Raw genomic sequence first — 57,671 nt, 5'->3', positions numbered from 1 at the left:
TTTCTGATGGTTCTGATGCCACAAATTGACTCACGGCGTCATTCAGTCTTTTTACGATTTTTTCAAATCGTGACATCGGTTCAGTGTTTGTAGACGAGAGCTGGCGATAAACACGTTCGGCGGCATCATTTAATGTGTCCAATAGTTGTTCATAGACATAAAGCGAAGATGCGATGTCCGCCATGAGCAACAATTGAGGACTCTTGGTGCCAAGTTTTTCATCTTGATAACGAAAAAGCCCAACAATGCGTTCTTGCTCAATATCACGGCTTACTTCGATTTCTGCCAATCTGATAGTCTGCTCCATAGAATAGATAGAGTATAGGGTGGACTGGGCAATGCGTCGAGTGAAAACAGGGATAATTGCACAAACTTGTCAAGGCGCCACAAGTAGGGCAATCTTATACTAATTGTATGCTTGAACACCTTTTTGGTTCTCGTACCCGCGTAAAGCTCCTCAGCCTCTTCTTGCGAAACCCGGACGAAGCTATTTTTGTACGTGAATTAACCCGTCGCATCAGTACTCAAATTAACGCCGTACGTCGCGAAATCAAGAATCTTGTGGATATTGGGCTTATCGAAGAGATTATTGATGAAGAAAAACCCGTAAAAGGCAAAAAAGTATCCGCAACAAAAAAGAAGTATTATCGTGTGAATCCAAATTTTACTCTTCTTGATGAGCTCACAGCATTAATCTTGCGAGCACAGGTAATGATGGGTGGTAGACTCGATAAGTCTATCCTTGAGTTAGGTGACATACGTCATCTGTCTTTGCACGGTGCCTTTTTAGGTAAGCAGGGGTCAGCTCCTGTGGATCTTTTTGTGGTAGCAGATCGTCTACCAATGACAAAGCTTAAAGCTCTTGTTGTCGATGCAGAAAAGCAGCTAGGGTTTGAGATTAACTTTACCGTGATGACGAATGAAGAATATCGCTATCGCAAAGACATGACCGATCGTTTTTATACGCGATCTTAGAGTCTCCTCAAACGGTTATTGTGAGTAAGTTGCACGAACGAACAGAAGTGTAGCTATGTCATGGCTCTATATCGATACGCATGAATCCGGTGTTATTCGTTATGCGTTGCTGAAAAAGAACGGAGAACCTCGGTTAAAAATAATTGAGGGCCGTGGTCAAAAGCTGCTTCCTGCGGTGGCAAAAAATATGGGTGATTTAGAAGGTATTTTTTGTATATCGGGTCCAGGATCTTTTTCGGCCATTCGCACGGGTGTGCTCGACGCAAATCTTATTGCTAGACTAAAGTCTATACCGTTAGTAGGATTGCATTATCTTGGTGATCAAGAAACAGTCAAAGTTGCTCAAGATCAGCTTGATACAAATTCCTATAGCGCTACAGAATATCTAGCCCCGGTTTACGACGCAGAGCCCAATATTACGCTTCCAAAAGCATGAAATTTTCTCAAAAACGTTTTTTTGAAATTTTACCCGGCGCGACAACCTGGACCGTTTTGCTTTTAGCAACGTTATTTTCCTTCATTCGTCCACTTTGGATGGTGTATTTTATCATTGTTTTTGATTTGTATTGGTTATTACGTATTACCTACTTTGCGCCGTTTCTTATTCTCTCTTGGTGGCGCTATCGCAAGGCAATCAAAAGAGATTGGGAGTCAGAAGCGCGACTATTGCCGCATTACGATAAGTTGCGGCACGTGATTTTTTTACCAACGTACAAAGAGCCTTTAGAAGTTATTCGTGAAACGTTGCACTCATTATCTAAAACAACTTATCCGTCAGAACGGATGTTTATCGTGATCGCTGGCGAGGGGAGAGATGAGGCAAATTTTCGTACAATCGTAGATACAGTCTTTCCTGAGTTTCAAGGGGTTTTTGCTGGGCTTTATTCTACGGTACACCCCGCAGGCTTACCTGATGAGATTCCTGGTAAAGGTTCAAATTTAAATTTTGCAGCAAAAGTTATAGAGCCCACATTATTGGCAGCGGGTATTGATCCTGATTGGACGGTGGTTTCTTCGTTTGATATCGATACTATTGTTCACCCTCAATACTTTTCGAGTGTTTCTTGGGAGTATTTAAACGCCCCTGTACCAACGCGTTGCTCGTATCAGCCGGTAGCGCTTTATAATAATAATCTTTGGGAGTCTCCAGCGGCTGTACGCGTAGCAATGTTTGGTACAACGTTTTGGTTAATGACGGAACTCGCTCGTCCAGAAGGAATGATGACGTTTTCATCTCACTCAATGTCTTTGCGCATGCTTATGGATGTAGGGTATTGGCAAAAAGACATTGTTTCAGAAGACTCTCGTATTTTCTTACAGGGTCTTGTTCGTTATCATGGTGATTATCACGTTATTCCCATTCATCTCCCTGTATCGATGGACACGGTAATGACAGGCAAATACTTTCAGGCCTTACCAGCTCTCTATAAACAACTGAGACGTTGGGCTTGGGGAGTAGAAAATTTTCCTTATATGATCGAGAAATTTTCTAAAGATAAAGAAATGCCTCGATGGGAAAAGACGGTATGGATTTTTAAGCAATTTGAAGGAACTTTAACCTGGGCGACGGCGCCTTTGCTTATTACGGTTTTAGGGTTCTTACCATTTTTCGTGGCGCCAGAAGCATTTCGTTCGTATGCCATCTTTCAAAATACGCCTTTTACCTTGCAATGGCTGATGCGACTTTCGTTGCTCGGTATGTTTGTTTCAGCGGGTCTTGCCTTAACATTATTACCGCCTATACCACACCGCTATCCAAGGCCATTTGCTTATCTTACGATCGTTTTACAGTGGTTATTGGCTCCAGTGACCTTGATTCTCTTTGGATCCATCCCTGCAATCGATGCACAAACACGTATGATGCTTAATAAGCCTCTAGGTTTTAATGTCACATTAAAACGAAAAGAGACAAAACAACGATCATGATATGCAGTCAGCTACACGACTAATGACCGTTGCCGTTTTGGATGGAGATGAAACGCTTTGGCAAGAAACGAGATCAACATTAGAAGGTCAAACAACAGAAGAATGGCAGTCACTTGTTGTGCAAAACACCCCAGATAGATCTGAGGCGCTCGAAGAAGATGTAAAAACTGTTGTTTTGCGACAAGCAAAAAGACAAGAGCTCTCACTTTGTTGGAAACGCGCTATTCGTTTTGCGCTCAGCCGATGGGAAGGTCAAGACTTATCAAAGCGGTATCTCGTTTTTGTTCGTCCTGGTGTCTTATTTGGGCAAGAGGCGCTCAAACGCTTTCTTGAAAAACTTGATCGCGAGCCAGAGATTGGGATGCTTGGTGCCACGGTCTGCGCTGCTTCGCAAGAGCAAGATAGTGACGAACGTCGCGTTTATACTTTTTCTCCGACGATTCTTTCAGCAGGACAAGCGCTCAATCGTTTTCGTCGTCCTATTCATTTGCTTCAGGGTCGTGATCGTAAGGAGCTTGTTTCGCCGATGGTGTGGTTTGCTCCAGCGCCTCACGCTTTTATCGTGCGTGCCGCAGAGCTCTCAACGCCAGAGATGGCAGAGTGGCTAGACGAGCGTTCGATTTTGCCATGTTCGCCCGAACATCTATTAGCTGTATTAACAGCTACCGGCACACTTTCAGAACGTTTAGACGATGCGGCTATTTGGTGGCCTGCTAGCTTATCACTTGATCGTGGCAAATCCTCTCTCGAGATGTATCGCTGTTTTCGTATTGCAGAATCCGCTATGGATAATGGTTGGTGGCGGTTAAGACATTTTCCTTGGTTGTTTATCCGTATGCTTTATGGGTGGCTGCTCTTCATTGTCAGCCCCAAGCAGTGGCCTCAAACGTTGGATTATTGGAAACAGCGTTTCGTCGCATACCGCTGGCATTACCGTTTTCGCGCACAAAGTATCGGCGCTTCAAAACGTCGATCATGGTTCACGCCCCTTGTCGGAGCGGACAAAATCTGATACATGTGCGGCATGTCGATCACTCGACCAAAGGTGAGTTTTGTCACGGTAAACTATCGTTCGGCACATCTCATTAGACATTTATTGCAAAGCGTTCAAGATGCAGCGCTTGCTTTTGATTATGAGTATATTGTCGTTGATTGTGACGGTGGCGATGGCCTTCAGGAGATGATCGAAACAAAGTACCCATGGGTGACGTATCTATCCGCTGGTGGCAATGTAGGTTTTGGTCGAGGTAATAACCTTGCATTAGAGCAAGCGACGGGTCAGTATATTGCCTTAGTAAATCCAGATGTCCTTCTTTTCTCTGGGGAGTTAGAGCGTTGGGTCCAGTGGATGGATGAATCCGAAGAAGTTGCCATCTCAGGTCCACGAACAACAAACCCAGACGGATCAGATCAGGATAACTGTTATGCATTTCCTTCTATTATGGTGCCCGTGTATCGTCGTACCATTTTAGGGGCATTACCATGGGCAAAGCGAACCCTTGATCGTTATCTTTTAAAAACGATGAATCGCGAGCAAATACAAGATGTTGATTGGATTATGGGTTCCGCCATGCTCATCCGTCGGCCGATTCTCGAGGCTCTAAAGGGTTTTGATGACAGATTCTTTATGTACTTTGAAGACACCGACTTGTGCCGCCGAGCTTGGGAGGCGGGTCACAAGGTTACCTATTACCCGCATGCAAGAATCGTTCATTATCATAAACGCGAGAGTCGTTTGCGTACGCCATTAGACATTATTACAAATCGCATTGCGCGTGAGCATATCAAAAGCGCTCTCTATTATTTTGCAAAACATCGCGGCAAACGGCATCCCCGTGTATCATAGGGGATATGTCGCATGAGTCTCCAAATCTACTACACGAAGTAACATCGCATACAGATGCTTCGTTAAATAAAAAACCGACAAAGTGGCCGTCATGGCTTAAAGGCATGGGATGGCCCGTTGCACTTTTCGTAACGCTTCTTGTTGTGGTGTTTATTTTACCTGTTCTTTATGGTTCGGCACTTGCTAGTACTGGTGCGCTTACGGCTAGGAGTGCACTAAAGCGTTTACCAGAGCGCGTCGCGAGTCTTGATTTTGCCGGTGCTGACGAAGATCTTCTTATTGCCGAAGCTGGTTTGGCGGATGTGCAAAAAGGTTTTAAGGCCTTTGGCGCTTGGCGCTATGCACCTTGGATCGGTACTCGTATTCAGTCGCTTGAGTCTGTTAGTCGTGTAGGCGGATCCGCTATCGCCGGAGCACGCGAACTTGTTCAAGTGGCTCGAGAGATAAATGAGGCATTAAACGAAGCCGCGCTCCCTGGGCAAGTGATTGGTAGTAATCGTTCGTATCAAGATCTTACAAGTGATGAGCGAAAGGCGATTATGGCAAAGCTCTACGAGTTATTGCCAAAATTACGTTTAGCGCGAGAACGTATTGCTATTGCTTCAAATACATGGTCACAAATCCCACAAGAAGAATTGTTATTACCAGTGCGAGAAGTCATCGCTCCTTATGCAAATCGGCTGGCCGAAGCTGATACAGCATTAAAAAATGCTGTTGATGTTCTTGAGTGGCTCGTACCGCTATCCGGCGTTCCAGAACAAAAAACCTATCTAGTTTTATTGCAAAATAGTGACGAGTTACGTCCAACAGGTGGCTTTATCGGAAATATTGGCGTTGTTACGGTTGATGCGGGTCATCTTGAATCTTTTGAATTCGAGGATGTGTACGCTCTCGATCAATCTGTTGATGGCAAATGGAACGAGCCACAACCAATCGGTCTAGCAGGACAATTTTTAAACAAAGTTTTCTATCTACGTGATGCAAACTGGTCCCCTGATGCGCCTTCTTCTGCGGCAACAATTATGGACTTTTATGTTCGCGAAAATGCCTTAGGTCGAAATAAAAATGTTCATGTTGACGGTGTTATTTTCTTAACACCAGAAATTTTTAAGGGCTTCTTGCGTTTAACGGGTCCTATCACCGTTGAGGGTCGTGTATTTGATGAGGCAAACTTTTTTGATAAGTTGCAATTTGATGTTGACCAAGGCTTTTTATTTGAAGGTAAGCCCGTCGCACAACGCAAAGAGATCGTAAAACAAGTAGGGGATGCGCTTATTCAGCGTCTTATGACCTTGCCGGCATCTTCTTGGCCTACACTGTTAACTGTGGTGACTCAGTCGCTTAATCAGGGAGATATGATCGTTGCTGTAAAAGATAAGTCCACACAAGAGGTGCTTGATCGACGTGGCTGGGCGGGGAGAACGCTTGCAACAGATAACGACTATCTCTGGGTTGTTGATGCAAATATTAATGCGCAAAAAACGGATGGTGTTGTTGATAAAGAAGTGCTCTATAGTATTAACGAAGATGCTAACGGTGATCTTATAGCAACAACAAAACTTCAATATCGAAATAATGCACAAACCGCGGATTGGCGTTATACAAGGTATCGTAGTTATACCAGGGTCTATGTGCCTGAGGGTTCAGAATTTATTACCGCAACCGGCTGTCGACCGGATGTGTATAAAGAATTAGGTAAGCAGGTTTTTGGCTGTCACTGGTCCGTTGATCTCGCATCTCGTAATACAATCTCATTTACCTATAAATTACCGCCACGTATCTTGTCTCAGGTACAAAAGGGTGAATATGTGCTTTTGGCCCAAAAACAACCAGGAGCTAAGCGTGAATTGACGCTAGATCTCTCATTCGGTAAGAACATTAAAGACGCGGTTCCTCCTGAAGACCGCGTGGAGTGGGGAGATCTCTACTACCGTTATACCAAGTTTTGGGATCTGACTCGTGATTTTCATATTACCTTCTAGCTATGTTCGGAAAAAAAATTGGTATCGATCTAGGCACCACGACCGTACTCGTCTACATCCCAAAAAAAGGGATCATTATTAACGAACCTTCAGTTGTTGCGATTTCGTTAGCAGATAAAAAAGTACTCGCCGTAGGCAAAGAAGCAAAAGACATGATTGGCCGTACTCCAGACACCATCGTGGCAAAACGTCCACTTAAAGACGGTGTTATCGCTGACTACCGCACCACGGAGGCGATGCTACGTTACTTTATTAATAAGGCGCTCGGAGGCGTGCGTTTGTTTCGTCCAGAGGTAATGGTTGCTGTTCCGGGTGGTATCACTTCTACCGAACGTCGTGCGGTTATCGATGCCACGATTAGTGCTGGTGCTAGAGCGGCTTACATTATCAAAGAACCTGTTGTTGCTGCTATTGGTGCTGATATTCCAATTGGCTCAGCATCTGGACACATGATTATTGATATCGGCGGCGGCACTTCTGAGATCGCTGTTATTTCTTTGGGTGGCATTGTGGCTTCTTCTTCTGTTCGTATTGGTGGCAATAAATTGGATGGTGCTATTCAAGAACATGTTCGTCGTAAATACGGTCTCGCTATTGGTGAGCGTACATCAGAAGAAATTAAAATCCGTATCGGTTCAGCACTCTATCTCGAAGAAAAACTAGAGCTCGAAGTAAAGGGTCGCGATATGATCAATGGTTTGCCGCGTGTCATCACCGTGACCTCTGATGATGTAACGGACGCGATTCAACATGAGCTCGCTGGAATCGTTGATGCCATCAAAGACGTTTTACGCAACACGCCTCCTGAGCTTTCGGCAGATGTGATGCAAAAGGGTATGGTCCTCTCTGGAGGTTCGTCACAATTACGAAATTTAGATCGTCTTTTTTCAGAAGCAACCGGCGTTCCTGCCTTTATGGCTGATAACCCACAGCAATGCGTGGCAAAAGGCACAGGCATCGCACTCGAAAATCTCGATCTCTATAAACGTAGCGTCTTCTCTTCCTAACCGAAGAGATTTTGCTATCCTACGGTTATGAAAATCGGCATCGAAGCGTCACGCGCAAATCGTGTACAAAAAACCGGCGTAGAGTGGTATGCGTTAAATGTGATCGAAGAATTAAAAAAGCTAACAGCAAGTAGTAATGATTCTTGGTCGCTGTTAACAAATGATTCATTGACGGGTGCTCTGGCCACTTTGCCAAAACATTGGAGTGAAGTGCGATTATTATGGCCACCAAAGTATCTTTGGACGCAATTACGTTTGTCTTGGGAGATGTGGCGCAATCCTACCGATGTTTTATTTGTACCAGCGCATGTATTGCCACTTATCGCGCCAAAGAAAAATGTCGTCACAATTCATGATGTTGGTTTTCGACGTCATCCAGAACTCTATCCGTTAAAACAACGTCTTTATCATGAGTGGACCACGCGTGATATTGTGCGTCGTTGTCCTCGAATTGTAACGGTGTCAGAATTTTCAAAACAAGAAATCATTAATTTTTACGGAGCGAAATCCGAACAAATAACAGTAGCGCCTCTCGCGGTTTCAGAATCCTTGCAAGAAGCAAATAGTGATCAGATAGATCTATTGCGTCAAAAGATGGGATTACCACAACGTTTTGTTCTTTTTATTGGTCGCATCGAAGAAAAGAAAAATGTTCGTGTATTGATTGAGGCTTTGTCGTTGTACTATCAACAAACACATGACCGTGATTTAAAACTTGTTCTTGCGGGTCGTGAAGGATTTGGTATTGAACGTTTGCGTGAGCGTATTCAAGAGCTCGGTCTTGTGGACGATATTCTATTTACCGGTTATCTCGCAGAGAGTGATAAAGGGGCGCTTTTATCTGCTGCAGAATATTATGCTCAGCCTTCATGGTATGAAGGATTTGGTATACCGGTGCTTGAAGCTATGAAGTGCGGTACACCAGTAATCGCTGCAAGTACAAGTTCAATGCCAGAGATTGCAGGGGAGGGCAATGCTTTGTTTTTTAATCCGGCTTTTGCACAACAACTGGCAGAACAAATGAACCAATTACGCTCTACCGAGTTACGTCAGCAATTAAGCGAGAAAGGAAAAAGGCGCGAAGAACAGTTTTCATGGAAGAAAACAGCTGAGATTATTTTGCCACTACTGACCAATTGGTAATTTATGTTTGATCATATTCGACCGCTGCTCAAAGATTGCGGCTTTACACAGCGCGAAAGTGATATTTATTTAACGTTGTTAATACTCGGTACAAGTTCCGTGCAAGAGATCGCAGAAAAAAGTCACGTAAATCGCACGGCTACCTATCCAGCCTTAGAGTCATTGATAGAAAAAGGTCTTGTCATCGAAGGCGAGCAAGCAGGGAGAGCGGTATTTACCGCACGTTCTCCAGAACGATTAAGAGAAAATCTCGCAGGAGATTTAGAGACAATGCGATATCGCATGCAACGCCTTAATGATTCGATGAAAGAATTGCTCGCTGCTTTTCAAGACGGTCAAGGTAAGCCGCATGTGCAGTATTTCGAAGGTATGAGCGAGATCTTGCGTTTACGTGATGAGATCGCCATGAGCCAAGATGCGCTTTTGGAATGGTTTGTTATTGATGAGTATTTTCATCGAATTATCGAAGCCGCGAGTGATAAACGCGATCGACAAATGCGTCTACAACATGGTCGTACGGTTCTTGTGACACCAAGAGGGAGTGCTTTACCGAGTTTTGATGCAAATAGATTCGATGTAAGAGCTTGTTATGTTGATCAGGCTCCTTTTTCTGGTGGACTCGCGATCACAGGTCAAAAATCGTATCTTTTTACCCATGGTAAAGAACCCGCTGTGCTCGTTATTTATTCGCCAGCTCTTACACAAATGATGAGAACCGTTTTTGAGTTAGTTTGGTCACAGGCAGTAATGATACCGAAAAGATAGCAGAATAGAAAAACTATTATCCCAGGATTTTTCTACATTAAATAGTAAATAGCGCTAATATTAGCCATTATTTTACAAATACGTCTTTCAAAGAGTCAGAATTATATGAATAAGGATATTTTTGTCCTATAGACGATTGACATTTATTTATAAATATGATAGTTAAGCTGAGCTTGATGTATCTCTGGGATAAGAACCCGGCTGCATTAATTGGACCCTACAATCAGTTATCTACCCCGGATGCGTGCCGGGTAATCAAATACGCAAGGAGAGAAAATGAGAAATTTCAACCTTCTCAAGGTCGCCATGATGGCAACCTTGGGGCTCGTCCTCGTTCAGGCTGGCTGTGCCAGCCCGTTCGATGCCTCGGATTCGCATGCTGCCCTCACCGGCACCTGTGATTCGACCGGCAATCAGCCGGGCGACATCAACTATTGCCCCAACACTTGCCCTCCGGGCTACAGCCCCCAGGCGACGCAGTACTGCGACCCGGCCAACAACACGTGGACCGAGTGCACCTGCGTGGCTCCCGTCCCGTCGAATCCCGATGGCGGCGTGAACTCCACCGATGGTCGCTTCTGCACGATCGGTGGCCCCGGTGGCCCCCTTGGCTGGCAGTATCAGCTGTCGCCGGGTGTCTACACGATCTGCGTGCAAACCGACATCCCCCTTGGGTGTGTCGTCTCGAACGTCGGCGTGATGGGTGAGCCCTGTACCAACGGAGTCGGTGAATGTACCCAAGCGGGCACCTTCACTTGCGACAAGCCTACGGCCACGTTGTTCTGCAACGCGACCCCGCTGGCCCCGCAAGCCGAGACCTGCAACGGTCTCGACGACGACTGCGACGGTACGCCCGACAGCACCCCAAGCGGCGCGCTCATCTGCTCTCAGCAGACGTGCTACGTCGATGCGGATGGTGACGGGTTCGGAACGGGTGACGGTGTCCTCGCCAATAACGGTGCCGCTTGCGGCGCTGGTATGGCGACGGTCCCTGGCGACTGCGATGATACGGTCTCGAGCACCTTTCCGGGTGCCCCCGAGATCTGTGACTTGCCCACGGGCATCGACAACGACTGCGACGGTCAGATCAACGAAGGTCTGAGCTGCGAGTCGATCGACTGCTACGAGGATGTCGACGACGATGGCTTCGGTTACGGCTTGCCCGTGACCCGCCTTGGTACCAGCTGTAACGCTGGTGAGTCCGCGGTCCCCAACGACTGCGCTCCCAACGATCCCGCTGTGCACCCTGGTGCCACCGAGATCTGCAACCTCATCGACGACAACTGCGACGGAATGATCGATGGTGGCAACACCTGCGAGTCTGTCCGCTGCTTCCCTGACGCCGATGGTGACGGGTTCGGTACGGGTGTGGGCGTGGTTCGTATCGGTACGACGTGTCTTGCTGGCGAGGTAAAGCTCGGCGGTGAGTGCAACGACGCGAACGACCAGATCCATCCCGGTGCCACCGAGATCTGCAACGGCTTCGACGACAACTGTGACGGTACGATCGACGACATGCTCGTTTGCATGGCGACGACCTGCTACACGGATGGTGACATGGACGGCTTCGGTAGCGGTGTCGGTATGGTCATGCCGAATACGACGCAGTGCCCCTCGGGTACTTCGGCGATCTTCGGTGACTGCAACGACGCTTCTTCTGCGGTCTTCCCCGGTGCCATAGAGATCTGCAATACGATCGACGACGACTGCACGCTCGTGGCCGACGACGGACTCACCTGCAATATGGTGTTCTGCTACGTCGACGCGGACGGTGATGGTCACGGCGCTGGTGTGGCAAACCCGATCAATGGTACGGCTGCGGCTCCCGCGGTCTGTCCCGATGGTCAGGTTGGTCTCGACGACGACTGCGACGACGGTGACGACACAATTCACCCCGGCGCAATTGAGATGTGCAATCTCATCGACGACGACTGCGATCTCACGATCGACGACGGTCTCTCGTGCGAGGTGATCACGTGCTACGCCGACACCGATGGTGATGGCTATGGCGCCGGTGCACCCAATAGCCTCGCGGCTCTGGCGTGCCCCGCAGGACAGGTGACGGTTGCAGGTGACTGCAACAACAACGTCAATACCATCCACCCCAATGCGGTCGAGGTCTGTGGCGATGCCATCGATCAGAACTGCAATACGATCGTGGATGATGGCTGCATCATCACGAGTTGCTTCGTCGACGCCGACAACGACGGCTTCGGTACCGGTACGGCCCTCCAGGTCTACGGTTCCTGCCCCGCTGGTCGCGTGACGAACAACTCGGACTGCAACGACGCCAATGCGTCACAGAACCCCCTCCAGTTGGAGGTCTGCGACATGATCGACAACGACTGCGACGGCATGGTCAACGAGAACCTGTCTTGTGTGAGTGTCACGTGCTACACGGACGCTGACGCAGATGGCTACGGTGTGGGAGCGGGCTTCGTGTACAGCGCAGCCATGTGTCCCGCGGGTACCTCGTCGGCCAATGGCGACTGCAACGATGCAGCGCCGACCACCCACCCCAACGCGGCTGAGCTCTGCGGTGATCAGGTCGACAACGACTGCGATGCCCTGGTGAACGAAGGCTGCGTGACGACCAATTGCTACGCCGACACCGACAACGATGGTTACGGTGCAGGCGCGGTCAACGTCGTCTCGGGCGCGGTTTGTCCGTCTGGTCAGGTGTCGAACAACAACGACTGCAGTCCCTCCAATGCATCGGTCAATCCCGGTGCAACTGAGGTCTGCGGTGACTTGCTCGACAACAACTGCAGCGGTGTGGTGAACGAGGGTTGTCCTTCTGGGACGACCACGGTCAGTGCAACGCTCAATACGAGCAATGCCACGCGTGTCTTTGTCCTCACGGGCAGCGACACCAACGGTGTTCCGTGTACGGCACAGCCCACGGTCGTCGATGCGACCACTCTGAGTGTGGTGCCCGGCTCTTCGTGTGCTGTGAGCGGTGGCAATACCGTGGTTTCGTGCTCTGGAGTGCCTACGGGTGTTCCTTGGACGATCCGCAGTTGCGTCAACGTCAACGGGACGGTCTACATCGTCCACATGGCGCATAACTACGGTGGTACGTGTGTCGCCTCTACCTCCGGGTATAGCGACTACGCGTCGATCACCGCTGGCAATGGTTCGCCGATCACGGGTACGACATCTTCGGGTGTCTGCCGCAACGGCGCGCTCTGATCAAGCGCGGTGTCCTTGAGCGCTTCTAGCGCAAACTGAAATGAGCCCTTCTTGAACTTCAAGAGGGGCTTTTTCGTATCTTACTTTGATTTTGTTTTGGTAACACGTTTTATAATACGAGTAGCTGTTTTTGAACTACCAATACCGCGTAATAATTTTGAGGTAATTCTATTTTTTCTTAATTGTTTTATTTTTTCAGGGTCTTTTGTTAAAAAAACGAGGGTGCGTTCACTATCAAATAGAAATAACGCATTACTCAGCTCAGCAAAATCCCCTTTGTCCCACTGGCTTCGATCAACACTAATAAGCAAGCTATTATTTTGTTGAAGGAGTTGCGTTAAGAGTTTTTTGCCTTCGCGTTTATTGACTGATTGAAGTGTCTCAAGCAAGAGAACGAGATCATAGTGCGGGAGATCCTTAGCCTCTAGAGAGCGAAAATCTATTTTTGTAAAAAGCTGATAGTCGCTTGATAATAAGGGTGACTTCGTAGCTGTTTTATCAATTCCATCTAATCGGATAGATTGGTCGATATAACGATGGATAGCAAGCCCAACAAAACCATCGCCGCAACCAATATCTAAAATACGTTTCGGTTGTAGGCAATCGATGATGTCTAATACTTTTGGTAGGAGGTGATAGGGGCTTGTTTGCATAGAAAAAGCGTATCATGAACGACTTCTCTATGGTATACTTTGCTTAATGTTCAGTCGTTCTTTGTCTACACGTATCGCCCTAGGTCTAGGGCTATTTGTAGCGCTTTTCCTTTTAGGCTTTATTATTGGAACGCCTCTTGCGCTTGCTTTTCTGGCATCTCTATTGGCTTGTACCTTGCTCGCTTGGCGTGAGCCTTACCTGGTCTTATTTGCTTGGGCTCCAATCTCACTCATGATTGGTTGGGTGGTGAGTTTAGATACGGGAGAATATCGCATTGGCGAACAAGTGTTACATGTTTACGCAGAAATAAGCGTTGGTGAGTTATTAGCGCTTTCATTGTTGGCAGCATGGGCGCTCAGACTTTTATTCTACTGGAAGGGGAGACGTGATCTCAATTGGAAGCCTTGGTTTCCGATACTCCTACCATTCTCGCTATTGTTTCTTGCTGAGCTAGTATCAATGTTTTCGCCTGCACTTCCTAGTAAAATCGAAGTTGTAAAACATGCTATACGATATATTGGTTTTATCTATCTCAGCTGTATCGTTTTGGTGGCAAATTTTGTTCGATCAAAAAAACGTCTTAAGCCAATACTGGGTTCACTTGGTATGAGTGGTGCTTTATTTGCTATCGGTGGACTTATCTCTATGGTGTATTCAAATGGCGTTCTTCAGCTTGGTCGCGCTATGCCATTACCTATACTTGGTGTAAATGCACTCGGTGGTAATCAGCATGCTTTGGCAGAGACATTAATTATTGGCATGGGCGCTTTGCTTGCTTTAGGGGCATTATCAAAATCAGAAGAACAAAAAAAATGGATAAAAGCAGGTGTTGTTTTAATGTTTATTGTTACCTTGTTTACCTTTAGTCGAACAGCGTGGATCGTGCTTGCTTTTGCCTTTGTCTGTCTTTGTGCGACCGTTTGGCGTCCTTGGTGGCAACACTATCGATCATCTATTATCGGTGCTGGTATTCTTTTGTCACCTATTGCTATAGCGATGGTTGTTTATACTCTATCAAGCGGGGCAATGAGTTCAGTAAGTTCTCGTAATATGATTGCTGCAATTGGCTTTAATGCTTTTAAGGATTCGCCTGTATTCGGTGTTGGAGCGGGAGGCTATTTGCAACTTGTCGGTAATTCACGTGCTTTTTTTGTTGAATTTGGTCCTGCCTTTGATGCGCATGGCATCATACAGAAAGTCGCAGGCGAATTAGGCGGTATTGGCTTACTGGCGCTAGGTATATTGCTGTATGCACTTGGGCATACAATGTGGAAAAATAATAAAGCGCTTTCCACGAGTAGTGATGAACGTGAGGCTTATATGTATCTTTGTATCCTTGTGGCAAGCATGTTTCTGTTTGAATGTTTTAGCACGACCTATTGGACGCCGCGTTTATGGTTGCCGGTTGGTTTGGTATTAGCTGCTTCGAGAGTTTTTGTAAGTAGCGAAAAAGCAAAAGATCCAGATTTCTTAAAAGAAACTCTATTAAAATAAGAGTATGCGTATTATCCATGTCGTTTGGTCATTAGGTAGAGGCGGTGCTGAGCGTTTTGTTTTGGATTTGGCACAAGCTCAGCAACGATCACACGATGTACGTGTAATCGCGGTATGCGGTGGAGAAATGGAGCAATTATTTTTAGATGCAGAAATAGACTTAAAAGTATTAGGTAAACAACCGCATACACTAAAAGAGCGTTTTCGTATCATCGAACAATGCAAAGAACTATATCGAGAATGTCAGCCCGATATCGTGCATACGCATTTAGGTGCAGATGTATGGGCGGGTTACTTTGCGGCAAAACCGCTTGGTATTAAGTGGGTGATGACAGCTCATAGTCATGAACCAGAACTAAGCATCATCACAAGAATATTACGCTTTTTGGCCTATCGCTCTGCTGGGCATATCGCGGCTGTCTCACGTTCTGTTAAAGATATGGTGACTTGGCGTTATGGTGTTTTAGAAAAAAAAGTAACAGTCATTCCTGTTGGATTAGATCTTCAGCGTTTTGCCTTACGCGAGAGACATCAAGCGGGTGATATTCCAAAGCTCGTTATTGTTGGTAGGCTCGCTCCAGAAAAAGGTCATCGAGTGCTTCTCGAGGCATTAGCGCTCTTACATCGTCCTTGGGCATTAACCATTGTTGGCGATGGACCATTGCGCTTAACATTACAACGTGAGAGCGAACGTCTTGGTATTGCACAACGTATTCACTGGGCAGGGTCAGTAAATGACCCTTCCTATTATCTGACAACATCTGATCTTTTTTGCATGCCTTCGTTACACGAAGGTCAGGGGATGGCGCTTCTCGAAGCGGCGGCATCACGCTTACCTGCTATCGCTACCGACTTACCTGCAATTCGCGAAGTCTTTGATCGTAGATCGATGTTGCTTATACCAGTGAGCGATGTTGATGCTTTGAGTAAAGCAATACATCAAACACTTACTCAATATACCGACGCCTTAATAAGGGCTGATTTAGCCGCAAACATTGTACGCGATCGTTTTGGTATTCAGGTGGTTGTTCGCTTGTATGATACGCTTTACGCCTCCCTATGAAGATATTGCACGTAAATAAATTTTTTGATTTCCAAGGAGGGGCTGAGGTCTATATGCATGGACTGATGCGGTATCAAGAGGCATTAGGTCATGAAGTACACGCTTTTTCTACCCACAGCATCAAAAATCTTCCATCTAAAGATGAAAGGTTCTTTGTAAAGCGTTACGATCTTAAAAAAAAGACGGATTTATATACGCAAGCAAAAATTGCGGCAAATTTTATCTGGAACGTAGAGGCAAAAAAAGCTCTAGGTAAAATGCTCGATGAAGTAAAGCCAGACATTATTCATATCCATAATATCTATCATCATCTTTCGACATCAGTATTAGCAGAGATTCGTAAACGAAAGATCCCATGCGTACAAACGCTACACGATTATAAGCTCGCTTCTCCAAATTATAGTATGTTTGCCCACGGAACGATCTGTGAACACAGTAAGGGTGGTCGATATTATGAAGTGGTAAAGTACAAGTGTTTATCGGACTCGACGATTCGTAATGTATTGGCTGCCGTAGAGATGTATATGACAAAAACGGTGCAGTCATATGAACGAACGATCGCTCTCTTTCTTTGTCCTTCGCAATTCATGAAAGAAAAAATGATTGATTGGGGTGAGCCCGCGAGTAAAATGCGCTTGGTGAGAAATCCAACGGATCGTGTCGAAGTAGCCGCAGTGCGTGGCGGAGGTTATTTGATTTATGCTGGACGTTTATCCGAAGAGAAAGGTCTCGAATCTTTTCTCGAAGCAGCCTGTCTTTTTCCAAGTCTACCTGTAAAGCTCGCTGGGAGTGGTCCAGATGAGGCAAAACTCCGTGCTATTGTCGAAAAACACGGTGCATCACATATCGAATTTTTGGGGTTTGTTGATCCAGTAACGCTTAGAGAATTACGTCATCGCGCCGAAGCACTTGTTCTACCAACGTTAAGTTATGAAAATTGCAGCGGTTCAATACTTGAGGCGATGGCTAGTGGATTACCTTGTCTTGTCACGCGTACGGGAGGTAACCCAGAACTTATCGAGGACGGTAAGCAAGGATTTCTTGTGACGCCTGGATCCGTAGAAGATTGGACACGCACTCTGCATCGTTTTTTGGCTACACCAACCGAAGTACGCGATGCAATGGGTCAGTCGGGTCGAGAAAAGGTTGCCGCACGCCATGATTGGCACGCTCACACGCTTCAGGTATTAAGTTGCTATGAAGAAGCGGGTGCAAAATAGTATCAGAACGAGCATTATTGCTTTGCTCGCTTGTCTTTGTAATTACCACAAATGGCGGTTGCTTCAACGGATGATATTGAGACACCGCCACTCATAAATTTTTTCTTAGGGTATGAACTTACGGATGAGACAGCCACCATGTTATCGCGTTGGGATATTGTCGTATTAGACATGGATCAGACGTATCAATTTCCTGAGCAGATGAAGTTGATAAAACGGTTAAATCCAGACATAAAGCTTATCGCTTATATTAGTGCTGGTGAGATTAGTGAAGCGCGTTTTCATGGCAGCTTAGGTTCGCCGGGTAGAAATCTTGCAGATCAAATTCCGGAACAATGGTTCTTGGGTCGTCCAAGCCAAAGCAGGATTAGTTGGTGGCCAGGCGCATGGCTCATGAACGCAACAAATGGTGCACCGCTGATAAATGGCGAGCGTTGGAATACGTTTTTACCGAGATATATTCATCAAGAACTCATGTCTAAGGGTATTTGGGACGGTGTCTTTTTAGATGGCGGGTATAGTGAGGTCACATCTAAGTTTGGTGCAGGATTAGATATAAATAATGATGGTATAGTTGATGACCCTAAAACCGTTGATGAGGCTTATCGTGATGGGATGAAAACGCTTTTACAAAATACCCGCAAAGCCATAGGAGATGATCGGATTATTATTGCCAATAGTTCATTAGAATTTGCGCAAGAAACGAACGGTATTTTATTTGAAAATTTTCCACGTTATGGGTTTGATTGGCCCTTTCGTTCAATGCAAGATATATCTCCGCTATTAGAGCAGCCAAACGTATTAGCGATCAATACCAATACAAATAATCTAGAGCGTCCAAATGATTATCGTTTGATGCGTTATGGATTAGCTTCAACGCTCATAGCGGGTGGCTACTATTCGTTTGATGCGGGAGATGCAAAACATCATCGCACCTGGTGGTATGACGAATACGAAGCACCGATTGGTGTACCAAATTCAGCGCCTAAAAACAGTTCGGGACTTTGGTCACGTCAATTTACAAATGGTTACGTTATTGTAAACCCAACAAAAAAAGCGATCACCATACAATTGCCAACGAGATATCAAAAACTTTTTGGACGACAAGATCCGCAAATCAATACGGGAGAAATTCTAAACGAAGTAAGCGTCCCTCCTGAGGATGGGTTGCTGCTTGTAAAGCCTAAAGGATAAGCATCGCATCACCAAAGCTATAAAAACGATACTTATTATCAATGGCGTGTTTATAGGCATTTAATACGGACTTACGTCCTGCAAAGGCAGAAACAAGTACGATGAGCGTAGATTTTGGTAAATGAAAATTCGTTAGCAATCCGTCAATTACTCGAAACGAATAGCCCGGAGTAATAAAGAGATCGGTTGAATCAGCCCAAGCTTCTCCTACGCCGCCCCACGACTCAAGAGCGCGTGTCGCCGTAGTACCAACAGCAATGACGCGATTACCGCGTTTCTTTGTTTTATAGATTTGATCAATCGTTTCTTGAGGAACATGGCCCCACTCTCTGTGCATGTCATGCGTTTCAAGTGTTTCTGTTTTGATGGGTCTAAATGTACCGAGTCCTACATGAAGAGTGACAAAGGCTTTTTGAACGCCTTTTTGTTCAAGTTTGTTAAAGAGATTTTCAGTAAAATGAAATCCTGCTGTAGGTGCTGCCACTGAACCGCGTTCTTTGGCATAGATGGTTTGGTACTCGCTCTGGTTACGTGCATTTTTTTCAACATAGGGCGGGACTGGCACCGAACCTGCTTTATCAGAAAATGCGAATACTTCATCAGTTGTTAAGCCAAAATCAACTATGGCGGTACCTTGGTTGGTTTTTTCTTGCAATACGCACTTTGTGTCAGAGGAAAAATAGATTGTTGATCCAGGAGCGAGTTTTTTACCTGGCTTGATAAGGGCTTCCCAATAGCCGTGCTCCGTCGGATGGAGGAGAAAACACTCTGCTTGCGTACCGTCGTCGAGACGTCCTTCTAGGCGCGCCTTAAAGACTTTGCTGTCATTAAAAATCAATAGATCTCCTGGTGCTAACAGATCTGGCAGATCACGAATATGACGATCTATGATGGCGCCATCTTCACGAGCTAATAGGAGTAGCTTTGCTGACTCACGGTCTGCAAGCGACTCTTGAGCAATACGGTCAACAGGAAGGTGATAATCAAAGTCAAAAAGTGGCGTAGACATAGGCGAAAGATAGCGCATTTATCGACCTGGTCAAGTTATTCATTACCCTTGACAAAACCAGTATGTTAATTCATACTTTTCGTACTAAATTATGATAAAGAAACCATCGAAGAAAGGGGATATTTGCCCCTTTAACCCGAAGGATGCGCTCGTTGGAGCAGCTGTTTTGGGAGAAAGAGGACAAATCGTTATCCCAAAAGAAATGAGAGAGAAGCTTGGCTTTAAGTCAGGTGATCGTATTGTCTTAATGCAAAACGGTGACGGACCTCTTGTGATCTTGCCTGCCTCCTCGCTCCAAGAGATGGTGGCTTCTTTTTCTGACCGTATCGCGCAAGCGCTAAAAAACGTGTAAACTAACCCTATGAATTTCTTGAAGAATCTGTTGAAAAACAAGTGGACCTATATTGTACTCGCCATCGTTTTCTTTGGCTGGCTTTTCTTTGGTCGTGGTGGGTCAAATTCAGTATTTTACGAAACGGCAAAAGCTGAAAAAGGTAACCTTGTTCGCACTGTAGAAGTGACAGGAGAAGTAAAGCCTGATTTGCGTTTAAGTTTGGGTTTTAAGAGCTCAGGCACGCTTAACCGTGTTGCGGTAAAAGTTGGTCAAAAGGTAAAGCGTGGCGATTTACTCGCTGAGCTAGAATCACGCGACCTTCGTTTTAGTGCTGAGCGTGCTCGTGCTGCATTAGCGATCGCTGAGGCAAATCTTAATGCACGTCTTGCTGGAGAAACAAAAGAGTCTATTGCTATCGCACAAGCGTCAGTAGATCAGGCAAAGGCATCCTATGATAAGTCTATTGTTGATTTAAACCTTACAAAACAAAGCGTAGAGGACGAATTTCGTTTAGCGCAAATTTCTTACGATAAAGCATCATCCGATATTACGAGCGGAGGTGCTACAGCTGACCAATCGGTTATCTCTGCAAGAGTTGCTCTTGTGAGTGCAATGAAAGCATCGCTCGGCACCATGCGCTCAGGTCTTTCTGCGGGTGACGAAATTATTGGTGTTGATAATGCAGCAGCAAATGACAATTATGAAAATGTCTTAGGTATTTCAGATTCATTATCAAAAGAAACAGCCAAGTATCAGTATGAAGCGGCAAAAATTGCTTTTAAGTCAGCAGAATCGGCAATTGCGTCCTTAAATGATACTGATGCGCCAAGCGTATTTGAAGCCACTGGTGACAAAACACAAGATGCTATCGAAAAAACACAAGAATATCTTGATTCTGTTCAGCGTGTGCTAAACGCCTCCATCACAAACGCGTATTTAACCGAGGCTTCTTTGGCGGCTAAACGTTCTAGTATTGATGGGCAGCGTACAGCAGTAAGTGCACAGCTCGGTTCAGTAGCAGGTGCTGTAGAAGGGTATCGTTCAGCGACCTATTCCATCACAACATCAAAAGCACAACTTGAAGCGGCATTTAAACAAGCAGAAGCAAATCTTTCGATTGCAGATCGTAATCGTATCAATAAGGTAAAGACTGCTGAAACAAATGTCATGATTCAGCAAGCGGCTCTCAACTCCGCTCAAGCAAATCTTGATGCGCGTATTGCCGGTCCTCGTGCCGTAGATGTAGCTGGTCTTCGTGCAGCGGTATTAGATGCGCAAACTGCCTACGCGCAAGCATCTGAACGTCTTTCTGATGCACAAATCATTGCTCCAGCGGATGGTGTTATTACTGATGTTGTTCCTACAACAGGCGAGCTCGTCAATCAAAGTGCTGCGGTTATTCGTATGGTAAGCACCGAAGGCTATGGTATCGAAGCACTTGTCCCAGAATCTGATGTGACCATTGTTGATGTAAATCAAGAAGTAGAAATCACTCTTGATGCCTATGGTGATAGCGTAAAATTCAAAGGGAAAATTGTTGGCGAGAACGCTGATCAAACAAAAGTCCAAGATGCGATCTATTACAAAGTATACGCTACCATTGATATTGGTGATAAAGATGTAAAGCCAGGTATGACAGCAAACTTGATTATCACAACAGCTTCACGTACAGATGCACTCTTTGTTCCATCTCGTTCGTTACGTGATGCAAATAATAAGAAAACGGCACGTGTAATCGATGGCTCATCCATCAATGAAAAAGAAGTTGTCACCGGTTTACGCGCTGACGAAGGTAAGAGCGAGGTTCTTAGCGGATTAAATGCCGGCGATCGTATCTTGCTTCGCGAAGTAACAGCAGAAGAGTATAAAAACCTCGCGGACGACATGCGTTTTGAGAATAAAAACGAAGAACAAAAATAACTATGTCTGCTCTCATTAAGGTCGTAGACCTCACGAAGACCTACGAGACGGATGGTGCAAAAACTCCGGTATTGCATGGTGTAAACCTTGAGGTTCCAAAAGGGCAATTTGTTGCCATTATGGGACCTTCGGGATCTGGTAAATCAACCTTCATGCATATCTTGGGTTTTCTCGACACGTTAACAACCGGTAAGTACTACTTTGACGGTGAAGAAATCTCCACCTTTGATGAAGACGAACAGGCTGTGGTGCGTGGTGAAAGAGTCGGCTTTATTTTTCAAGCATTTAATCTCTTACCTAAGACAAGTGTGCTTGAAAACGTAATGTTGCCGTTGCTCTATTCGGATGTACCAGTAAAAGACCGTACAGCGTTAGCCATGGAGGCAATTAAGCTTGTAGGTCTTGAGCACCGTGCAAATAATCTTTCTAACCAGCTTTCTGGTGGTGAGCGTCAGCGTGTTGCAATTGCGCGCACACTCGTTCGCAAGCCAGCGGTCATCTTTGCTGATGAGCCTACGGGTAACCTTGATTCGAAGTCAGGCAAAATTGTGATGGATACATTACTTGAGTTAAATATGCGTCACGGTCATACCATTATTCTTGTGACACACGAAAAAACAACGGCGCAATACGCAGAGCGTATCATCACTATGAAGGATGGATTAGTTGTAGGAGATGAAGTTGTGAAGAACCGTATCCAGTTAGGATCAGAATACTCAAAATAACCATGCGAATCCGAGATCTCTTTTTAAGTGCGTTGCAAAGCTTAACGCGCAATAAAGGACGCACCGTATTAACGATGCTCGGTATTGTGATTGGTATTCTTTCGGTTATCTTGGTCCTTTCAATCGGTGAAGCGGCACAACATTCAATCCTTGGTCAAATAAATTCACTTGGAACAGATCTAATTTTTCTACAGAACGGTGACAAAGAGCTAGCGAACTCACCAGATCAGGTATTTGCTACGCCCTCACTTACTTACGCGGACAGTAAAAAATTAAAAGATCAAACATGGCTTCGCTATGTCTTGCCCCTGGTTATCACAAACGATCTCGTAACCGGTAGAGGTGAAGACATTACTGTTCAAGTTACGGGTACATCTCCAGATGAAGCAGAGCTTTACGATCTTACTTTTAAAGAAGGTGGTTTTTTTGATGTTTCTGATGTTGAAGGGAGAAGTCGTGTTGTTGTCCTAGGACATGAAGTAGCAAAAACGATTTTTGGTGATGAACAGGCAGTAGGTAATTCAGTAAAGATCAATAATCAAAACTATCGTGTTATTGGTGTTGTTGTTGAGTCTGGATCACGCGCTTTCACAAACCTTGATAAGTCTGTGTATGTTCCGGTTACCTCAGCGCTCGATTTGTATGGTCAAAAATACATGACCTATATCATTGTTCAACCAAATGGTATTTCTCAAAATGAGACGGTATATCGTGTAACAGAACTAATGAGAGAAACACATCGCTTAAGAGAAGGTGATAATGATGATTTCTTTATGGAGACAATGGATGAATCCGTGCAATCTGTTTCGCAGATTACGGATATCTTAAGTATTTTTCTCTCTTCTGTGGCTGCAATCTCATTACTTGTTGGTGGTATTGGGATTATGAATATTATGTACGTCAGTGTAACTGAGCGTACCCGTGAAATCGGCTTGAGAAAGGCATTGGGAGCGAAGAATCGAGACGTATTGGGACAATTCCTGATGGAAGCCGTCGTGCTAACGGCATTAAGTGGTATCGTAGGTGTCGTTTTGGGTATTGGTGCTACATGGCTTGCGATAAAGGGCATCTCAAACGTACAAGACGGTTGGACGTTTAGCGTATCTACCAATGGTATTTTGCTTGGTTTCTTTGTCTCTGCCGGAGTTGGAATTTTATTTGGATATGCGCCAGCGAAACAAGCATCAAAACTACGACCAATTGAGGCATTAAGAAAAGATTAGTATGAAGATCCGAGATATTATCCCAGTAGCGTTTTCAAGTTTAACGCGCAACAAAAGTAGAACAGCATTAACCATGTTGGGTCTTGTGATTGGTATCATGTCCGTCATTCTCATGCTTTCGATCGGGCAAGCGGCTGAGCGTTTTTTATTGAGTCAGATTGCAAGTTCATTTAGCTCAGATCTTATTTTTGCTCAAAATGGTCGCGGTGCGGAAAGAGGCGGACCTCCAAGTCCTACACAGAAAAAATCCCTAACAGATAAAGACGTTGATTCATTAAGAAAAGTTTCTTGGCTTAATGTTGTTGAGCCATTTATCATTCAGTCTGATCTCGCAACGTTCGAAGGACGTTCAAGACGTGTATCGCTTAACGGTGTTACGCAAGCATCGCTTGATGTGTATCCAGATCGGCCGGAGACAGGGCGATTTATCGAAGAGAGTGACGTAGATGGACGAGCGCGTGTTATCGTTTTAGGACGTGCGGTTGCTTTGGATTTATTCGCAAATAGTGAGCCTATAGGCAAGACAGTAAAAATTGGCAAAAGAAGTTATCGTGTTGTTGGTGTTATGGAGAAGGGTGGTACTCGTTTTTTTACAAATGTTGATGATCAAGTATATATCCCGGTTTCTACAGCGATGGATGCCTATAATCGTAAAAATGTAGACTTTATCGCCATGAAAACTGGCTTAGGGATCAACCAAACAAAGGATCGTATTCGCGAAGTTTTACGAGAAAATCACAATATAGATAATTATGAAGATGATCTCGCAAAAGATGATTTTCGCTTAGGCGCGCAAGAAGATGCAGCAAAAAATGCTGGGCAAATTGGTTTGATCTTACAGGTATTGCTTGGCTCTATTGCAGCGATCTCGCTACTTGTTGGTGGTATTGGTATTATGAACATCATGTATGTGACGGTTACGGAGCGTACAAGCGAAATTGGTTTACGCAAAGCTATCGGAGCAAAGCCAAAAGATATCTTAAATCAATTTCTTGCTGAGGCTATTGTTGTAACAGGTCTTGGTGGATTGATTGGTATTGTTATTGGGGTAGGTCTATCTTACTTAGGTCTTACGGCACTTGGTAACTATCAGGCTGGTTGGAGCTTTGCTTTTCCAACAGATGCCATCATTCTCTCATTTAGCGTGTCGACAATTATTGGTGTCGTCTTTGGTTTTTTTCCTGCACGTCGCGCAGCAAAATTAAGTCCTATTGAGGCATTGCGTTATGAATAATGAGCTCTACTTACCCCTAGCATTGGTTATTGGGTATTCTTTATTGTCTGCAAGATTGAACTGGGTACTTAAACCATGGCGCATGCATCATTTTGCTTGGACGGTATTTTATGTACTGGTGAGTGGCTTGATCCCTTTGGCATTAATGTTGTCGTTATTACTGTCAGCTACGTTTAAAGCATCTATCACGTATCGTGATTATTCGTTATACGGGCTTTTAGTGCTTTTGGTACAGTTTTTCATACCTCTTCCATTTATTCTTCTAGATGAGGATCGCAAAGAACCTACTGAGTTTAAAACCGTAGAAAAGCTTCTAAAAGACATTGGTGATGTTGTTGCCATAGGGCTTATCCTTTTATTTGGATACTCTAGTATCACGGCAAGTATATCTGGAGAAAATGAAACAGCTCGGTTTGCTTTTAAGCTTGCTCTTGTTATTGCCTTATTGTTCTTTGGAAAGCTCATCAAAGGCTGGAGAGATCAATATCTTCACAAATAATATGTCACAACAAGCACTCTTTTATCTTGATCTTACGGCTCTTGCGAACATTCTACTATTCGCTTTCGCTGTGGGCTATACAGGGCTGTTTGTAAGACTTAATTGGTTGTTAAAGCCATGGCGCATGAAGGGTTTTGCCTGGTTGATGTCTTATGTGCTGTTGAACGGTTATTTGCCATTGATGCTAATTGTCTTATTGTACTTTTTGCCATTGATTAAGTCCTCGATACCAGTCATTAATTATTCAATCTATGGACTTATTTTTCTATTGCTACAAGTTTTGATGCCTTTGCCCTTCGTTGTCTTTGATAAAGACCGTAAAGAATCCACAGAGTTTAAAAAAATTGAGAAGTCCCTTTTGTTTATTGGTAACAGTTTTGCGGCAGCCATCGTTCTTATGTTCGTATACGGAACTATTGAGGCTGTTTTAACCGGTGATATGAGAGCTGCTTTTTATGGCTTCAATTTTACCCTGGCTTTCGGTGGTCTCTTCTTTAGATCCATTATTAGAAATTGGAGAGATCAATATCTTCACAAATAATATGTCACAACAAGCGCTCTTTTATCTCTGGACCTGGTTAAAACTTATTTTATCATTGTGGTTTTTTTATCTTGTCTTGCGTTATGTCGCAGGCGTGGGCGTTGGTGCTCCGTATTTTCCGGTGCGCAAACGCGATATCGATGATGCATTTACCCTTGTTGATATTACAGATAAAGACACAATAATCGATCTAGGCTCTGGTGACGGAAAGATTCTCCTCGCTTGTGCCAAGCGTGGCGCGACGGTTATTGGTTACGAGCTGAATCCGGTCCTGGTTCTGATTACCAAATGGCGCCTACGCAAGCATCCAAAAGCCAAAGTCTATTGGAAGAACTTGTTTACAGCTGATTTTGCTGGTGTTACAAAGGTCTTTATTTTTGGACTCGACCCCATCATGCACGACGTTTCAAAAATGCTAAAAGAAAAAGCGATGAAAGACATTGAGATTATTTCATTCGCTTTTACATTGCCTGGATTTCAAGAGGTGGGGCAAAAGGGGATTGCGAAGAAATATCTCCGCGAACCCTCTGTCTAGCTCATTTTGATTTTTTATGGATAGACATCTCCCTTGTATTCAAGGGAGAACTGATGCTGAGGCTTCAATCAGTCGCTCTCCTTCTCTCGAAGAAGAGAAGGAGCTGGAGGATGAGTTCGCGGCCTCGGTGATGGTATCGGTAATAGTTTTTATTACGTATCCGATGCGTTTATTGATATCGTTATTGGTAAAGCGAATAGTCGTAACGCCAAATTCAGAGAGGATGGCTGTTCGTTCTACGTCGTAGGTGGCGCCTTGATCACTAGCATGCTGTGATCCATCTATTTCGATAGCAACACGATATTGTGCGCAGTAGAAGTCTACGATAAATCGATTGATGCTAAATTGGCGAAGAAATTTGTAGCCACCCAGCTTTCGCCCACGCAGATAGTGCCAAAGGTCACGCTCTTCGTTGGTGGCATTTTTTCTTAACTCGCGCCGGCGTTCTTTGAGTCGGCGATCCGTAATTTTGTATTGCATAGCTAGATACCCCGTTCCATGAAACGAGATAGGGTGTCAAGACTGCGAACCCTCTGCCTACATTTATTTACCGAGACATGGTTAGGCATCTCCCTTGTATTCAAGGGAGACCACTTTAGTTTCAGCCCTCCCTTGGAACAAGGGAGGTGCCCATCCAAAAAAAACAAAATGCGGGCGGTGGGTTCGCTGCCACGCCAATCAGAAAACCCGCCATGAACTGTGTGTTCTTGGCGGGTTTTTAGAGTTGAGCATCAGTTGTTGACTGAAACAGGTTGGGCGCTCACTGGTGGTGTGGCGGTGACTTGCTTGATACGGTCTTTCGCAAGAGCTTTAAGTGCGTCGACGAATAGGCGAGTCTTGTCAGCTTCGTAGCGAAGAGGGCTGAAATCCATGCTGTCACGAGGATGCAAACAATCCCGAACGGCTTCGTAGAACAAAGGGTGCTCACTACCCTTGTTGCAAGTGATGACGCCGTTTTTGTCATGAGTGATGTGAAATAGCTCGTTCTCCCAAGAACAGGGCTGATCTTTGCGCCAGTCCTCCTTGGGATAGACGATCGCCTGAGTAAAAAGCGATCCGTTGAGTCCGGTATCGCGAGGCATCTCGAAGAGCAACGCGGAGACCTTGTAACAGGGTCTCCATTCCTCGGATCGATGATTATGCTTCACTTCTTCGGTGATGAATGCGATTCGATACTTCTTGTACTGCCACGAGCCTTTCAAGGTAACACGATGACGAAACCGGTCACCCCGCTCGCCTCCAAGATTGGTAGGCTCTCGAAGTACGAACTCGTCTTCATAAGTATCCTGTTGGTGATTACCGATATCCTTCAGTACGAGCTGAAGAAATTCAGAAGCGCTAACGGTAGTCGTTAGAACGTGGGAACCGGCGGGCATGCTGTTTTCTCCTGTAAAGAACGGATCTATAGTCACTGTGCAGGATCAGTAATGCTTGTGTCAATCTTACAAAGAGCTTCTTCTTGACGCCCTTTTTGAGAACGTCTATAGTTGCATTAGCACTCAGCACTTGAGAGTGCTACTTCATTACAATGGACGCTAAGCTCTTACAGCTCCTCAAGCTCGTGACGGAAGAATATATTGCAAGCGCTGAACCCGTTGGGTCTCAGGCGCTTGTTGAGCGTCATAACTTGGGCGTAAGTTCTGCAACGATTCGTAACTGGTTCGCTCTCCTTGAGGAGGCAGGATTGCTTCAGCAGCCTCATACCTCAGGTGGACGTATCCCAACCGAAGATGGTTTTCGACTCTATGTCGAACAATTTATTACCCCAAAATCTGCAAGCAAAAAAACACGCGATCGCTTATCGCAGGCAGCGTCACTAGATGAAGATCGGCGCATAAAGCTTGTCGCTCGAGAGGTGGCGGATAGTCTGGGGCTTGCCTCGATTGTCGCGCTTCACGAAGCTGATACGTATTACACCGGTCTATCACAGCTTTTTGCACAACCAGAATTTCGCCATTGGCAACGCGTTGTTTCGATGACGGAGTTACTTGATCATCTTGATCAGACACTCGGATCTCTACGACGTACCACCTTTGAGCAACCACAATGGTTTATCGGAAAAGATTGTCCATTTGGTCCCGCTTCTAGTGTCGTCGTTGCCAGCAGTCCGCAAGGACTTATCGGTATTCTTGGTCCATTACGTATGGACTATCAAGAAGCACTCTCACATATGATCGCCGCTATAGAAGCCTTATCTTAATAACCACTATGGAAGAACAACAAAACGAACACCCACAAGATCCAGAAATTGATCCCTTCACTCCTCCTGCGTCGTCGGTCGGGATGACAGACGAAGCTAAGTGTGAAAAATGTGAAGAATATCTCGATGGATGGAAACGTGCTCAAGCAGATTATCAAAATTTAAAACGTGAAGCAGACAAAGAAAAAGGTCAATTTGTAAAATACGCCAATGAACGCTTGCTCGAAGAATTGCTTCCAGCTATCGATCAGTACGCTATGGTTCTTAAATATCAACCTTCTACTGAATCGCTTGACGATGAACAGAAAAAGCAATGGGAAAATTGGTTGATTGGTGTAAAAGCCGTTTGGACCAATTGGGAGCATGTCATGCAATCAACGGGTCTTTCACTCATTGAAGCGGACAAAGTCTTTGATCCTCAGCGCCACGAAGCTGTAGGTACCGAAGAAAGCAAAGATGTCGCTTCTGGCGAAATCATCCGCATTACTCAAGATGGTTGGATGTTGAATGGTAAAGTTCTACGTCCTGCTAAGGTCATTATCGCAAAATAACTATGTCATTAATCAAATGGTCCCCATTTTTTGAGCCATTTGAGGGTATGGATAAAGCCCTCGATGAGATGCGCTCATTACAAACAGCTCAGGGAGTCGGCATTGTTCCTCCTGTTGATATGTACGAAACAGAACATACCATTGTCGTAGAAACACCAGTTCCTGGTGTTGATCCAGGCAAGATTGAGGTGACGGTCGACAACGGCATCCTCACGATCAAAGGAACAACCGAACGCAAAACCGAAGTCGAAGACAAAAACTACTATCGCAAAGAAGTGCGCCAAGGGATGGTGTTTCGGCAAATCGCCCTTCCGGCACAAGCACAACATGAAAATGCCGAAGCAAGCTTTGAAAACGGTATTCTCAAGGTAACGGTTCCAAAACTTCTACAAGAATCCAAGTCAATAAAAATTGATGTAAAGAAAAACTAATTTCATAACTATTCAAACCTATGTCAAAAATTCTCGGAATTGATCTCGGTACTACCAACTCCTGTATGGTGGTTATCGAAGGCGGTCAACCAAAAGTACTCGAAAACGCCGAAGGCGCACGCACTACACCATCCGTTGTTGCTGTCACAAAAGGCGGCGAACGCTTGGTTGGTCAGGTAGCAAAACGCCAGGGTGTCGTAAATCCAGAAAACACGATTTTTTCTGCGAAGCGCTTGATTGGTCGACGATATGATGATGAGGCCGTACAACGTGATCTCAAATGGTTTCCGTTTAAAGTCACTAAAAAAGACGATAGCCCACGTATTACCATGGGTGATAAAGACTATGCGCCAGAAGAAATCTCGGCCATGGTTTTACAAAAACTCAAAGCGGATGCAGAAGCACGTATTGGCGAAAAGATCACCGAAGCGGTCATTACCGTACCGGCATATTTTGATGACTCACAACGCCAAGCAACAAAAATCGCTGGTGAAATCGCTGGCTTAAATGTACGTCGTATTATCAACGAGCCAACAGCCGCCGCTCTTGCATACGGTTTTGATCGCAAAAAAGACGAAAAGATCGTTGTCTACGATCTCGGTGGTGGTACCTTTGATGTCTCCGTTCTCGAGGTTGCCTATGATGCTTCGACAGAACAAAACACCATCGAAGTTCGTGCAACCAATGGTGACACACATCTTGGTGGTGATGACTTTGATCAACGCATTATTGAGTGGATTGTTGATGAATTTAAAAAATCCGAAGGTATTGATTTGGGTAAAGACAATCTCGCTTTACAACGTATTAAAGATGCGGCAGAAAAAGCAAAAATCGAGCTCTCAAGCTCAATGGAGACAGAAATCAATCAACCATTTATCACAAGTGACAATGGTGTACCAAAGCACTTGATGATTAAGCTATCACGCTCAAAACTTGAGCAAATCGTTGGTGATCTTGTCGAAAAATCTCTTATCCCTTGTAAGAAAGCGCTTGCAGACGCAGGTCTTAGCGCATCCGATATCAACGAAGTGATTCTTGTTGGTGGTATGACGCGTATGCCACTTGTGCAACAATCCGTAGAAAAATTCTTTGGCAAAAAACCAAACGCTACGGTAAACCCAGATGAGGTTGTTGCTGTTGGTGCTGCGATTCAGGCCGGTAATATGCAGGGTGATATTAAGGGAGAAGTTCTTTTGCTTGATGTAGCACCACTTTCGCTTGGTATCGAAACCATGGGGAGCGTGATGACAAAAGTGATTGAACGTAACACAACGATTCCAACGTCAAAATCACAAACCTTCTCAACGGCCGCTGATAATCAGCCAGCCATCAGTAGAAATCCATGTACTTCAGGGTGAGCGCGATATGGCAGCTGATAATAAATCCTCGGTCGCTTTACGCTTTCGGATATCCCACCAGCACCACGTGGTGTTCCTCAAATCGAAGTGACCTTTGATATTGATGCGAACGGTATCTTAAATGTTAAAGCCAAAGACAAAGGCACAAACAAAGAACAGGCAATCACCATCACCGCTTCGACAAACCTTGATAAAGAAGAAGTCGAACGCATGAAGAAAGACGCCGAAGCGCATGCCGAAGAAGACAAAAACGTCGCGAATCGGTAGAAGTAAAAAACATGGCAGAAACCATGATCTATACAACAGAAAAAATGTTGAAAGATGCAGGTGACAAAGCCAAAGAAGAAGACAAAAAAGTTGTTGAAGAAAAGATGGAGGCATTAAAAGCAATTAAAGACGGCGACGATATCGAAGCGATCAAAAAAAGCCGCTGACGAACTCGCCACCGAAGCCCAAAAAGTCGGTGCTGCGCTCTATCAAGACCGTCCAGAAGCAGAAGTTCCTCCAACTAGCGAAGGAGAACAAACAGAATCTGCAAAAACCGAACCAGAAGAACCAAAAGCTGAATAAGCATGGCTAAAGATTATTACGCAATATTAGGCGTTTCGAAGAGTGCGAGTGAAGACGAAATCAAAAAAGCTTTTCGTCGAGCCGCGCATGAACATCACCCCGACAAAGGCGGTGATGCTTCGAAATTCAAAGATGTAAACGAGGCTTACCAGATCCTAGGGGATAAAAAGAAACGTGCTACCTATGATCAGTTTGGTTCTGCTGCCTTTGAAAACGGTGGTGGAGGTCCAGGTGGTCCGGGAGGTTTTGGTGGCGGATTTGGTGGCTTTGATTTTGGTGGAGCTGGGTTTGATCCAAATCAATTCGGTGACCTTGGTGATGTCTTAGGTGAAATGTTTGGTTTTGGTGGCGGTGGTTCAAAGCGCAATCGCGGTCGTGATATCGAAACTGAAGTCGAACTAACGTTTAAAGAGTCTGTGTTTGGTGCTACAAAAACCGTAAACCTCTATCGCACAAGCGCTTGTTCTGTCTGTAAGGGTGATGGTGCAGAACCAGGTTCAGAATTCGAAACCTGTAGCGACTGTAAAGGCGAGGGTCGTGTGCGCCAAGCGACGCGGACCATGTTTGGCACGATGCAAACGGTTGTTGCTTGTGCGACCTGTCACGGAAAGGGCAAAAAACCTAAGACTCCTTGCAAACAATGTAAGGGTTATGGCGCAGAAAAACGTAACGTGAGTGTAACGGTTGGTATCCCTGCGGGTATCGAAAATGGTGCAATGTTACAAGTACAAGGCGAAGGCGAAGTACCGGATCACGGTGGTCAGGCAGGGGATCTCTTCTTACGTATTCGCGTAAAGCAAGACGCGCGTTTTCAGCGCGAAGGACAAACGATCTTCTCAACGATGTATGTTCCGATCTCGACCTTGGCCCTTGGAGGCAAAATCCAAGTAGAAACGGTCGATGGTGCAGAAACGCAAACGCTTAGCGCTGGTACAGGTTCAGGCGAAGATCTTGTCTTGCATGGCAAGGGCATACCAGGACGCTCAGGACGTCGTGGAGACCATGTAGTAAAGCTTGAAGCAGATATTCCTGATAAGCTAAATAAAGAACAAAAAGCACTCCTTGAGCAACTAAAGTCACTCGGGCTTTAAACCGTATCCTCCCTCAAATGGGAGGATTTTGGTATCATGCCACTATGAATCCAACCGTTGCTTTTGTTGTTGCCGGCATCGCGGTTACCTGGGAGGTTATTCTTTTAGGTGGTTTTTTATTGGCGGGGATTATTTATGGTTTTATCGTTGGTCGTGATCGAGCGGTCACCGTATTGTTAGCATCCTATGTGTCACTAGCTATTGTAACAAATGCACCAATCATCGGACGTTTAAATGTATCACTTGGAGTAAGCAAAAATCCTTGGTATACGCTCTTATGGTTTCTCGGTATTTTTTTCATTGTTTTTTTGATTTTGTGGAGAAGCGCACTACTCAGATCGTTAGCTAATAGTCGAGGTAAATGGTGGGAGATTTTAATCTTTAGTGTTTTGCAGTCTGGGCTTTTTTTGAGCATCGGGCTTTATCTTATCCCTCCAGAAATGCTTAATGCATTATCTTTTGTAACGGTTCAGACATTTACGGACGAGACAGGTCGATCATTTTGGTTATTAGCTCCCTTGGTTTTTTTGGCGATTTTAGGTGGTTCGGGTGGGGATGATTACGAAGACTTGGACTAACGGCAGAAGATTCGCTAAGGTATCGGCATGTTGCGTATCTATAATACCCTGACCCATAGCGAGCAGGACTTTACTCCAATAAAACCAGGGGAGGTGGGTTTGTATACGTGTGGACCGACGGTTTATGGTCGTGCACACGTGGGTAATTTACGTATGTATGTTTTTGAGGACGTGTTAAAACGTTCGCTTACGATGCTTGGCTATAAGGTAAAGCACGTGATGAATATTACCGATGTAGGTCATCTTGTTGGCGACGGTGACGCGGGAGAAGATAAGGTTGAAGGCGCGGCAGCACGTCTTGGACGTACCGCTTGGGATATCGCCAAAGACTACGAAGCGATGTTTGTTGAGGATATTGCCAAGATGAATATTCTCTCACCAGATTTTATGCCTCGCGCCACGGAGCATATTAAAGAGCAAATAGAACTTGTGCAAAAGCTCGAAGAACAAGGTTTTACCTATCAAATAACCGATGGTATTTATTTTGATGTCGAAAAATTTGCCGCCTACGGCAAATTATCGGGACAGTCTCTCAAAGATAAGCTCGCCGGTGCTCGCGTCGAAGAAAATACAGAAAAACATCACCCAGCAGATTTTGCGTTATGGAAGTTTTCGCCAGTTGATCATAAGCGTCAGATGGAGTGGGAGAGTCCATGGGGAACAGGCTTTCCGGGCTGGCATTTAGAGTGTTCTGCGATGGCGCGCGCTTATCTAGGGCAGCCCTTTGATATTCATTGTGGTGGCGTTGATCATATCGCCGTTCATCATGAAAATGAAATCGCGCAAAGTGAAGCCGCGTATCATGAGCCTCTAGCCAATTACTGGATGCATGGAGAATTTTTATTGATGGATAATCAAAAGATGTCCAAGTCGCTCGGAAATCTTTATGTTTTGCCTGAAGTTATCGAACGTGGTTTTGATCCGCTTGCCCTAAGACTCTATTTCTTGAGCGCGAATTATCGTCAAAAACTAAACTTTTCGTGGGATGCGCTTACCTCAGCGCAAAATACGCTAAAAAAACTCCGTCAGGAAATGAAGTGGCTTGCACGCGATGGTAAGGCTAACCAAGGGTATCTTGTAGATATGAAAATTGCTCTTGAAGCAGATTTAAATATCCCAAAGGCTCTCGCTGTATTACACGAAGTTTTACGCTCTGATCTCTCACCAGTAAATAAAGGGGCAACGATTATTGAGATGGATGAAGTTTTTGGCCTAGGCCTTGCCGACTGGATCGGTAAAACGGAAGAAACACCTAAAGAAGTCATACAGATCGCAGATCAACGCTGGCAAGCAAAGCTTGATAAGGACTTTGCCAAGGCAGATGAGCTCCGCGACACCCTCGCCGAGGCAGGCTGGAAGATGAATGATGGCAAAGATGGGTATGAGTTAGAGCGGTTATAAAAGCATCCCCCGTGAGATATCGGGGGATTTTGTTTGTCGTGGTATACTGTTGCTATGTCAAACGGAGGCTTTTTAGATGGTTTTGAAGGAGGTAAGGACGTCGTAAGCGAAGCTACCTCACCAGAGCAACCAGTCGTTGAGTCCACAGCAATGCCAGTGCCAGAATCACCGGCACCAGTATTTGTATCCGAGACCCCTGCAGAAGCGCCTACCCTTGATCATGGGTATTCATTTGAAGATGGTGAAACAATGACTCCCGGTCAAGCAGATCGCCTAGCAATCGAACAACTCAAAAAAGATGAATTTTTAGAAAATACGGCAGAACAGGAGGTGGTTACACACGCAGAAGATCATTCAACTTCAGATGATGCCGGCACGGCAACTGTGGTGTCAGAATCAACCACTGAGCAAGTTGAGACGGAAATGGTAAAAGACGAGGTCTATATAGAGGTAGAAAAGATCCTCGAAGATGGACTTGGTCCTTTTGTTGAAACAATGGAACCTAAAGCAAAAGATCGTTTTGTAAAAAAGGGTCGCGAAGTAACAACGATCATTGCAAATATGGTCCGTCACATGCACGTAAAAACAAAAGACGTTTTTCGTCTTTTGAAAGAATGGTTGCTCACGATACCGGGAGTGAATAAATTTTTCCTCGAACAAGAAGTAAAAATCAAAACAGATCGTATCACCGAGCTAGATCGTGTGCGTCGTGAGGACGCCGCACCAAAGCTTTAACAACTAATACCCATGCTCTTTCTCTCTTTGTTTCAAATTACCATAGAAGACACGTCAGTGCCTGCGAATTCGGCTTTGCAGGTTTTTGATATTTCTACCGTTATCAGCAGTCCTATCACTTGGCTTGTTATTGGTGTTTTAGGGTTAATTTTATTTGTTATTATTGGTTTAAACATCGCTCGATTATTTTTACGTAATAGCAAGGCGGCAGAAAGCGCTTTTAACACCAAGGTACTCATGGTGCGTGTACCAAAAAACTTAAGCGCAGATGATTCAAAACAAGACGCATCTCAATCGCAGATCCAAGAATCGATTGGTGCGATGGAGACCGTTTTTGCCACCATTGGTGCATTAAAGGCACAAAAAGGCTTTAAAGCGTGGCTCTTTGGAAGAGACGATGTGTTCTCATTTGAGATTGTCGCGCATCAAGCAAAAATCTCTTTTTACGTAACAGCGCCAGCCTCTCAAGTAACATTTGTTGAGCAACAAATTCTTGCACAATACCCAAACGCACAGGTTGACGAAGTCCCTGACTACAACCTTTTCTCTCCGCGAGGTGTTATTTTAGGGAGTTATCTTGCCTTTCGTCGTGAAAACTTTTTTCCGATCAAAACGTATCGAAAGCTTGATTCTGATTCGATGAATGGATTAACCAATTCGCTTTCTAAAATTGATGATACCGACGGCGCTGCTATTCAATACATTGTACGGAGTGCGCCAAAGTTTTGGCGTTCTGAGGGTTTGCGCATTGCGCGTGGTTTGCAAAATGGCAAGAAGATGAGTGAATTGCAAAACAAAAGTCTTTTTTCTTCGATCGGTAGCGAGGTAGGCAAATCATTAAAATCAAAAGATGATAAAGAAAAGCCTCGTGATCAGCTCTCTGCACTTGATCAAGAAATGGCCAAAGGTCTAGAAGAAAAGGCCGCAAAAGCTGGTTTAGATGTAAATGTCCGTATTATTGTCTCTGCAAAAACACCAGAGTCAGCTCAGAGGTATTTAAACGATATTCTTGGATCATATGGTCAATTTAATATCTATGAGTACGGAAATGGCTTTAAACATCAAATGCCAAGTCGCCAACAGCGCGTGATTCGTGATTTTATCTATCGTTCATTTGAAGAAAATTTTAGAATGGTGATGAATACCGAAGAGATGGCAACAGTGTTTCATTTGCCACTCGCTTCTACGGAGACGCCAAAAATCAACTGGCTATTATCACGTAAGACCTTACCGCCATCTAACCTACCAACCGAAGGAATCTTGATGGGTCATTCAGAATACCGAGGTCATCGTTATGATATTCGTGTAAAACACGAAGATCGTCGACGTCACATGTATATCATTGGTAAGTCTGGTTCCGGTAAAACCGAAATGATGAAAGCGATGGTGCAGCAAGATATCGTAGAAGGCAGAGGTGTTTGTGTTATCGATCCGCATGGTGATTTTGCAGATGATGCTTTGCAATTTGTACCAAAAGAGCGCGCAGAAGATGTTATTTTCTTTGACCCTGCTGATTTTGAGCGTCCAATGGGGCTTAATATGTTGGAGTTTGATCCAGCAAAACCAGAGCAAAAAACCTTTGTGATCAACGAAATGTTAAAGATCTTTGATAAGCTCTACGATCTTAAATCCACGGGTGGTCCAATGTTTGAGCTTTATATGCGTAATGCAATCCTACTCTTAATGGAGGATCCAGAATCTGGTTCTACCTTGATGGAAATCCCAAAGGTCCTTGCTGATGAAGAATACCGTAATTACAAATTATCTAAGTGTAAGTCGCAGGACGTAAAAGATTTTTGGACAAAAGAAGCGCTTAAAGCGGGTGGAGAAGCATCGTTGGCCAATATGGTGCCATATATCACTTCTAAGCTTACGCCGTTTATCTATAACGATTATATGCGGCCTATTATTGGTCAGCAAAAAAGCGCCTTTAATGTTCGCGAAGTCATGGATGGCAAAAAGATTCTCTTGCTCAAGTTATCAAAAGGTAAGATTGGTGATTTAAATGCCTATCTTATTGGTATGGTACTCGTTGGTAAAATCTTGATGGCAGCTCTTGCACGTGCTGATATGGAGGCAAAAGATCGCAATGATTTTTATCTCTATATCGATGAGTTTCAAAACTTCTTAACTGACTCAATTTCGGCCATCCTTTCTGAGGCTCGTAAATATGGTCTCGATCTCATTATTGCTCATCAATTTATTGGTCAGTTAGAAAATAAAGGAGATAACTCAATTAGAGATGCTATTTTTGGTAATGTGGGTTCGATATTTGTAAATCGTGTCGGTGTAGAAGATGCAGAATTCTTAGCAAAAGAATTTGCACCAACGTTGTCAGAATACGACTTGGTCAATGTTGAGGCCTTTACATTTAATGCCAAGATTCTAATTAATAACCAAGCGTCTAAGCCATTTAATTTTGGACCACTTTTTGCGCCACGACCAAAGACGGATGAGCTTGCGAAGATGATTAAAGAACTGTCACGTTATAAGTTTGGTCGTAAGCGTGCTCTTGTTGAGGCAGAGATTGCCCAGCGTCGCGAATTATCGCTTATTGCTGATGACGAGAACTTTCTCTGATATACTATTGTCAAAGAATAATAACCCATAAAAATATGCCAACACCATTTCAATTGCCCGAAGATGAACAATCAACATCAATAGAAGAAAAACAAGAAGACGTTTTTTCTGATACCGAGGTATCTTCTGATGAACCAAAAGGTATGTCAGCTATCGAAACAAAGCTCGCTCTCGCACAGCGTGTCATTCGTTCAGTGAAAGAACAGATCGATACACTCGAACGATTGCTCGAAAGTCGCGCCGAAGCAGCTGATGTAGAAAAGCTCCTCGCAGAAGCCAAAGAATTTGAAATCTCTTTTGAAGGTAAGTCGATTGATGGAGTTTTTGATGGAGAAAATATGGTGGGAGAAGACGGTAATCCATATCCGGTACCACCAAATTACGCGTCTAAATCAAAGCTTGTAGAAGGGGATTTGATGCGAGTGACAATTTCTGATTCTGGGCGCTTTATTTTTAAACAAAGAGGTCCGATTGAGAGACGTCGTATTATCGGTACCTTGGTAATGGGTGATATGAGTACAGATTATAAGGTTCTCGCAGACGGGCATACACATCGCATTCTTCCGGCGGCCGTATCTTTTCATAAGGCGAAACCGGGCGATGAGGTTGTTATTCTTGTGCCAAAAAACGCTCCATCAAAGTGGGCAGCAGTTGAGCATATCATGAAAAAAGCAGAAACTTCATGGGAGTAAACCTGTTATTCAGGAGGGTGAGGGCTTGCTTGCTCGTTGGGTACCGAGAGGGCATTATGTAGGCCTATGCCGTCACTTAGCCAGATATACCGACCACAGCGTTTTGCGGACGTAACCGGACAACAACATATTACAGAAACGCTCCGAAAAGAGCTTGCTACAGGGCGTTTAGGCCACGTTTTTCTGTTTTCTGGACCGCGTGGTGTTGGTAAGACAACGACAGCCCGTATTTTAGCCAAGGCATTAAATTGCAAAAATCTGACAGAAGGGGAGCCTTGTACGGTTTGTGAGTCCTGCAAAAATACACAAGATAACCGCTCTTTTGATGCGATCGAGTTGGATGCAGCTACCAATAATGGTGTTGATGCTGTTCGTGAAGCCATTATCGAACACGTACGTTTTGCTCCAGCCTCTGGGCACAGAAAAGTCTATATTTTAGACGAGGCTCACATGCTTTCTACGGCAGCTTGGAATGCCTTATTAAAAACGCTCGAAGAACCTCCAGAATACGCGTTTTTTATTCTTGCAACAACAGAATGGCATAAGGTCCCGGCTACCATTCTCTCACGTAGTCAACAATTTGCTTTTCGTCGTATTGATGATGAAAATATGCGAGCGCGTTTACTCGATTTAGCAAAGGCAGAAAACTGGACGATAGATGACGGCGCAATACGTATCTTGCTCAAAAAAGCCGATGGCTGTGTCCGAGATGCGGAAACGCTACTTGGCCAAGTGGGTGGCTTAGGTGATTCGCATATCACCGAGGCAACCGTCGGATTGGTTATACCTGTGGGTCAGCAAGAAAAAGCCGCAGAACTTATGGTCGCATGGGGTAAGCGACACTTCGGTGATAGCTGGAATCTTGTAGAGCGCTTTGCAGATGAAGGCGTGCCATTTACGCCGTTATTTGATGATCTTATCCAATGTGTCGAAGATTTATTAGCAGCGGACGCACTTCCAACAAAAGCAGAGCAATTTAGATCTGGATCAGCCGCAGAAAAGTTACTTATGGAGTGCTTGCAATGCTTTACACCGAGCGAATTGCATAATATCGCTTTATCCTTATTTGAGCGTCGACGTGATGTAAAAATGGGCATGGATCCTGTTTTTGCTGTGCAACTCGTTGGATTGAGTCTCCTCTCACCAACAACAAACACAACTCCGCAAAACACCAAAACACCAGAGGCACCAACAAAAACGGCACCTATTCCTAAAGTCATGAAAGATAAGCCACAAGAGGAGGTAAAGCCTATTAGTACGGAAGAGAAGGTTATAGAAGTAGTAGAGCAGTCTGCAGAGCCTATTGAAACCATTTCAGAACCTATACAACAAGAAGAGAAGAAAAGCGTACAAACAGAAAGCGAAGCACCTGCTGTCTCATTGGCGATGGTGCGTTCACAATGGCTAGAGATTATCCGTGTTGTAGACGAAAAGAATCATTCTTTGCCTTTTATTTTAAAAACAGCCTCACCATATGCGGTCGAAGGGTTAAACGTGATTATTAAGTTTCAATATCCTTTTCATATGGACCGCTTAATCGGTGACGGAAAGAACCGTGGGATTATCCAAGAAGCAGCACGCGCTGTTTTAAAGAATGATCAACTTATGATCGAAGGCATCGTTGCCGCTGATGTCGCAGCCGCTCAAGGCGGTGCGCCAGACATGGTTGGGAATATTTTGCAGGCCTTTGGTGGTTCTGTTGTCGAATCCTAGTATGCAAGAAGCACGAGCTGCTATCCTTCGTGCTCAGTGTTTTTTTGCTTCTCTTGCGTATCCTGCAACAAAATTTGAACTTGTTACGCATGCAGAAACAAGCGATAGAACATTGCTACACGAAGATACAGAACATGCGATAGACGCTCTTGTGGCAGAAGGCGTCATTCTCTATCAAAAAGGTCGTTTTGTTTTTCCTGGTTCAGAAAGCTTGATAGAAGAGCATCGACAACGAGAAGCATTGTTCCCACGTAAAATTCGTCGAGCAAAACGATTTACCAAGCTGCTTTATCATTTAGCTGGGGTAAAAGGCGTTTACGTTTGTAATACGCTTGCTCTCGCGCACACAACCGAAGAAAGTGATATCGATCTTTTTATTGTATGTAAACAACATACCGCTTGGCAGACACGTTTTTTTGCAACGGTGTTTTTGATGGTATTACGTTGGCGTGTTGAGACGGCAAAACATGACCCAGTTTGTTTAACGTTTTTTGTTGATGAGCGTGCTCTCGACCTCTCGTCACTTAGCATAGAGCAGGATGTCTATTTGCAGCATTGGTTTTTGTCATTGCTACCACTACTTGATGACGGGATAGGTGTAGAGCTCTGGAATCAAAACGCTAAACTACGTACGAGATATCCACTTGCACAACCCTGGATGCTTTTAGCTGGGCAGAAAAACAGCATGTCTATATTTCGTCTACCGACATTTCGCTTTATTGAGTCGCTTTCACGCAGGCTTTCAGAGTGGAAGTTTGCCAAAGAAATCCGTTCTCAACTTGGGCAGGGTACGGCAGTTGTTGCGAATGATCACATACTAAAATTTCATGTAGATGATCGTCGCGCAGAATTTCGTGATCGATATCGACAGCTTTGCAAACGCTATGAGGTTTAAAGAATGGGTAATTATTGGCTATTTTCTCGCCTTACCTTGGCAGACGAGATGGTTTTATGATGCGGGTGCTTTGGCGGGGTATCCTTGGGAGCAAGGAAGGTTTTCTGTCTATGCATCCTGGTTTTTGATCGTGCTTTTAACCTTTCTTTCAATAAAGCAAAAACCACTAACATTGAGAGTACCCAAAAAAACTGAATTATTGGTTATTATAGGGATAGTATTACCAGCGCTTTTTTCATTCTCTCAACGTGCGAGTATCGCCTGGTTATGGATATTTGCAATTGCCGCGTTAAGTATTTGGGTATTGAGACGCGAACAGATCGCTATTGAAAAAATGTCATTTTGGTTTGCGATAGCGCTTGTTCCGCATGCACTTATTGGGTTAGCACAATGGATTTTTCAATGGAGCCTACCAAGTAAGTGGCTGGGATTAGCGTTATTAAATCCGCAGTCACAAGGGACGGCGGTTATCTTAAGTGAGGGGATACGTTATTTAAGAATATATGGCGGATTTCCCCACCCAAATATATTTGGTGGGTATCTTGCCGTAAGTTTATTATTTGTTGCGATAGCATGGGGTTCCTACAACAGAAGAATGCAAAAAGTGCTCTTTTATGTTGTGCCACTATTAGTCATTGCGCTTGGGTTTACCGCTTCACGTTCTGCATGGTTGTCTTTATTTGGCGGGTTACTAGCCCATGAAGTGCTTTTACGAAAAGATCGCTTGCGTAAACACTCAACTGATCATTTTCATGCTCATTGGATACTTATTCCATTTATCCTGACACTGGCCATTTTTCCATTGCTTGTGCGACCAATTTCTTCAGGGAGTGGTCAGTTTGCGGAGCAAAAATCTGTTAGCGAACGTGTCCTTGCGCTAAAACAGGCCTGGCCTATGATTAAACAACGGCCATTACTTGGTACGGGACAAGGGGCGCTTTTACCTGCGCTTATCGAGCAAGAGCTAAAGCCAGTTATTCCGCATATTGTGCCAATTGTAATACTCATAGAGACAGGAATTGTTGGTTTTATCACCCTGCTCTACGTATTCGTTCAGTGGTTGTCGATGTTACTTGATAAGATAAAACGCTATCCAACAACACGACCAGCAGTTATGAGTCTGATAGTTGCGCTATGTCCGATTGTGGTATTAGATCACTATCTCTGGAGCTATTGGCCAGGGTTCGCTTTATTGAGTCTTATCGTTGTATTTACCTATGAATATACACCCACTTCATGATGGCGTTGTTTTGACCCCATCCCCAAAAGAAACACAGACAGCCTCCGGTTTTTTGCTTGCTGATACGGAGAAACAAACACCTACCGAACAAGGCACCGTGATCGCGGTTGGTCCGGGTCGTCTTCTCGAAGATGGTAAGAGAGTACCAGTCTCGCTAAAAATTGGTGATGTAGTCCTTTTTAAGAAATACGCTTCACACGAACTAACATTAGATAAACAGGAATATCTCGTTGTTTCTGAGGCAGATATTTTAGCGATTATCAATACATAATATGAGTAAACGTATTACCTTTAACGAAGATGCCCGCCAAGGCTTAAAACGTGGTGTTGATCAGCTTGCAAATGCCGTCAAGGTCACACTTGGTCCAAAAGGTCGTAATGTGATTATCGAAGGATCATTTGGTTCACCAACGATCACAAAAGACGGAGTGACGGTAGCAAAAGAAATCGAGCTCGAAGACAAGCTAGAGAATATGGGCGCAGAGCTTGTAAAAGAAGTTGCTTCGCGCACGAACGATGTGGCAGGTGACGGTACTACAACAGCAACCGTTTTAGCACAAGCTATGATTGCCGAAGGGCTAAAAAATGTTACCGCAGGAACAAGTCCTTTAGCGATTAAACGCGGAATGGAAAAAGCGGCAGAAGCGCTCATTGCTGAGTTGCTCGAGTATGTCTCTCAACCAGTGCAAGGTGAGATGATTGAGGCAGTGGCATCTATTTCTGCAAATGACCCTGAAATCGGCAAGATGATTGCAGAAATGGTTAAAGAAATGGGCCAAGACGGGGTAATTACGGTCGAAGAAGGTCAAAGCTTTGGTCTTACAAAAGACGTGGTAAAAGGGATGCGTATTGATCGAGGCTATGCGTCACCTTATATGGTAACCAATCAAGAGCGGATGGAGGCTGAGTTAAGCGAGCCAGCGATTTTGGTTACGGACAAAAAAATACATAACTTTCAGGAGCTATTACCTTCGCTTGAGCTTATTATGAAGGCAGGGCAAAAAGAACTCATCATTATCGCTGATGATATTGATGCAGACGTTCTATCAACCATTGTCTTAAATAGAATACGTGGCATTTTTCATGCGCTTGTTATCAAGGCTCCTGGATTTGGTGATCGCCGCAAGGATCTTTTGCAGGACATTGCTATTTTGACGGGAGCAACGCTTATCAGCGAAGAGCTCGGAAACACGTTTGAATCTATTGAGCTTGGACATTTTGGCAGCGCAAAGAAAGTCCTTTCAACAAAAGATACGACCGTGATTATTGACGGCAAAGGCGCCAAAGAAGCAATCGAGACACGCGTACAACAACTACGCAAACAAGCAGAAGCAACAGACTCTTCGTTTGATAAAGATGCTTTGCAGGTGCGTATCGCTAAACTTGTTGGAGGTGTCGGTGTTATGAGAGTTGGAGCTGCTACCGAGGTCGAGATGAAAGAGAAAAAACATCGTATCGAAGATGCAATCGCCGCAACAAAAGCGGCCATCGAAGAAGGTATTGTACCAGGAGGTGGAACAGCGCTATTGCGTGCAGCAACCGCGTTAGATTCTTTAACGTTGCAAGAAGATGAGATGGTTGGATTACGTTTGATAAAACGAGCGATTGAAGAACCCTTACGTATGATCGCTCAAAATGCTGGCAAAGACGGTGCAGTGATTGTCGAAGAGGTAAAAAAACTCGAGAGCGCTATGGGATATAATGCCGAGACAGATCAGTACGTTGATATGGTAAAGGAGGGGATTATCGACCCAACCAAGGTTACGCGTTCAGCGCTGCAAAACGCTGTTTCTGCAGCCTCAATGTTTGTGACAACAGAATGCGCTATCGTAGAAAATCCCAAGAAAGAAGACCTCTTAAGAGGTTATTCGGGCAATCCCGTAGGCTACTAGTTGTCAAAAGATCATTTATCAGTAATGCTATAGCTATATGGAACAAAATACCCAAAACACCGAGAACCAACAACATTCTCAAGGTCACACCGAGCCACCAAAGATGGCTACCCCTGTTATGCACTTTGATTCAAAAGATATTGAGGACAATAAGCTTGTTGCGGCATTATCTTATGTCGGCATCCTAGTCTTTGTGCCGCTTTTGCTCAAAAAGGACTCTAAGTATGCCTATGAGCACGCAAAACAAGGTCTCATGGTATTTATTGCTGGACTTGTTGGTTCGTTTGTTTTCTGGATTCCACTTGTTGGCTGGGCATTAGCAATCTTGCTCTTTGTTGTGGATATTATCGCTCTCGTCAAATGTCTCCAAGGTGAGTTTTGGGAAATCCCTTATATCGGTAAGTTACGTGGTAGTTTTAACTTGTAAGTCATAAAAAACAAAAATCCCTCAGTTACTGAGGGATTTTTGTTTGGGAGCATTTCTGCAAGGCTTCATATTGATCAGGATCAAGATGGATCGTAGGTCTTTTTGCGCGAATAGTATTTATGGCTTCGTCTACTGTCATGCCTTGGTATAAGATAAAGTAAGCGGCAACAAGCATCGGAGAGCGGCCATGACCGTTTTTGCAATGAACATAGATTTTCTTATCTTGTTTGATCAAGAAATTGAGTACGTTAGCACCAAGAAATAAATGTTCTTGAGAGACCGGTGTATGGTCAAGTGTCGGAAGCCAGAGAAAGGTCTCTGCTCCTTGAGCGCCATCAAGGTGCTCTTGTTCGAGACTAATATCTGATGTGATACCTTGTTGTGTTAAAGACAGCTCATAATGCGTAAGGCAGCAGGCATTCGTACAAATAAAAATCTGTTCAGTAATCTGTGAGTAATCAATCCCGTGTTTACGAAAAAGGTCCATACTATTTTGTGAGCTCGTTAAAGCGCAAGCGATAGAGCATTGAGCGAACGGTCTTTGCGAGCGGGGTTTTTACTTTAAGAAAACCAAAGTCGAATAAGCCTGTTTCTCCAAGCGTAAGAACAGCACCTTTGCTCACATAAGTAAAAGGCTTCTTTTGTTTGGTGATAATTCTTTGTGCGGCAGCCTTACCCATCGGCATAGCGATCTGTGCTGTTTTTGGAGCGGGCAATGTTCCGAGCATGATACGAATATTGTCACCTGCTCCAGCGATCGTATCATCGAGTAAAAGATCATTCGGACTAATCCAGCCACCACGCTCTTTAGGGAGTTCAGGCTCTACGGTAATAAAGTTTGGCTCCACGCCAGCACACCAAAGAATGGTCGCAGCGTGAATAGTTGTACCTTTGGTAGTGTGAAGCGTATTTTCTTCTAGTGTTTCTACTGGCTCGCCTAAGATGAGTTCAAACCCTTGTTTTCTTAGCTCATCTGTTGCGAGATTGATCGCATGGCTATTAAAGCCTGGTAAAATCGTTGGTGCACCTTGGACGATGTAAAAATGTGTATAAGCAGCAAGTCTTTGCCACTGATCACCAAGTGTTTGCATCACGAATTTCTTTAGTGCAAAAGCACTTTCAACGCCGGTTGGGCCAGCGCCAACCATAACGAAACTTAAAAGCTCTTGTTTTGTGCGGGTGTCTGATGCAGAAAGAGCTTTTTTTATAGCATTTCGTACATGGGTATGAATATGCTCAACATCCTGTAGGTTTTTGAGCGGAAGGGTATTTGCTGTCGCTCCTTGTATGCCGTAGTAGCAAGTCTTTGCTCCCAAAGTAAGAATAGCTTCGTCAAACGAAAGAGTTTGTTTTTGACCAGAAGTAAGCGTAACCGTAACTTGACGGTCTTCGCGCTCGAGTTGTTCTACGGTGCCGCGAACAAAGGTAAATCCAAGTTTTTTTGAAAGAGATTCGTAGTCAGCAGAAATGTCTAAAAGCGTACGCTCATCGGCGAGGGCATCAATAAGCCATGGGGTAAAGACAAAACGCTCACTTTGATCAATGAGCGTAATGGTGATGTTTGATTGTTTGCGTAATTCACGAATGGCTGAGATTCCTGCAAACCCTCCACCGAGTACAAGATAGTGTTTCATTGTTAGAGACCGCGTTCTGCGGCAAAGTCCGAGGCTTTCTTTAAGCTGTCAAAAGTCCCTGCATCTGTCCAAAAGCCACGAACAGGACGTGCGGAGAGTTGCCCTTGTTGTAGGTACACATTATTTACATCGGTGATTTCTAGTTCGCCACGTGCCGATGGTTTGAGGGTTCTTACAATATCAAAGACATGCTTATCATACACGTAGAGCCCTACTTGCGCGAAGTTTGAACGTGGTTGCTGAGGTTTTTCTTCGATAGTCAGTACACGTCCGGTGCTATCAATTTCCATTACACCAAAGCGCTCTGGATCATGAACGGGTTTATAAAATCCCATCGCGCCACCCTGAAAGCTGGAGATAGCCGTATGAAATTGATCTTCAAAAATATTATCTCCAAGAATAACCGTTACATAGTCATTGCCAACAAATTCTTCACAGAGTGCGAGCGCGTGGGCGATGCCAGCTGATTCATCCTGAATACGGTAGGTGATATTACAACCAAACTGCTTACCAGAACCCAAGAGATTCATAAAGTGGCCAGCATAGTCGGGTCCCGTCACAATAATAATGTCACGAATACCAGCGTTTAATAATGTTTGCAAAGGATAAAGCACCATTTGCTTATTATTAATCGGTAAAAGATGTTTATTTGTTACGTTCGTAAGTGGCGCCAAACGTGTACCACGACCACCGGCTAAAATAGCGCCCTTCATTTTTGGGGGTTGTGAGGGAGTTTGCATCAAAGGCTCCGTATTTTGCATCGGAACAGGGCCACGTAAAAAAGATGTTGATGGTTGCTGTTGTTGGCGAGGCTGTTGCGCGAGTTTATAGACAGCGTACTTCATCATGGTATCGCGCAGTGCTACATCAATCGGGCGCATCGAAATACCAAGCTCTTGTAAGCGCGTAGACTGGAGAATGCAATTTGAGCGTCCTTTGACAGCGAGTCCACGGGCAACGAGATCATCAGCATTAATCCACTCAGGTTGAACGGATGCATCAACAAGTTCTTGATAGAGATTGATAAGATCACGGTGTCTAAGTGTCCCAGGGTTCACAACATGAAAAACGCCTTCACCTTTTTTCTGACAAAGCTCAAAAATAACACGCACAAGATCTTCGATAACGGTTGCACTATTTTCTACATCAACGATTTGTTTGTACGTTGCGAGTTTATCAATGAGATTGCGTTGATGGGGTCTGCTATCAATCGGCATGCGCAAACGAGCGATACCAACATTTGGTAAATGCGACAAAACAAGATCTGCTGAGTATTTTGTACGTGAATAGAATGATGTTGGATTTGCAAAGTCATTTTCTCTCCAGCCACGTGGATCAGGGGAGTCGCCATAAAAAATACAGCCTGATGCTAGATGTAAAAGATAAACGCTTCGTTCTTGGCAGGCGCTTGCCAAAACAAGTGGCATAATGACATTGCCTTCGTACGTCTCTACTTGATGTGACTCACACCAGTCGACATTTGGTCTACCGGTACGACCAGCAGCATTCACGACAGCATCAGGCTGATGTTGGTCGAGCACTTCAAGAAAAGAAGCTTTGTCCGTCACGCGTCCGGTAAAAGCGATTGTTTCGCTTGGATATGCATCATGAAATCGCTGTGCGACAAAGCCATTTGCACCAATAACAAGTATCTTCATATAGGGTCTTTTTAACAGAAAAGCCTCGAAATTACGAGGCTTTTGTCAAGAGAGGCTCCCACCAATCTTTGTGATTTAAATACCATTGCACGGTTTCTTTTAGTCCTTCTTCAAATGTCTTATTTGGTTCCCAGTCTAGTTCGCGTTTTGCTTTGCTTGAGTCAATAGCATAGCGACGGTCATGACCCTTACGGTCCTCAACATAGGCGATGAGTGATTCGGGTTTATTGAGATATTGTAATACGAGCTTAACGACCTCGATATTAGGACGCTCAGCATTACCGCCGAGACAGTAGGTTTCTCCAATGACACCTTTTTCTAAAATAGCCTCAATGCCACGACAATGATCTTCGACGTGAATCCAATCACGAACATTTAATCCATCTCCATACACAGGTAGTGGCTCATCATGAATCGCTTGGATAATCATCAACGGAATGAGTTTTTCAGGAAAGTGATAAGGTCCGTAGTTATTTGAGCAATTACTGATCGTAATCGGTAGGTGATGTGTATGGTAATACGAGCGCACTAAGTGATCTGCACCAGCTTTTGACGCGCTATACGGACTACGTGGGTCATAAGGCGTTGTTTCAGAAAAAAGTGTTTTTGTATCAAGTTCGAGCGCACCAAAAACTTCATCGGTTGAAATATGATGAAAGCGTTTGATTTGATCACCGCGTTTTTTCGTTTCTTCTAGCAGGGTAAGTGTGCCAATGAGGTTTGTTTGTACAAATGGCAAGCTCCCGGTAATCGAGCGATCAACATGAGTCTCTGCGGCAAAATGCACAACGATATCGATATCTTCAAATGCCTTATGCACGATTTCTGGATCACAAATATCACCATGAATAAACTCGCAATCGATACCGTCGAGATTTTGAAGGTTGCCTGCATAGGTAAGCGCATCCAAAACACGTATTTTATCCTCAGGATGGTTTTGACTCCAATAACGCACAAAATTTGCGCCAATAAAGCCAGCGCCGCCCGTGACAAGTAGGTGAGACATGGTCTAAACGTTAGCAAACGTGTACTGTCAAAGCAATTCACCAAAGTGATATGGATAGCCAGGATAATAAAATACAATGGATCTCAGTCCAACAAAACGATGGCATAGACCTTACGGTTATTACGGTTACCTGGAATTCGGTAGCGCAATTACAATCACTTGGAGATTCATTGCAAAAAAGCGAAGGCGCTCTAAAAGCCGAATGGTATATCGTCGACAATGCTTCTACAGATGATTCGGTAGCGTTGGTACGGCAGTTATTTCCTTGGGCGCATATCATTACCAATAGCGAGAATGCCGGTTTTGCAAAAGCCAATAATCAAGCATGGGAAAATGCTCAAGGCCGACATCTACTTTTGTTAAATCCAGATACGACCGTTGAAACGGATGCATTAGAAAAAGTCGTGAAGATTCTTGATGGTGATCATACGATTGGTGTATTGGGAGGTATGTTGGTAATGCGAAATGGTCAGCCCGTACCACAGCTTCGACGCTTTCCAACGCTATTGAGTCAGTTGTGTGTCTTGCTTAAAATCGCGGCGATTTTTCCGTTTACGATTTCGCGTTATATGGGCAAAGATCTTGATCTTGCTAAAACTCAAGATTGCGACTCTATTCGTGGTGCCTTTTTTGCGATAAGCGAAACAGCAAAAAAGACATTGGGCATGTTAGATGAGCGATATTTTTTATGGTTTGAAGAAGTAGATTATTGCCGATCTGCTAAAGAGCATGGATTACGGGTTGTTTATGATCCATCAATCAAAGCGTATGATTTTCTCACGAGTCCGAGCTTTGCTCAACGCGATAGTCTCTGGAAGAACAAAGTGTTTTCAGCGTCGATGATTGCGTATTTTGATAAATGGCATCCAGCTTGGCAAGTGTCTTTTATCAAAAATGCGGCGCGTTTATCATTTGTAATAACAAAGATGTTTAGTGCTACAAAAAGATAGCTGTATGAAAAAACTCGTCATTCAAGTAGTGCTTTTTCATGGGAGTCAATATCTCCATGCGCTTTTGCGTTCGCTCGAGCGTCAAACATTCACAGACTTCGAAGTGCTCTTTTACGAAAACTCCGTTGATGAAACCGAGCTCGCACGAGTCCGTGTACATCTCGCAAATTTTACTTGTCATTATCGTCTAGATATTGGCGAAAAAAATCTTGGTTTTAGCGCACATAATATTCTTTACCAAAAAACAGTGTCACCTTATGTCTTTGTACTAAATCAAGACGCGTATCTTGCTGATGATTGTTTAGAAAAGATGGTGCAAGCACTCGACAATGATAAAAATATTGCATCAGCAACACCGCTTGTCATGCGCTGGGACGAAAAGCCAACCGATGATATTGATTCTGCCGGTTTAGAATATCTTTGTTTAGGAATGGTAAGCGATCTTAAGCGTATTACCTCAAATCCTGTATGGGGAGTTTCAGGAGCGGTAGCACTATATCGACGTTCATCCATCGAGCACGTACGTGATGATCGCAATCTTTTTGATCCGCGATTCTTTATGTACAAAGAAGATGTGGAGCTCGCTTTTCGTTTGCATCATGCAGGTTTTACGTCTATTTGCGTGAGCGAGACAAAAGCCTTTCATATCCGCTCCATTCGAGAAGAGCGTGGTTTTTGGGCACGTATTAAAGCTGAAAGAAAGCGTCCAAAACATTTGCGTATAACTGCCTATAAAAAAATCAATGGAGAATCTATCGCATGCATTGGAACGACATTTCGTTCAAAGATAAAATCATGACGATCAAATACGAGTTTGGTCGCACATTGTTATTCGTATTGTCTATCGTATGAGTCTACCAAAAATTGGAATCATCTATCTCACTTACGCTACCGAAAAATGGGAGCGCGATATTGTGAATGCGATGACTTCGCTCGAAAAAATTACTTATCCAAAAGAGCGTATTGAACTTATTTGTGTTGAATCAAAATCCAATCGCGAAGCAGTAAAGTCTTGGTTCGAAAAAGAATGGATGCCAAAATCTGGTGCGAGTTTACCGCACATAACATATCTTGATTATACGAATGAGTCATTAGGTTTTGCTGCAAACAATAATCGTGGAATCGCCAAGGCAAAGGAGTTGGGATGCGACTATGTTTACCTACTCAATGAAGATGCGGATGTTGACCCAGGATTTTTAGAGCCGATTATCACAAAAATGGAGAGTGATAAAAATATTGGTATCGCGCAATCATTGATTTTGCTTGGTGAAGAACGTGATCGTGTAAATACGGTTGGTAATGCCTATCACTTTTTGGGCTTTGGGTATTCTCGTGGATATAAGTGGACGATAGAACAAGCGCAAACGCATTTTGCCAATGAACGTAAGACAAATCCTGATTTAGAAATTGCCTATGCTTCGGGAGCGGGGATGATGGTGCGTGTTTCGGCTTTGCAAGACGAAGAGCTATTTCATGAACCATTTTTCTTATATCACGAAGACACCGACACTTCTTTTATGATGCGACTTCGTGGCTATAAGGTCGTCGTGGTTCCGGAGTCGGTGATTTATCATTGGTATGAGTTCTCAAAATCCATCACCAAGTTTTATTGGATGGAGCGCAATCGCTATGCGGTATTGTTTATGTACCTCAAGCCTTGGACGCTTTTTCTTATCATGCCGTTATTAGTAGCCATGGAAGTAGCATTAGTGTTATTTGCTCTTGCGCGTGGTTGGTGGCCAGAAAAAAAGAAGGTCTACAAAGAGCTTGGATCAGCGTCGTATCAGAACTGGGTTCGTGAGCGTAGACAAGTGATTCAAAAAAGACGAAAAATAAATGATCGTGAATTTACCAAATACTTTGTTGCAGAAATTCTTTTTCAACATGATAGCGCCAAGAGCACTTTTCTTGAGAATATCGGCAACCCACTCATGAAAGGCTATTGGTGGGTGGTAAGAAAACTTATGTCATAAAATACCCCGCGAGCAGCGCTCAAGCGGGGTTTGTTTTTAGTTGATGTCCGTAGATCCTTTACTTCCGATTCCAGAATTATACTCCATAATCGCTGGAAGCTTATTTGCGATGTGCTGGTTGTAAAATCCGATAATCAAGCTTCTTACGCTCGCTTCACCACTAAGTGGCAGATAGAGCGAAATTGGCTCGGGGATGACGAAGAAATCACGCACAAGATGCTCTGTTCGTCGGCATGAGACATCTGTTTTTACATGAGTCGCATTCGTCTCAGCGATATCGTATAGACGGTGTATCTCACTTGCAGAGATAGGTGTTCGAATTTTGACGGAGATCGTATTCTCAATAGCGGTTACTTCGTAGAGAAGTTCGTAGGTAGCTATACCTTCTTCGTCAACAAGGAGAAAGAGTCCAAAGACAAAGAAGTAATTATATTCTAGCGTCTCAATGTACACCCTTCGCACAAGACTTGTTTCGCCTAGTGTGAGATAAGCTGTTTCTTTACTCATTGGCATTCTCCTTATTGAGACGATCGATCTGCAGCATAGGCTAGGATAGTAGACGGCGCTGATCCTTTTTTGATTCACCTAAATCGATGTGGGTGACATAGTCGCCCGCTTCGCGATCAAGCTTGTCAGACACAAGGGCTTCAAGCATAAAGGCAAATCGGTGCACGAGTTTTTGAAATCCGTACGGTCCTAAGAGCGGAATGATAATCGTTTGAAAGCTTGGCTCTGATGACAGCGCTTCAGCAAAAGGGAGAAATTTAAGAGCGTGCTCTTTTTTGGCGTCTCCCGCAGCCTCGCCAAGACGTTCAAAGTCCTCAGGGCTTACCATCCCCTCGATAGCATCCTCTTGTCCAGGAGCTTGATAAGCAATGTGAAGCTCCACTCCATCGTTAGTCCCAAATCTTGAGCTAGTAACTTTAATATACCGTACCCACACGAGAGCGAGCTTAGAATGAACGGTCGTGTCATTTTCAGCATCGATAAATAGATGGGTTTTCTCTAGCTCAAAATCTTCACGGATATAAGGCTCTGCTTTTTTAGATGGCATGACGGGCATCTCCTCCGGTACGAGTCATTTAAACCCTAAGGCTACTAACATAGCCCGTCAATACTGCTAAAAGGTGATAACGAAGCCTTTGTCTTGCGTATTTTCGAAGGTTCTGCTAGTATCTGCGCATTCTCAAATACCCATATGAAGGCAGCCATTCACCCAACATACCACAAAGATTCCGTCATTACGTGCTCTTGTGGAAACACCGTAAAAGTAGGTTCAACACTTCCTGAAATTAGCGTTGAACTTTGTAATCAATGCCATCCTTTCTACACTGGTAAGCAAAATCTTATCGATGCAGCAGGTCGTATTGATAAATTTGCTCGTCTTGCTTCTCTTAAGCAAGAAGACGCTTCAGGCAAGAAGGCAAAAAACGCAAAACGCGCAGCGGTTAAAGCAGAAAAACGCAACGCAAACGCTACAGTTGAAATCGGTGCTTAGCTAGAAAACCCCTGTTTTCAGCATTTTTTGCGACGTTTTGTCGCAATAAGTGTTATGAGACAGGGGTTTTTGCTATCATAAAACTTATAAAATAATATGAATCATTCTCTTAAACAAAAGGCGTTAGAAGCAAAAACAGCTGTTCAAGCAGCAGAGGCAAAGCTAGCGCTCCCTGAAACGCTTGCTAGCCAAAAGCTCATCAAAGAAGCGTCCATGGTTTTTAACCACGCAAGACAGCTCGCCGACGTAGCTGATCGTTATTTGGGATTGGCTCAAGCGCTTGAGGATGCCGAAGAGGCAATAGCCTCAGGGGATGAAGAAATGAAGGCAATGGGCCTCGAAGAGCTCGCTCGGATTCAGCCGGAGCTCGCTATTGCTGAAGAGGCATTTGAGATTGCTCTCGTACCGCCTGATCCACATGATCAAAACGACATTATTATGGAAATCCGTGCCGGTGCCGGTGGCGATGAAGCGGGGCTTTTTGCGGGGGATCTTTTACGAATGTATCTTCGTTTTGCTGAGCGTCGTGGTTGGAAGTCCAATCTATTGTCCGAATCCACCAATGAAACCGGCGGTTACAAAGAAGTTATCTTGGGAATTCAAGGCACGGGAGCCTATGGTTGGTATAAGTTCGAGTCTGGTGTGCATCGCGTTCAGCGTGTGCCGAGCACTGAAAAGCAAGGGCGTATTCATACCTCGACGGCTTCTGTTGCAGTTATGCCTGAGCTCGAAGAAACCGAGGTAGTCATCGAAGCAAAAGATCTACGTATTGATACATTTTGTGCTGGTGGTAAAGGTGGACAATCGGTGAATACAACTAAATCTGCCGTACGTATTACACATCTTCCTTCGGGGTTGTCGGTATCTTGTCAGGATGAGCGTTCACAGCTCCAAAACAAAGAACGTGCTATGACGGTGCTTAGATCTCGTCTTTGGGAGATGGAAGAAGCAAAACGTCACGCCGAACTCGATGCGGATCGTCGTTCTCAAATCGGTACAGGTGATCGTTCAGAAAAGATTCGTACCTACAACTATCCGCAAGATCGTATCACTGATCATCGCATCAAAAAATCATGGCATAACTTACCATTGATTATGGATGGGGATATGGAGCAAATCGTACTAGCGGTAAAATCAGGCAAACAAGGCAACGAAGACGAGGAGTAATCCTCGTTTTTTATTATTATTTTTTTGTTTTTTGTCTAAGACTTGCCAAAAAAGGGGATATTGGGTAGGATTCTGGCACTAATTAACCCTCGTCTACCCCGCTATACGGCACCCTTTTTCCTTTCTCCTCTGGAGTTAGAGGGGCCTGGGATGAACGAATAAAAGGAATTTTCTATGTCAAAACTCCCTTCCATGGAGGACATGCTTCAATCAGGCATGCACTTCGGTCACCAGACCTCAAAATGGCACCCTAAAATGAAGAAATTCATTTTTGGTCAACGCCAAGGTATCCATATCATCAACCTCGAAGAGACAACAAAGGCTCTCGACGAAGCGCTCACTTTTATGAAAAAGACAGCGGCTCGTGGTGGTACTATTTTGTTTGTTGGTACAAAAAAGCAAGCTTCTCAAATCGTTGAGACCGCTGCTATTGCTGCAGGCATGCCTTATATCAATAAGCGCTGGCTCGGTGGTACACTTACAAACTTTGCTTCCATCGCTTCACAGATTCGCAAATTGAAGGATCTTAAGCGTAAGCAAGAAAAAGGTGAGCTCGGTAAATTTACTAAGCTCGAACAGCTTCGCTTTGCAGAACAGATCAAGCTTCTCGAAGACAAGATCGGTGGTATCCAAGAAATGAACCGTGTACCTGATGCTCTCTTCATCTTTGATGTAAAGAAAGACAAAACAGCTCTTCAAGAAGCGGCTCGCCGTGGTGTAAAAGTTGTTGCTGTCTGTGACTCTAACGTCAACCCAACAGATATCGATTACCCAATCCCTGCGAATGATGACGCCGTAAAAGCTATTCAAATGATGGCTGACATTGTTTCTGGTGCTATCCTTGATGGTAAAAAAGAATGGGAATCCAACCGTGCGCGTTTAGGTAATACGCTCGTTGCTTCACCTCAAGCGCGTTCGTTTGCTCAACTCAAGAAAAATTAATACCGAAGGTGGGTAGAGACTGTTCTGCTGACCTCATAACATTCAAAACAATTATGGCTATCGACAACAAGCTCGTCATGGAGCTCCGTAATCGCACTTCTGCTGGTATCGTTGACTGTAAAAACGCTCTCGAAGAAGCAGGTGGTGATATGGACAAAGCGATCGAAGTTCTTAAAAAGAAAGGTGCTATCAAAGCCGCAAAGAAAGCATCAGAACGTGATGCAACCGAAGGCTTGCTGGCAACCTACCTTCATCACAATGGTAAGCTTGCTTCAATCGTTGAGCTTACCTGTGAGACAGACTTTGTCGCACGCGGTGATGATTTTAAGAACTTGGCAAATGATCTTGCGCTTCAGGTAGCTGCTGTAGAGCCTACATATGTAAGCCCAGAGGCTATTCCTGCTGACGTACTCGAAGCAAAGAAAGCAGAATTTGCTGCTGAGATGGCCGATGATAAAAAACCAGAAGATATTAAGGCAAAGATCATTGAAGGCAAACTCACAAAGTGGTACTCAGATGTTTGTTTGACCAAACAATCCTTTATCAAAGATGAGGATATGACAATCGAGCAACTTATCACAGCTCTTTCTGCAAAGAGTGGTGAAAAAATCGAAGTAACGCGTTTTTCACGCATGGTGATGTCCGCTCCGTCGGGTCAGACCTGCTAAGCGCTCACCCCCCAGGTACGATAGTGTAAAACACACCCCCACATTTGGGGGTGTGTTTCGTTTGTTGGGGGTAGGGGGTTCGAGGGGAGATGTTTGTATGTTATCCTTGTAGCAGATATGAACTTATCACGCTTTTCCGTACCCCTCTTTGTGGCAGCGATGCTTATTGTTTCGTCGCCAGCTTTAGCAGCAACTGATGCTGCGGGATGTACGCTTTCTATCCGTAATGAGGATATTAGTGTTTTGCCAGCGGCTCCTTTTGTTGGTTATTCAGCCAAGATTTATGCCACGGTTCAACCGCTCTGCAAACGTGACACCGAAGGTGACGTATTATTCTATGCCAATAACAAGCTCATTGGCACAAAGCCAATCTCCTACAAAAAGGATGGTCTAGCCGAAGAAGTATGGATTGCCTGGAAACCATCAGAATATGGTAACCACGCATTACGCGTTGATACAAAAGGGGAGAACGGTGTTATAGGTGATTCAGCGTCTATTACGTTCTTTGTTGATCGTGATAATGATGGTGATGGTATTGGCGATGAGATTGATCCAGATGACGACAATGACGGAGTCCCTGATACCAAGGATCAATTTCCAAAAGATCCAAAAAAGTCCAAAGATACTGACGGTGATGGCATCGATGATTCCGAAGACTCAGATGACGACAATGATGGTCTCTACGATTTTCAGGAGCAGGCTATTGGCACGAATCCATTAAAGTTTGATACCGATGGTGATGGCGTAGGTGATAAAGACGATGCTTTTCCGCTTGACCCAAATAAATCAGAACCGGATCCAACAACGCCACCTCCTGTTATACCCACCGAGCCAACAACAAGCACGGTCATCATGCCAACAACAGATACGACCGATGCGCCTACCGAAGGCAGAGTATTGGGTGCAACAACTGAGCGTGCAAACAAAGATTCACTCTTTAATTATCCTTGGCTTTGGGCAATTGCTGGAGGAACCCTGTTTTTAGCCTTTTTCTTCTTGTACAAATCACGCAAAGAAGAACGCGAATTTAAAAAATACTAAGTTGTTAATCTCTCCTACCGCTCCTTATGACACGTATTGCAATAAATGGTTTTGGCCGCATTGGCCGCAATGTTTTACGCGCAGGGTTTGCCTTGCCAGGTTTTGAAGTTGTCGCGATTAATGATCTTACCGATACTGCAACGTTAACGCATTTATTAAAGCATGACACCGTATATCGTCGTTGGAATCAAGAGATCTCCTCAGACGCAAAATCGATTACGGTTGGACGTAAAAAGATCCAGGTTTTTTCAGAAAAGGACCCAACGCAATTACCTTGGGCAAAACTTGGTATTGATGTT

57 protein-coding genes and 1 pseudogene (2 of these 58 cut by a window edge) are annotated in these 57,671 nt (G+C 44.4%); 47 read left to right on the top strand and 11 right to left on the bottom strand.

Annotated features, from left to right (window positions below; genetic code table 11):
• A protein-coding gene (locus tag H6759_04185; protein USN52204.1) for a hypothetical protein crosses the window boundary here: on the bottom strand, positions 1-307 show its beginning. 1,667 nt of this gene lie to the left of the window's left edge; only the first 307 of its 1,974 coding nucleotides appear in the window; its start codon is at positions 305-307; its stop codon lies beyond the left edge, outside the window.
• Positions 308-414: 107 nt separating this feature from the next.
• Between H6759_04185 and H6759_04180 the strand changes: the two genes are divergently transcribed.
• The 10 genes from H6759_04180 (at position 415) to H6759_04135 (ending at position 12,836) form a co-directional block, all read left to right on the top strand.
• On the top strand, positions 415-975 hold the full coding sequence (locus tag H6759_04180; protein USN52203.1) for a hypothetical protein: 561 nt from the start codon (positions 415-417) through the stop codon (positions 973-975).
• A gap of 55 nt (positions 976-1,030) precedes the next feature.
• A complete protein-coding gene (locus H6759_04175; protein USN52202.1) occupies positions 1,031-1,411 on the top strand; it encodes a hypothetical protein in 381 nt (126 codons plus the stop codon).
• The gene (locus H6759_04170) at positions 1,408-2,901 is read left to right on the top strand and encodes a glycosyltransferase family 2 protein (GenBank protein USN52201.1); all 1,494 of its coding nucleotides are present in this window, start codon (positions 1,408-1,410) and stop codon (positions 2,899-2,901) included. The genes H6759_04175 and H6759_04170 overlap by 4 nt, the downstream gene beginning before the upstream one ends.
• A gap of 1 nt (position 2,902) precedes the next feature.
• Positions 2,903-3,913 carry a hypothetical protein gene (locus H6759_04165; protein USN52200.1) on the top strand — a complete coding sequence of 337 codons (1,011 nt, stop codon included), beginning with the start codon at positions 2,903-2,905 and terminating at the stop codon, positions 3,911-3,913.
• Positions 3,914-3,925: 12 nt separating this feature from the next.
• Positions 3,926-4,747 (top strand): glycosyltransferase family 2 protein, encoded by an 822-nt coding sequence (locus H6759_04160; GenBank protein ID USN52199.1) that lies wholly within the window; start codon positions 3,926-3,928, stop codon positions 4,745-4,747.
• 5 nt (positions 4,748-4,752) lie between these two features.
• Positions 4,753-6,729, top strand: coding sequence for a DUF4012 domain-containing protein (locus tag H6759_04155; GenBank protein ID USN52198.1), 1,977 nt, complete (start codon positions 4,753-4,755; stop codon positions 6,727-6,729).
• A 2-nt stretch (positions 6,730-6,731) separates the two neighbouring features.
• A complete protein-coding gene (locus tag H6759_04150) occupies positions 6,732-7,736 on the top strand; it encodes a rod shape-determining protein (protein USN52197.1) in 1,005 nt (334 codons plus the stop codon).
• Between the two features lie 27 nt (positions 7,737-7,763).
• Complete coding sequence (locus H6759_04145; GenBank protein ID USN52196.1) at positions 7,764-8,879, top strand: glycosyltransferase family 4 protein; 1,116 nt, start codon at positions 7,764-7,766, stop codon at positions 8,877-8,879.
• 3 nt (positions 8,880-8,882) lie between these two features.
• Positions 8,883-9,644, top strand: a complete 762-nt coding sequence (locus H6759_04140) for a hypothetical protein (GenBank protein USN52195.1) — start codon at positions 8,883-8,885, stop codon at positions 9,642-9,644.
• 276 nt (positions 9,645-9,920) lie between these two features.
• Positions 9,921-12,836, top strand: a complete 2,916-nt coding sequence (locus H6759_04135; protein ID USN52194.1) for a putative metal-binding motif-containing protein — start codon at positions 9,921-9,923, stop codon at positions 12,834-12,836.
• Between the two features lie 80 nt (positions 12,837-12,916).
• Here the strand turns inward: H6759_04135 and H6759_04130 are convergent, their stop codons facing one another.
• On the bottom strand, positions 12,917-13,489 hold the full coding sequence (locus H6759_04130) for a hypothetical protein (protein USN52193.1): 573 nt from the start codon (positions 13,487-13,489) through the stop codon (positions 12,917-12,919).
• Between the two features lie 61 nt (positions 13,490-13,550).
• Here H6759_04130 and H6759_04125 point away from each other — a divergent pair, with 61 nt between their 5' ends.
• From H6759_04125 to H6759_04110, 4 genes are read left to right on the top strand one after another with little or no spacing between them, the layout of a single operon-like run.
• A complete protein-coding gene (locus tag H6759_04125) occupies positions 13,551-14,984 on the top strand; it encodes an O-antigen ligase family protein (protein ID USN52192.1) in 1,434 nt (477 codons plus the stop codon).
• Between the two features lie 4 nt (positions 14,985-14,988).
• On the top strand, positions 14,989-16,047 hold the full coding sequence (locus tag H6759_04120) for a glycosyltransferase (GenBank protein ID USN52191.1): 1,059 nt from the start codon (positions 14,989-14,991) through the stop codon (positions 16,045-16,047).
• Positions 16,044-17,267, top strand: a complete 1,224-nt coding sequence (locus tag H6759_04115; GenBank protein USN52190.1) for a glycosyltransferase family 4 protein — start codon at positions 16,044-16,046, stop codon at positions 17,265-17,267. The genes H6759_04120 and H6759_04115 overlap by 4 nt, the downstream gene beginning before the upstream one ends.
• Before the next feature lie 51 nt (positions 17,268-17,318).
• Positions 17,319-18,461 carry a hypothetical protein gene (locus tag H6759_04110; GenBank protein USN52189.1) on the top strand — a complete coding sequence of 381 codons (1,143 nt, stop codon included), beginning with the start codon at positions 17,319-17,321 and terminating at the stop codon, positions 18,459-18,461.
• Here H6759_04110 and queA read toward each other — a convergent pair.
• Positions 18,451-19,470 (bottom strand): tRNA preQ1(34) S-adenosylmethionine ribosyltransferase-isomerase QueA, encoded by a 1,020-nt coding sequence (queA, locus tag H6759_04105; protein USN52188.1) that lies wholly within the window; start codon positions 19,468-19,470, stop codon positions 18,451-18,453. The two genes, H6759_04110 and queA, sit on opposite strands and share 11 nt — an antisense overlap.
• A 91-nt stretch (positions 19,471-19,561) precedes the next feature.
• Here queA and H6759_04100 point away from each other — a divergent pair, with 91 nt between their 5' ends.
• Genes H6759_04100 through H6759_04065 form a run of 8 tightly spaced genes read left to right on the top strand, consistent with a single transcriptional unit; the run spans position 19,562 to position 26,481 of the window.
• On the top strand, positions 19,562-19,822 hold the full coding sequence (locus tag H6759_04100; GenBank protein ID USN52187.1) for an AbrB/MazE/SpoVT family DNA-binding domain-containing protein: 261 nt from the start codon (positions 19,562-19,564) through the stop codon (positions 19,820-19,822).
• A 9-nt stretch (positions 19,823-19,831) separates the two neighbouring features.
• Positions 19,832-21,724, top strand: coding sequence for an efflux RND transporter periplasmic adaptor subunit (locus H6759_04095; GenBank protein USN52186.1), 1,893 nt, complete (start codon positions 19,832-19,834; stop codon positions 21,722-21,724).
• 2 nt (positions 21,725-21,726) lie between these two features.
• Positions 21,727-22,449 carry an ABC transporter ATP-binding protein gene (locus H6759_04090; protein USN52185.1) on the top strand — a complete coding sequence of 241 codons (723 nt, stop codon included), beginning with the start codon at positions 21,727-21,729 and terminating at the stop codon, positions 22,447-22,449.
• Positions 22,450-22,451: 2 nt separating this feature from the next.
• On the top strand, positions 22,452-23,672 hold the full coding sequence (locus H6759_04085; protein USN52184.1) for an ABC transporter permease: 1,221 nt from the start codon (positions 22,452-22,454) through the stop codon (positions 23,670-23,672).
• Between the two features lies 1 nt (position 23,673).
• Entirely contained in the window at positions 23,674-24,906 is a 1,233-nt protein-coding gene (locus tag H6759_04080) for an ABC transporter permease (GenBank protein USN52183.1), read from the top strand.
• Entirely contained in the window at positions 24,899-25,405 is a 507-nt protein-coding gene (locus H6759_04075) for a hypothetical protein (protein USN52182.1), read from the top strand. The genes H6759_04080 and H6759_04075 overlap by 8 nt, the downstream gene beginning before the upstream one ends.
• A 1-nt stretch (position 25,406) precedes the next feature.
• Positions 25,407-25,946 (top strand): hypothetical protein, encoded by a 540-nt coding sequence (locus H6759_04070; protein ID USN52181.1) that lies wholly within the window; start codon positions 25,407-25,409, stop codon positions 25,944-25,946.
• The gene (locus H6759_04065) at positions 25,861-26,481 is read left to right on the top strand and encodes a hypothetical protein (GenBank protein USN52180.1); all 621 of its coding nucleotides are present in this window, start codon (positions 25,861-25,863) and stop codon (positions 26,479-26,481) included. The genes H6759_04070 and H6759_04065 overlap by 86 nt, the downstream gene beginning before the upstream one ends.
• A gap of 39 nt (positions 26,482-26,520) precedes the next feature.
• Here H6759_04065 and H6759_04060 read toward each other — a convergent pair whose 3' ends face one another.
• Both H6759_04060 and H6759_04055 read right to left on the bottom strand, forming a co-directional pair.
• A complete protein-coding gene (locus H6759_04060) occupies positions 26,521-26,961 on the bottom strand; it encodes an endonuclease domain-containing protein (GenBank protein USN52179.1) in 441 nt (146 codons plus the stop codon).
• Between the two features lie 251 nt (positions 26,962-27,212).
• The gene (locus H6759_04055) at positions 27,213-27,857 is read right to left on the bottom strand and encodes a hypothetical protein (GenBank protein ID USN52178.1); all 645 of its coding nucleotides are present in this window, start codon (positions 27,855-27,857) and stop codon (positions 27,213-27,215) included.
• A gap of 152 nt (positions 27,858-28,009) precedes the next feature.
• On the opposite strand from H6759_04055, the gene H6759_04050 reads away from it, so the two are divergent.
• From H6759_04050 to H6759_03975, 16 genes and pseudogenes are all read left to right on the top strand, one after another.
• Positions 28,010-28,681 (top strand): hypothetical protein, encoded by a 672-nt coding sequence (locus H6759_04050; protein USN52177.1) that lies wholly within the window; start codon positions 28,010-28,012, stop codon positions 28,679-28,681.
• A gap of 8 nt (positions 28,682-28,689) precedes the next feature.
• Positions 28,690-29,232: a nucleotide exchange factor GrpE gene (locus H6759_04045; GenBank protein USN52176.1), complete on the top strand. Its 543-nt coding sequence runs from the start codon at positions 28,690-28,692 to the stop codon at positions 29,230-29,232.
• A gap of 2 nt (positions 29,233-29,234) precedes the next feature.
• The gene (locus tag H6759_04040; protein ID USN52175.1) at positions 29,235-29,663 is read left to right on the top strand and encodes an Hsp20/alpha crystallin family protein; all 429 of its coding nucleotides are present in this window, start codon (positions 29,235-29,237) and stop codon (positions 29,661-29,663) included.
• A 20-nt stretch (positions 29,664-29,683) separates the two neighbouring features.
• Positions 29,684-31,591: pseudogene (gene dnaK, locus H6759_04035) on the top strand (molecular chaperone DnaK).
• A gap of 2 nt (positions 31,592-31,593) precedes the next feature.
• Positions 31,594-32,682, top strand: coding sequence for a molecular chaperone DnaJ (gene dnaJ, locus H6759_04030; GenBank protein ID USN52174.1), 1,089 nt, complete (start codon positions 31,594-31,596; stop codon positions 32,680-32,682).
• A gap of 44 nt (positions 32,683-32,726) precedes the next feature.
• Positions 32,727-33,260, top strand: coding sequence for a hypothetical protein (locus tag H6759_04025; GenBank protein USN52173.1), 534 nt, complete (start codon positions 32,727-32,729; stop codon positions 33,258-33,260).
• A gap of 30 nt (positions 33,261-33,290) precedes the next feature.
• Positions 33,291-34,661: a cysteine--tRNA ligase gene (locus H6759_04020; protein USN53039.1), complete on the top strand. Its 1,371-nt coding sequence runs from the start codon at positions 33,291-33,293 to the stop codon at positions 34,659-34,661.
• A 54-nt stretch (positions 34,662-34,715) separates the two neighbouring features.
• The gene (locus tag H6759_04015; protein USN52172.1) at positions 34,716-35,396 is read left to right on the top strand and encodes a hypothetical protein; all 681 of its coding nucleotides are present in this window, start codon (positions 34,716-34,718) and stop codon (positions 35,394-35,396) included.
• 12 nt (positions 35,397-35,408) lie between these two features.
• On the top strand, positions 35,409-37,976 hold the full coding sequence (locus H6759_04010) for a type IV secretion system DNA-binding domain-containing protein (GenBank protein USN52171.1): 2,568 nt from the start codon (positions 35,409-35,411) through the stop codon (positions 37,974-37,976).
• A gap of 35 nt (positions 37,977-38,011) precedes the next feature.
• Positions 38,012-38,668 (top strand): hypothetical protein, encoded by a 657-nt coding sequence (locus tag H6759_04005; GenBank protein USN52170.1) that lies wholly within the window; start codon positions 38,012-38,014, stop codon positions 38,666-38,668.
• A 66-nt stretch (positions 38,669-38,734) separates the two neighbouring features.
• A complete protein-coding gene (dnaX, locus tag H6759_04000; protein USN52169.1) occupies positions 38,735-40,381 on the top strand; it encodes a DNA polymerase III subunit gamma/tau in 1,647 nt (548 codons plus the stop codon).
• A 1-nt stretch (position 40,382) separates the two neighbouring features.
• Positions 40,383-41,276, top strand: coding sequence for a hypothetical protein (locus H6759_03995; protein USN52168.1), 894 nt, complete (start codon positions 40,383-40,385; stop codon positions 41,274-41,276).
• Positions 41,266-42,516, top strand: a complete 1,251-nt coding sequence (locus tag H6759_03990; GenBank protein ID USN52167.1) for an O-antigen ligase family protein — start codon at positions 41,266-41,268, stop codon at positions 42,514-42,516. The genes H6759_03995 and H6759_03990 overlap by 11 nt, the downstream gene beginning before the upstream one ends.
• Entirely contained in the window at positions 42,494-42,787 is a 294-nt protein-coding gene (locus H6759_03985) for a co-chaperone GroES (protein USN52166.1), read from the top strand. The genes H6759_03990 and H6759_03985 overlap by 23 nt, the downstream gene beginning before the upstream one ends.
• Before the next feature lies 1 nt (position 42,788).
• On the top strand, positions 42,789-44,408 hold the full coding sequence (gene groL, locus H6759_03980; protein ID USN52165.1) for a chaperonin GroEL: 1,620 nt from the start codon (positions 42,789-42,791) through the stop codon (positions 44,406-44,408).
• A 37-nt stretch (positions 44,409-44,445) separates the two neighbouring features.
• Complete coding sequence (locus H6759_03975) at positions 44,446-44,835, top strand: DUF4870 domain-containing protein (GenBank protein USN52164.1); 390 nt, start codon at positions 44,446-44,448, stop codon at positions 44,833-44,835.
• 25 nt (positions 44,836-44,860) lie between these two features.
• Here the strand turns inward: H6759_03975 and H6759_03970 are convergent, their stop codons facing one another.
• Genes H6759_03970 through rfbB form a run of 4 tightly spaced genes read right to left on the bottom strand, consistent with a single transcriptional unit; the run spans position 44,861 to position 49,133 of the window.
• Entirely contained in the window at positions 44,861-45,322 is a 462-nt protein-coding gene (locus tag H6759_03970) for a dual specificity protein phosphatase family protein (protein ID USN52163.1), read from the bottom strand.
• Position 45,323: 1 nt separating this feature from the next.
• On the bottom strand, positions 45,324-46,469 hold the full coding sequence (locus tag H6759_03965) for an FAD-dependent oxidoreductase (protein USN52162.1): 1,146 nt from the start codon (positions 46,467-46,469) through the stop codon (positions 45,324-45,326).
• 2 nt (positions 46,470-46,471) lie between these two features.
• Positions 46,472-48,127, bottom strand: a complete 1,656-nt coding sequence (locus H6759_03960) for a sugar nucleotide-binding protein (GenBank protein ID USN52161.1) — start codon at positions 48,125-48,127, stop codon at positions 46,472-46,474.
• A gap of 31 nt (positions 48,128-48,158) precedes the next feature.
• On the bottom strand, positions 48,159-49,133 hold the full coding sequence (gene rfbB, locus H6759_03955) for a dTDP-glucose 4,6-dehydratase (protein USN52160.1): 975 nt from the start codon (positions 49,131-49,133) through the stop codon (positions 48,159-48,161).
• Positions 49,134-49,183: 50 nt separating this feature from the next.
• On the opposite strand from rfbB, the gene H6759_03950 reads away from it, so the two are divergent.
• From H6759_03950 to H6759_03940, 3 genes are read left to right on the top strand one after another with little or no spacing between them, the layout of a single operon-like run.
• A complete protein-coding gene (locus H6759_03950) occupies positions 49,184-50,083 on the top strand; it encodes a glycosyltransferase family 2 protein (GenBank protein USN52159.1) in 900 nt (299 codons plus the stop codon).
• Positions 50,084-50,087: 4 nt separating this feature from the next.
• Positions 50,088-50,882, top strand: coding sequence for a glycosyltransferase (locus H6759_03945; GenBank protein USN52158.1), 795 nt, complete (start codon positions 50,088-50,090; stop codon positions 50,880-50,882).
• A gap of 49 nt (positions 50,883-50,931) precedes the next feature.
• Entirely contained in the window at positions 50,932-52,056 is a 1,125-nt protein-coding gene (locus H6759_03940) for a glycosyltransferase family 2 protein (protein USN52157.1), read from the top strand.
• 36 nt (positions 52,057-52,092) lie between these two features.
• Here the strand turns inward: H6759_03940 and H6759_03935 are convergent, their stop codons facing one another.
• Complete coding sequence (locus tag H6759_03935) at positions 52,093-52,563, bottom strand: hypothetical protein (GenBank protein ID USN52156.1); 471 nt, start codon at positions 52,561-52,563, stop codon at positions 52,093-52,095.
• Between the two features lie 40 nt (positions 52,564-52,603).
• Entirely contained in the window at positions 52,604-53,110 is a 507-nt protein-coding gene (locus H6759_03930) for a hypothetical protein (GenBank protein ID USN52155.1), read from the bottom strand.
• A 144-nt stretch (positions 53,111-53,254) separates the two neighbouring features.
• Between H6759_03930 and rpmE the strand changes: the two genes are divergently transcribed.
• From rpmE to gap, 6 genes are all read left to right on the top strand, one after another.
• Entirely contained in the window at positions 53,255-53,554 is a 300-nt protein-coding gene (gene rpmE / locus H6759_03925) for a 50S ribosomal protein L31 (GenBank protein USN52154.1), read from the top strand.
• 96 nt (positions 53,555-53,650) lie between these two features.
• On the top strand, positions 53,651-54,721 hold the full coding sequence (gene prfA / locus H6759_03920) for a peptide chain release factor 1 (GenBank protein USN52153.1): 1,071 nt from the start codon (positions 53,651-53,653) through the stop codon (positions 54,719-54,721).
• Positions 54,722-54,895: 174 nt separating this feature from the next.
• Positions 54,896-55,663, top strand: coding sequence for a 30S ribosomal protein S2 (gene rpsB, locus H6759_03915; GenBank protein ID USN52152.1), 768 nt, complete (start codon positions 54,896-54,898; stop codon positions 55,661-55,663).
• A 53-nt stretch (positions 55,664-55,716) separates the two neighbouring features.
• On the top strand, positions 55,717-56,331 hold the full coding sequence (gene tsf / locus H6759_03910) for an elongation factor Ts (protein ID USN52151.1): 615 nt from the start codon (positions 55,717-55,719) through the stop codon (positions 56,329-56,331).
• A 117-nt stretch (positions 56,332-56,448) separates the two neighbouring features.
• Entirely contained in the window at positions 56,449-57,372 is a 924-nt protein-coding gene (locus tag H6759_03905; protein USN52150.1) for a hypothetical protein, read from the top strand.
• 26 nt (positions 57,373-57,398) lie between these two features.
• Positions 57,399-57,671: the 5' portion of a type I glyceraldehyde-3-phosphate dehydrogenase gene (gene gap, locus H6759_03900; protein USN52149.1), read on the top strand. It continues 735 nt past the right edge of the window; only the first 273 of its 1,008 coding nucleotides appear in the window; the start codon lies at positions 57,399-57,401; the stop codon falls past the right edge of the window.

Source organism: Candidatus Nomurabacteria bacterium (assembly GCA_023898425.1).
Classification (GTDB): domain Bacteria; phylum Patescibacteriota; class Patescibacteriia; order 2-12-FULL-60-25; family 2-12-FULL-60-25; genus HK-STAS-PATE-2.
Note: the sequence above shows the minus strand (reverse complement) of the source record. Positions and strands in the feature narration are given on the sequence as shown.

Coding starts and splice junctions, on each gene's coding strand:
- prfA (USN52153.1), top strand. CDS start 53,651: ATGAATCATTCTCTTAAACAAAAGGCGTTAGAAGCAAAAACAGCTGTT.
- rpsB (USN52152.1), top strand. CDS start 54,896: ATGTCAAAACTCCCTTCCATGGAGGACATGCTTCAATCAGGCATGCAC.
- H6759_04090 (USN52185.1), top strand. CDS start 21,727: ATGTCTGCTCTCATTAAGGTCGTAGACCTCACGAAGACCTACGAGACG.
- dnaJ (USN52174.1), top strand. CDS start 31,594: ATGGCTAAAGATTATTACGCAATATTAGGCGTTTCGAAGAGTGCGAGT.
- H6759_03935 (USN52156.1), bottom strand. CDS start 52,563: ATGAGTAAAGAAACAGCTTATCTCACACTAGGCGAAACAAGTCTTGTG.
- queA (USN52188.1), bottom strand. CDS start 19,470: ATGTCTACGCCACTTTTTGACTTTGATTATCACCTTCCTGTTGACCGT.
- H6759_04060 (USN52179.1), bottom strand. CDS start 26,961: ATGCAATACAAAATTACGGATCGCCGACTCAAAGAACGCCGGCGCGAG.
- H6759_04150 (USN52197.1), top strand. CDS start 6,732: ATGTTCGGAAAAAAAATTGGTATCGATCTAGGCACCACGACCGTACTC.
- H6759_04100 (USN52187.1), top strand. CDS start 19,562: ATGATAAAGAAACCATCGAAGAAAGGGGATATTTGCCCCTTTAACCCG.
- H6759_04135 (USN52194.1), top strand. CDS start 9,921: ATGAGAAATTTCAACCTTCTCAAGGTCGCCATGATGGCAACCTTGGGG.
- H6759_04075 (USN52182.1), top strand. CDS start 24,899: ATGAATAATGAGCTCTACTTACCCCTAGCATTGGTTATTGGGTATTCT.
- H6759_04115 (USN52190.1), top strand. CDS start 16,044: ATGAAGATATTGCACGTAAATAAATTTTTTGATTTCCAAGGAGGGGCT.
- H6759_04170 (USN52201.1), top strand. CDS start 1,408: ATGAAATTTTCTCAAAAACGTTTTTTTGAAATTTTACCCGGCGCGACA.
- H6759_03985 (USN52166.1), top strand. CDS start 42,494: ATGAATATACACCCACTTCATGATGGCGTTGTTTTGACCCCATCCCCA.
- H6759_03995 (USN52168.1), top strand. CDS start 40,383: ATGCAAGAAGCACGAGCTGCTATCCTTCGTGCTCAGTGTTTTTTTGCT.
- H6759_04080 (USN52183.1), top strand. CDS start 23,674: ATGAAGATCCGAGATATTATCCCAGTAGCGTTTTCAAGTTTAACGCGC.
- H6759_04010 (USN52171.1), top strand. CDS start 35,409: ATGCTCTTTCTCTCTTTGTTTCAAATTACCATAGAAGACACGTCAGTG.
- groL (USN52165.1), top strand. CDS start 42,789: ATGAGTAAACGTATTACCTTTAACGAAGATGCCCGCCAAGGCTTAAAA.
- rfbB (USN52160.1), bottom strand. CDS start 49,133: ATGTCTCACCTACTTGTCACGGGCGGCGCTGGCTTTATTGGCGCAAAT.
- H6759_04025 (USN52173.1), top strand. CDS start 32,727: ATGAATCCAACCGTTGCTTTTGTTGTTGCCGGCATCGCGGTTACCTGG.
- H6759_03905 (USN52150.1), top strand. CDS start 56,449: ATGAACTTATCACGCTTTTCCGTACCCCTCTTTGTGGCAGCGATGCTT.
- H6759_04140 (USN52195.1), top strand. CDS start 8,883: ATGTTTGATCATATTCGACCGCTGCTCAAAGATTGCGGCTTTACACAG.
- H6759_04155 (USN52198.1), top strand. CDS start 4,753: ATGTCGCATGAGTCTCCAAATCTACTACACGAAGTAACATCGCATACA.
- H6759_04180 (USN52203.1), top strand. CDS start 415: ATGCTTGAACACCTTTTTGGTTCTCGTACCCGCGTAAAGCTCCTCAGC.
- H6759_04160 (USN52199.1), top strand. CDS start 3,926: ATGTCGATCACTCGACCAAAGGTGAGTTTTGTCACGGTAAACTATCGT.
- H6759_03960 (USN52161.1), bottom strand. CDS start 48,127: ATGAAGATACTTGTTATTGGTGCAAATGGCTTTGTCGCACAGCGATTT.
- H6759_03945 (USN52158.1), top strand. CDS start 50,088: ATGAAAAAACTCGTCATTCAAGTAGTGCTTTTTCATGGGAGTCAATAT.
- H6759_04085 (USN52184.1), top strand. CDS start 22,452: ATGCGAATCCGAGATCTCTTTTTAAGTGCGTTGCAAAGCTTAACGCGC.
- H6759_04120 (USN52191.1), top strand. CDS start 14,989: ATGCGTATTATCCATGTCGTTTGGTCATTAGGTAGAGGCGGTGCTGAG.
- rpmE (USN52154.1), top strand. CDS start 53,255: ATGAAGGCAGCCATTCACCCAACATACCACAAAGATTCCGTCATTACG.
- H6759_03950 (USN52159.1), top strand. CDS start 49,184: ATGGATAGCCAGGATAATAAAATACAATGGATCTCAGTCCAACAAAAC.
- H6759_03940 (USN52157.1), top strand. CDS start 50,932: ATGAGTCTACCAAAAATTGGAATCATCTATCTCACTTACGCTACCGAA.
- H6759_04165 (USN52200.1), top strand. CDS start 2,903: ATGCAGTCAGCTACACGACTAATGACCGTTGCCGTTTTGGATGGAGAT.
- H6759_04095 (USN52186.1), top strand. CDS start 19,832: ATGAATTTCTTGAAGAATCTGTTGAAAAACAAGTGGACCTATATTGTA.
- H6759_03930 (USN52155.1), bottom strand. CDS start 53,110: ATGCCATCTAAAAAAGCAGAGCCTTATATCCGTGAAGATTTTGAGCTA.
- H6759_03975 (USN52164.1), top strand. CDS start 44,446: ATGGAACAAAATACCCAAAACACCGAGAACCAACAACATTCTCAAGGT.
- H6759_04070 (USN52181.1), top strand. CDS start 25,407: ATGTCACAACAAGCACTCTTTTATCTTGATCTTACGGCTCTTGCGAAC.
- H6759_04015 (USN52172.1), top strand. CDS start 34,716: ATGTCAAACGGAGGCTTTTTAGATGGTTTTGAAGGAGGTAAGGACGTC.
- H6759_03990 (USN52167.1), top strand. CDS start 41,266: ATGAGGTTTAAAGAATGGGTAATTATTGGCTATTTTCTCGCCTTACCT.
- H6759_04175 (USN52202.1), top strand. CDS start 1,031: ATGTCATGGCTCTATATCGATACGCATGAATCCGGTGTTATTCGTTAT.
- H6759_04055 (USN52178.1), bottom strand. CDS start 27,857: ATGCCCGCCGGTTCCCACGTTCTAACGACTACCGTTAGCGCTTCTGAA.
- H6759_04145 (USN52196.1), top strand. CDS start 7,764: ATGAAAATCGGCATCGAAGCGTCACGCGCAAATCGTGTACAAAAAACC.
- tsf (USN52151.1), top strand. CDS start 55,717: ATGGCTATCGACAACAAGCTCGTCATGGAGCTCCGTAATCGCACTTCT.
- H6759_04130 (USN52193.1), bottom strand. CDS start 13,489: ATGCAAACAAGCCCCTATCACCTCCTACCAAAAGTATTAGACATCATC.
- H6759_03965 (USN52162.1), bottom strand. CDS start 46,469: ATGAAACACTATCTTGTACTCGGTGGAGGGTTTGCAGGAATCTCAGCC.
- H6759_03970 (USN52163.1), bottom strand. CDS start 45,322: ATGGACCTTTTTCGTAAACACGGGATTGATTACTCACAGATTACTGAA.
- H6759_04040 (USN52175.1), top strand. CDS start 29,235: ATGTCATTAATCAAATGGTCCCCATTTTTTGAGCCATTTGAGGGTATG.
- dnaX (USN52169.1), top strand. CDS start 38,735: ATGCCGTCACTTAGCCAGATATACCGACCACAGCGTTTTGCGGACGTA.
- H6759_04065 (USN52180.1), top strand. CDS start 25,861: ATGGCTTCAATTTTACCCTGGCTTTCGGTGGTCTCTTCTTTAGATCCA.
- H6759_04110 (USN52189.1), top strand. CDS start 17,319: ATGGCGGTTGCTTCAACGGATGATATTGAGACACCGCCACTCATAAAT.
- H6759_04050 (USN52177.1), top strand. CDS start 28,010: ATGGACGCTAAGCTCTTACAGCTCCTCAAGCTCGTGACGGAAGAATAT.
- H6759_04005 (USN52170.1), top strand. CDS start 38,012: ATGCCAACACCATTTCAATTGCCCGAAGATGAACAATCAACATCAATA.
- H6759_04045 (USN52176.1), top strand. CDS start 28,690: ATGGAAGAACAACAAAACGAACACCCACAAGATCCAGAAATTGATCCC.